The 57,671-nt window shown below is 54.4% G+C and carries 33 protein-coding genes, 7 tRNA genes, 6 rRNA genes and 7 pseudogenes (2 of these 53 running past the window's edge); 15 read left to right on the forward strand and 38 right to left on the reverse strand.

Features of this window, described 5'->3' with window-relative positions; genetic code table 11:
* From aceK to metA, 4 genes and pseudogenes are all read right to left on the reverse strand, one after another.
* Positions 1-287, reverse strand: the beginning of a protein-coding gene (gene aceK / locus ABOC21_RS23730) for a bifunctional isocitrate dehydrogenase kinase/phosphatase (protein ID WP_426813503.1). 1,471 nt of this gene lie to the left of the window's left edge; only the first 287 of its 1,758 coding nucleotides appear in the window; it begins with the start codon at positions 285-287; its stop codon lies beyond the left edge, outside the window.
* A 51-nt stretch (positions 288-338) separates the two neighbouring features.
* Positions 339-1,643, reverse strand: a complete 1,305-nt coding sequence (gene aceA, locus ABOC21_RS23735; protein WP_426813504.1) for an isocitrate lyase — start codon at positions 1,641-1,643, stop codon at positions 339-341.
* A gap of 34 nt (positions 1,644-1,677) precedes the next feature.
* A complete protein-coding gene (gene aceB, locus ABOC21_RS23740) occupies positions 1,678-3,279 on the reverse strand; it encodes a malate synthase A (protein WP_426813505.1) in 1,602 nt (533 codons plus the stop codon).
* A gap of 260 nt (positions 3,280-3,539) precedes the next feature.
* Positions 3,540-4,470: pseudogene (gene metA / locus ABOC21_RS23745) on the reverse strand (homoserine O-succinyltransferase MetA).
* Between the two features lie 365 nt (positions 4,471-4,835).
* On the opposite strand from metA, the gene ABOC21_RS23750 reads away from it, so the two are divergent.
* Genes ABOC21_RS23750 through ABOC21_RS23760 form a run of 3 tightly spaced genes read left to right on the forward strand, consistent with a single transcriptional unit; the run spans position 4,836 to position 8,177 of the window.
* A complete protein-coding gene (locus ABOC21_RS23750; RefSeq protein WP_426813506.1) occupies positions 4,836-5,948 on the forward strand; it encodes a mandelate racemase/muconate lactonizing enzyme family protein in 1,113 nt (370 codons plus the stop codon).
* Positions 5,949-6,007: 59 nt separating this feature from the next.
* Positions 6,008-7,378, forward strand: coding sequence for an MFS transporter (locus ABOC21_RS23755; protein WP_426813507.1), 1,371 nt, complete (start codon positions 6,008-6,010; stop codon positions 7,376-7,378).
* 52 nt (positions 7,379-7,430) lie between these two features.
* Positions 7,431-8,177 (forward strand): Crp/Fnr family transcriptional regulator, encoded by a 747-nt coding sequence (locus ABOC21_RS23760; RefSeq protein WP_426813508.1) that lies wholly within the window; start codon positions 7,431-7,433, stop codon positions 8,175-8,177.
* A 219-nt stretch (positions 8,178-8,396) separates the two neighbouring features.
* On the opposite strand, the gene rrf (ABOC21_RS23765) is transcribed toward ABOC21_RS23760, so the two are convergent.
* The 4 genes from rrf (ABOC21_RS23765) to ABOC21_RS23780 form a co-directional block, all read right to left on the reverse strand.
* A 5S ribosomal RNA gene (gene rrf, locus ABOC21_RS23765) occupies positions 8,397-8,512 on the reverse strand.
* Positions 8,513-8,602: 90 nt separating this feature from the next.
* Positions 8,603-11,509 (reverse strand): 23S ribosomal RNA (locus tag ABOC21_RS23770).
* A gap of 188 nt (positions 11,510-11,697) precedes the next feature.
* Positions 11,698-11,773 (reverse strand) — tRNA-Glu (locus tag ABOC21_RS23775).
* Positions 11,774-11,858: 85 nt separating this feature from the next.
* A 16S ribosomal RNA gene (locus ABOC21_RS23780) occupies positions 11,859-13,398 on the reverse strand.
* The 16S, 23S and 5S rRNA genes sit together here with 1 tRNA gene alongside, the layout of an rRNA operon.
* Positions 13,399-14,027: 629 nt before the next feature.
* Here ABOC21_RS23780 and purH point away from each other — a divergent pair.
* Positions 14,028-15,618 (forward strand): annotated as a pseudogene (purH, locus tag ABOC21_RS23785) (bifunctional phosphoribosylaminoimidazolecarboxamide formyltransferase/IMP cyclohydrolase).
* 15 nt (positions 15,619-15,633) lie between these two features.
* The gene (purD, locus tag ABOC21_RS23790) at positions 15,634-16,923 is read left to right on the forward strand and encodes a phosphoribosylamine--glycine ligase (protein ID WP_426813509.1); all 1,290 of its coding nucleotides are present in this window, start codon (positions 15,634-15,636) and stop codon (positions 16,921-16,923) included.
* A 151-nt stretch (positions 16,924-17,074) separates the two neighbouring features.
* On the opposite strand, the gene ABOC21_RS23795 is transcribed toward purD, so the two are convergent.
* The 6 genes from ABOC21_RS23795 to nudC all read right to left on the reverse strand — a co-directional run bounded on the left by ABOC21_RS23795 (position 17,075) and on the right by nudC (position 21,433).
* The gene (locus ABOC21_RS23795) at positions 17,075-17,770 is read right to left on the reverse strand and encodes a DUF1481 domain-containing protein (RefSeq protein WP_426815572.1); all 696 of its coding nucleotides are present in this window, start codon (positions 17,768-17,770) and stop codon (positions 17,075-17,077) included.
* A gap of 12 nt (positions 17,771-17,782) precedes the next feature.
* On the reverse strand, positions 17,783-18,055 hold the full coding sequence (hupA, locus tag ABOC21_RS23800; RefSeq protein ID WP_004097675.1) for a nucleoid-associated protein HU-alpha: 273 nt from the start codon (positions 18,053-18,055) through the stop codon (positions 17,783-17,785).
* Positions 18,056-18,240: 185 nt separating this feature from the next.
* A complete protein-coding gene (locus ABOC21_RS23805; protein ID WP_132731978.1) occupies positions 18,241-18,831 on the reverse strand; it encodes a YjaG family protein in 591 nt (196 codons plus the stop codon).
* A 42-nt stretch (positions 18,832-18,873) separates the two neighbouring features.
* Positions 18,874-19,545 (reverse strand): deoxyribonuclease V, encoded by a 672-nt coding sequence (nfi, locus tag ABOC21_RS23810; protein ID WP_426813510.1) that lies wholly within the window; start codon positions 19,543-19,545, stop codon positions 18,874-18,876.
* 9 nt (positions 19,546-19,554) lie between these two features.
* The gene (gene hemE / locus ABOC21_RS23815) at positions 19,555-20,619 is read right to left on the reverse strand and encodes a uroporphyrinogen decarboxylase (RefSeq protein ID WP_426813511.1); all 1,065 of its coding nucleotides are present in this window, start codon (positions 20,617-20,619) and stop codon (positions 19,555-19,557) included.
* A 40-nt stretch (positions 20,620-20,659) separates the two neighbouring features.
* Complete coding sequence (gene nudC / locus ABOC21_RS23820; protein WP_426813512.1) at positions 20,660-21,433, reverse strand: NAD(+) diphosphatase; 774 nt, start codon at positions 21,431-21,433, stop codon at positions 20,660-20,662.
* Positions 21,434-21,527: 94 nt separating this feature from the next.
* Here nudC and rsd point away from each other — a divergent pair, with 94 nt between their 5' ends.
* From rsd to ABOC21_RS23865, 9 genes and pseudogenes are all read left to right on the forward strand, one after another.
* Positions 21,528-22,025 (forward strand): sigma D regulator, encoded by a 498-nt coding sequence (rsd, locus tag ABOC21_RS23825; RefSeq protein WP_095105623.1) that lies wholly within the window; start codon positions 21,528-21,530, stop codon positions 22,023-22,025.
* Positions 22,026-22,388: 363 nt separating this feature from the next.
* Positions 22,389-24,284 carry a phosphomethylpyrimidine synthase ThiC gene (thiC, locus tag ABOC21_RS23830; protein ID WP_426813513.1) on the forward strand — a complete coding sequence of 632 codons (1,896 nt, stop codon included), beginning with the start codon at positions 22,389-22,391 and terminating at the stop codon, positions 24,282-24,284.
* Entirely contained in the window at positions 24,284-24,919 is a 636-nt protein-coding gene (thiE, locus tag ABOC21_RS23835; protein ID WP_426813514.1) for a thiamine phosphate synthase, read from the forward strand. Before thiC ends, thiE begins: the two co-directional genes overlap by 1 nt.
* Before the next feature lie 70 nt (positions 24,920-24,989).
* A pseudogene (locus ABOC21_RS23840) lies at positions 24,990-25,668 on the forward strand (HesA/MoeB/ThiF family protein).
* Positions 25,652-25,852 carry a sulfur carrier protein ThiS gene (thiS, locus tag ABOC21_RS23845; protein ID WP_426813515.1) on the forward strand — a complete coding sequence of 67 codons (201 nt, stop codon included), beginning with the start codon at positions 25,652-25,654 and terminating at the stop codon, positions 25,850-25,852. The pseudogene ABOC21_RS23840 and the gene thiS overlap by 17 nt, the downstream one beginning before the upstream one ends.
* 1 nt (position 25,853) lies before the next feature.
* Positions 25,854-26,625 (forward strand): annotated as a pseudogene (gene thiG / locus ABOC21_RS23850) (thiazole synthase).
* A pseudogene (gene thiH / locus ABOC21_RS23855) lies at positions 26,622-27,756 on the forward strand (2-iminoacetate synthase ThiH). The pseudogenes thiG and thiH overlap by 4 nt, the downstream one beginning before the upstream one ends.
* A gap of 508 nt (positions 27,757-28,264) precedes the next feature.
* On the forward strand, positions 28,265-28,525 hold the full coding sequence (locus ABOC21_RS23860; protein WP_235891583.1) for a PTS sugar transporter subunit IIB: 261 nt from the start codon (positions 28,265-28,267) through the stop codon (positions 28,523-28,525).
* 3 nt (positions 28,526-28,528) lie between these two features.
* Positions 28,529-28,841, forward strand: a pseudogene (locus tag ABOC21_RS23865) (PTS lactose/cellobiose transporter subunit IIA).
* Between the two features lie 49 nt (positions 28,842-28,890).
* On the opposite strand, the gene ABOC21_RS23870 reads toward ABOC21_RS23865, so the two are convergent.
* From ABOC21_RS23870 to ABOC21_RS23940, 15 genes and pseudogenes are all read right to left on the reverse strand, one after another.
* Entirely contained in the window at positions 28,891-30,225 is a 1,335-nt protein-coding gene (locus ABOC21_RS23870) for an anaerobic C4-dicarboxylate transporter (protein WP_426813516.1), read from the reverse strand.
* A gap of 504 nt (positions 30,226-30,729) precedes the next feature.
* On the reverse strand, positions 30,730-31,983 hold the full coding sequence (locus tag ABOC21_RS23875; protein WP_426813517.1) for a PTS ascorbate transporter subunit IIC: 1,254 nt from the start codon (positions 31,981-31,983) through the stop codon (positions 30,730-30,732).
* 690 nt (positions 31,984-32,673) lie between these two features.
* Positions 32,674-36,897 (reverse strand): DNA-directed RNA polymerase subunit beta', encoded by a 4,224-nt coding sequence (gene rpoC / locus ABOC21_RS23880; RefSeq protein WP_426813518.1) that lies wholly within the window; start codon positions 36,895-36,897, stop codon positions 32,674-32,676.
* A gap of 76 nt (positions 36,898-36,973) precedes the next feature.
* A pseudogene (gene rpoB / locus ABOC21_RS23885) lies at positions 36,974-41,002 on the reverse strand (DNA-directed RNA polymerase subunit beta).
* Positions 41,003-41,322: 320 nt separating this feature from the next.
* Positions 41,323-41,688: a 50S ribosomal protein L7/L12 gene (gene rplL / locus ABOC21_RS23890; RefSeq protein ID WP_004118416.1), complete on the reverse strand. Its 366-nt coding sequence runs from the start codon at positions 41,686-41,688 to the stop codon at positions 41,323-41,325.
* A 66-nt stretch (positions 41,689-41,754) separates the two neighbouring features.
* Positions 41,755-42,252, reverse strand: coding sequence for a 50S ribosomal protein L10 (gene rplJ, locus ABOC21_RS23895; protein ID WP_001207203.1), 498 nt, complete (start codon positions 42,250-42,252; stop codon positions 41,755-41,757).
* 418 nt (positions 42,253-42,670) lie between these two features.
* Positions 42,671-43,375, reverse strand: coding sequence for a 50S ribosomal protein L1 (gene rplA, locus ABOC21_RS23900; RefSeq protein ID WP_426813519.1), 705 nt, complete (start codon positions 43,373-43,375; stop codon positions 42,671-42,673).
* 3 nt (positions 43,376-43,378) lie between these two features.
* Positions 43,379-43,807, reverse strand: coding sequence for a 50S ribosomal protein L11 (gene rplK / locus ABOC21_RS23905; protein ID WP_041143538.1), 429 nt, complete (start codon positions 43,805-43,807; stop codon positions 43,379-43,381).
* Between the two features lie 156 nt (positions 43,808-43,963).
* Entirely contained in the window at positions 43,964-44,509 is a 546-nt protein-coding gene (nusG, locus tag ABOC21_RS23910; protein WP_002438628.1) for a transcription termination/antitermination protein NusG, read from the reverse strand.
* Position 44,510: 1 nt separating this feature from the next.
* Positions 44,511-44,894, reverse strand: coding sequence for a preprotein translocase subunit SecE (secE, locus tag ABOC21_RS23915; protein ID WP_041143536.1), 384 nt, complete (start codon positions 44,892-44,894; stop codon positions 44,511-44,513).
* Between the two features lie 228 nt (positions 44,895-45,122).
* A complete protein-coding gene (gene tuf, locus ABOC21_RS23920) occupies positions 45,123-46,307 on the reverse strand; it encodes an elongation factor Tu (protein WP_047663733.1) in 1,185 nt (394 codons plus the stop codon).
* A gap of 115 nt (positions 46,308-46,422) precedes the next feature.
* Positions 46,423-46,498: transfer RNA gene (locus ABOC21_RS23925), tRNA-Thr, on the reverse strand.
* A gap of 5 nt (positions 46,499-46,503) precedes the next feature.
* Positions 46,504-46,578: transfer RNA gene (locus ABOC21_RS23930), tRNA-Gly, on the reverse strand.
* 120 nt (positions 46,579-46,698) lie between these two features.
* Positions 46,699-46,783 (reverse strand) — tRNA-Tyr (locus ABOC21_RS23935).
* A 10-nt stretch (positions 46,784-46,793) separates the two neighbouring features.
* Positions 46,794-46,869, reverse strand: a tRNA-Thr gene (locus ABOC21_RS23940).
* A 518-nt stretch (positions 46,870-47,387) separates the two neighbouring features.
* Between ABOC21_RS23940 and coaA the strand changes: the two genes are divergently transcribed.
* Positions 47,388-48,338, forward strand: coding sequence for a type I pantothenate kinase (coaA, locus tag ABOC21_RS23945; RefSeq protein WP_426813520.1), 951 nt, complete (start codon positions 47,388-47,390; stop codon positions 48,336-48,338).
* Positions 48,339-48,364: 26 nt separating this feature from the next.
* Here coaA and birA read toward each other — a convergent pair whose 3' ends face one another.
* From birA to trkH, 9 genes are all read right to left on the reverse strand, one after another.
* Positions 48,365-49,327: a bifunctional biotin--[acetyl-CoA-carboxylase] ligase/biotin operon repressor BirA gene (gene birA, locus ABOC21_RS23950; protein WP_426813521.1), complete on the reverse strand. Its 963-nt coding sequence runs from the start codon at positions 49,325-49,327 to the stop codon at positions 48,365-48,367.
* A complete protein-coding gene (gene murB / locus ABOC21_RS23955) occupies positions 49,324-50,352 on the reverse strand; it encodes a UDP-N-acetylmuramate dehydrogenase (protein WP_426813522.1) in 1,029 nt (342 codons plus the stop codon). The genes birA and murB overlap by 4 nt, the downstream gene beginning before the upstream one ends.
* A 362-nt stretch (positions 50,353-50,714) precedes the next feature.
* Positions 50,715-50,830, reverse strand: a 5S ribosomal RNA gene (rrf, locus tag ABOC21_RS23960).
* A gap of 90 nt (positions 50,831-50,920) precedes the next feature.
* Positions 50,921-53,827: ribosomal RNA gene (locus tag ABOC21_RS23965) — 23S ribosomal RNA — on the reverse strand.
* A 176-nt stretch (positions 53,828-54,003) separates the two neighbouring features.
* Positions 54,004-54,080, reverse strand: a tRNA-Ala gene (locus tag ABOC21_RS23970).
* Positions 54,081-54,191: 111 nt separating this feature from the next.
* Positions 54,192-54,268: transfer RNA gene (locus tag ABOC21_RS23975), tRNA-Ile, on the reverse strand.
* A 71-nt stretch (positions 54,269-54,339) separates the two neighbouring features.
* A 16S ribosomal RNA gene (locus tag ABOC21_RS23980) occupies positions 54,340-55,879 on the reverse strand.
* A 403-nt stretch (positions 55,880-56,282) separates the two neighbouring features.
* Positions 56,283-56,816, reverse strand: coding sequence for a menaquinone-dependent protoporphyrinogen IX dehydrogenase (gene hemG / locus ABOC21_RS23985; RefSeq protein WP_426813523.1), 534 nt, complete (start codon positions 56,814-56,816; stop codon positions 56,283-56,285).
* Between the two features lie 11 nt (positions 56,817-56,827).
* Positions 56,828-57,671, reverse strand: the 3' portion of a protein-coding gene (gene trkH, locus ABOC21_RS23990; RefSeq protein ID WP_426813524.1) for a Trk system potassium transporter TrkH. 608 nt of this gene lie beyond the right edge of the window; 844 of the gene's 1,452 nt are visible here — the last part of the coding sequence; the start codon falls outside the window, past its right edge — the gene reads right to left on this strand; it ends in the stop codon at positions 56,828-56,830.

The following is a 57,671-nucleotide window of genomic DNA, read 5'->3' on the forward strand; positions in this document are numbered from 1 at the left end:
AAGCGAGGGTAATCCGGTAGCAGGTGGGTGTAGTGCTCTTTCACCCGCAGTAAAAAATCGACGTCGGTACTTTTGCCTTCGGTAATACAGCGCAGCTGTTCAACCACCAGACCGACGTGATGATCGTAGAGATGGATGCGCTGCTTCATCGCCTGCTGAACGGCGTGCCAGTCGGCGTGCTCAAAGCGCTGCTGCGCGCCCGAGGTGACTTCAAGAAAACGCCCGTACTGGGCGTCAAATCCCTGCAAAATAGTCTGTGCAATCAATAATTCCAGGCCACGCGTCATATCGTCCCCCTCACCCCAGCCCCCTTCCGGCAAGGGAGAGGGGGAAACCTATCAGAACTGCTCTTCTTCCGTTGAACCGGTTAACGCCGTTACCGAAGAGGCGCCCCCCTGGATAATCGTCGTCACCTTGTCGAAATAGCCGGTGCCCACCTCCTGCTGGTGGGAAACGAAAGTGTATCCTTCCGCTGCGGCGGCGAACTCCGGCTGCTGCACCTTCTCAACGTAGTGCTTCATCCCCTCACCCTGCGCATAGGAGCGGGCGAGGTCGAACATGTTGAACCACATGCTGTGGATGCCAGCCAGAGTAATGAACTGATATTTGTAGCCCATATCGGACAGCGACTGCTGGAAGCGAGCGATGGTGGCGTCATCGAGATTCTTCTTCCAGTTGAACGACGGCGAACAGTTATAGGCCAGCAGTTTGCCCGGGAAGCGCGCGTGGATTGCGTCGGCAAAGCGCTTAGCCTGCTCAAGATCCGGCTTCGACGTTTCACACCACACGAGGTCGGCGTAGGGCGCATAGGCCAGGCCGCGGCTAATCGCCTGCTCAATGCCGGCGTGGGTGCGGAAAAAGCCTTCACTGGTGCGATCGCCGGTAATAAATTCACGATCGTACGGATCGCAATCGGAGGTGATCAGATCCGCAGCATCGGCGTCGGTTCGGGCGATGACCAGCGTCGGCACGCCCATGACGTCGGCCGCCAGGCGAGCGGCCACCAGTTTCTGGATCGCTTCCTGCGTCGGCACCAGCACTTTTCCGCCCATATGGCCGCATTTTTTCACCGACGCCAGCTGATCTTCAAAGTGAACCGCCGCTGCGCCGGCCTCAATCATCGATTTCATCAACTCAAACGCATTCAGCACGCCGCCGAAGCCGGCTTCAGCATCCGCCACGATCGGCAGGAAATAGTCGGTATAGCGCGGATCGTCTGCTTCAATGCCGGCAGACCACTGGATCTGATCGGCGCGACGGAAGGTATTGTTGATCCGATCCACCACCGCCGGCACCGAGTTGGCCGGGTACAGCGATTGATCCGGATACATGCTGGAAGCCAGGTTGGCATCCGCCGCCACCTGCCAGCCGGAGAGATAAATCGCCTCGATCCCCGCCTTCGCCTGCTGCAGCGCCTGCCCGCCGGTCAGCGCGCCAAGGCTGTTGATATAGCCCTTCTTCGAGCCGCCGTGCAGCAGCCGCCACATTTTGGCCGCACCAAGCTGCGCCAGGGTACATTCCGGGTTGACCGAACCGCGTAATTTCACCACTTCTTCCGCGCTATACGGGCGGGTAATGCCTTCCCAACGCGGCTGTGTCCACTCTTTGTTTAATTCTTCGATTTGCTGAGTACGAGTTTTCATATGCAGATGCTCCATAGGGTCACGAGTGGGTGAATTACGCCAGCAGGCGGTAGCCAGGCAACGTTAAGAAATCAATCAGTTCGTCTGAGGTAGTGATTTGTTCCATCAGCCGCGCGGCATCGTCAAAGCGGCCGCTGCTGTAGCGGTGTTCGCCCAGCTCGTCCTGAATAACCATCAGCTCCTCGCCCAGCCACTGGCGGAACAGCGCTTTGGTTACCGGCGTCCCGTCGCTCAGCGTCTTCTGATGATGGATCCATTGCCAGATAGAGGTGCGCGAGATTTCTGCCGTGGCCGCATCTTCCATCAGGCCATAAATCGGTACGCAGCCGTTGCCGGAGATCCAGGCTTCGATGTACTGCACCGCCACGCGAATGTTGGCGCGCATCCCGGCTTCGGTGCGCTCGCCGTCGCAGGGCTCCAGCAGCTGTTCGGCGGTAATCGGCGCATCCTGTTCCCGGCTGACGTCCAGCTGGTTGGTCCGTTCGCCCAGCACGCGATTGAAAACCTCCATCGCCGTATCCGCGAGGCCCGGATGGGCAATCCAGGTGCCGTCATGGCCGTTTTTGGCTTCCAGCTCTTTATCGGCGGTGACCTTGCCGAGCACCTGACGGTTCCGTTCGGCGTCTTTGCTGGGGATAAAGGCCGCCATGCCGCCCATCGCAAACGCGCCGCGCTTGTGGCAGGTTTTTATCAGCAGGCGTGAATAGGCGTTGAGGAACGATTTGTCCATCGTCACCACCTGGCGGTCGGGTAAGACACGATCAGCATGGTTTTTTAAGGTTTTGATGTAGCTGAAAATGTAGTCCCAACGCCCGCAGTTCAGGCCAACGATATGGTCCCGCAGCGCATGGAGAATTTCATCCATCTGGAACACCGCCGGCAGCGTTTCAATCAGCAGCGTCGCCTTGATGGTGCCGCGCGGCAGTTCAAAGCGATCTTCGGTGTAGCTGAAAACGTCGCTCCACCAGGCCGCTTCCTGCCAGGCCTGGGTCTTCGGCAGATAGAAATAGGGGCCGCTTCCTTTCGCCAGCAGCGCCTGGTGGTTATGGAAGAAGTAGAGCGCAAAATCAAACAGGCTGCCGGGAATCGACTCCCCGCGCCAGGTGACGTGTTTTTCCGGCAGGTGCAGGCCGCGTACCCGGCAAACCAGCACCGCAGGATCGGGCTTCAGCTGGTAGATTTTCCCCGCTTCGTTGGTATAGCTGATGGTGCCGTTGACCGCATCGCGCAGGTTTATCTGACCATCGATGACCTTGTTCCAGTCAGGCGCCAGCGAATCTTCAAAGTCAGCCATAAATACTTTTACGTTAGCATTCAGGGCGTTAATCACCATCTTGCGTTCAACGGGGCCGGTGATCTCTACCCGACGATCCTGTAAATCGGCCGGAATACCGCGAATTGTCCAGTCACCGTTACGAATGGAAGCTGTTTCCGAAATAAAATAAGGCAGCTTTCCGTCGTCAATGTCCTGCTGCTGCTGGATACGCGCCGCCAGCAGCTTATTGCGCTCAGGCGTAAAGCGGCTCACCAGTTCCGCCAGGAACTCCACCGCCTCGGGCGTTAAGATCTGCTTTTCCTGTTCGCCATAAGGCTGGCCGAAGGCCAGTTCGTCAGTGATTGTCGCCTGTTGCGTCATTGTGCTGCTCCTCTTGGTTGATCCAGTTGGCGCGAGTGAAAGATCGTTGTCTGCTTTTCGCTCAACACAATTAAGACTACGCATTATTTTTCCAAAATCAAAAACAATTTCCATTTTAATTTTAATATCAATTCAACATATTGATAACATTAAAATTAAAGTTTATTCCACGTATGAATTGAATTTCGGAAACAAAAAAGGCACCCGAAGGTGCCAGAGGCAAAATGCTGAAACGCTTTAGGATCGCGTTGGCTGGAGGATTAATCCAGAGTCGGATTCATATGCCGCAGATCGTATGGCGTGATTTGGTAGACATAGTAGTTCAGCCAGTTGGCAAACAGCAGATTTCCGTGACTTCTCCAGGCTGGCCCGCGGGGCGTTTTGCGGGTCATCATGCGGGAAATAATTGGCCGGAACTTCCGGGCTGAGACCCGCTTCCACATCGCGGAAAAACTCGCCCGCCAGAGTATTAGCATCGTATTCCGGGTGGCCGGTGACGAAGGCAATGCGCTTATCTTTGCTGGCGAACAGATAGGCATCACCCTCTTCGGTTTCTGCCAGGATCTCTAAATCGGTGTAGTCGCGGATCAATGCGGCCGGAAAATCGGCGTAGCGCGAGTGTGGCGCGAGGAAGGTATCGTCGAAACCGCGGGTCAGCAGCGCGTGCGGGTGCAAAATATGGTGTTCAAAGACGCCGGAGATTTTTTCAGTGCGGGTTTGCTTGGGGATGCCATAAAGGATATTGAGCGCGGCCTGTACGGCCCAACAGACAAACAGCGTTGAGGTCACGTGATCCTTTGCCCACTCCAGCACCTGCTTAATCTGCGGCCAGTAGGCAACGTCGTTGAATTCGACCAGCCCCAGCGGCGCGCCGGTGACGATCAGGCCATCAAAGTTCTGATCGCAGATGTCCTCAAAGTTACAGTAGAAGTTGTTCAGATGCTCGGTTGGCGTGTTGCGGGATTCACGCGCGTCGATGCGCAGCAGCTGGATATCAAGCTGGAGCGGAGAGTTCGATAGCAGCCGCAGGAACTGATTCTCGGTCTCGATTTTCTTCGGCATCAGGTTGAGGATAAGCACCTTCAGCGGGCGAATTTCCTGAGTCGTTGCGCGCGTTGTCGTCATCACAAAGACGTTCTCACTGCGCAAGAAATTGACGGCCGGTAGCTCGTCCTGCACCCGAATAGGCATAACTTTATTACCTCATAGCATACGTATAAACGTTTAGACATCCAGACAGCTAACAATAACCAGGAATAAATAAAATGTCGAGTCTGCACGTAGAAGGTGAAAAAGTTTCAACCCCATTCGGTTTAACGTGGCGAGACGTTGTGAGGTTGACGGCCCGAGCCGTGTCTATCCGTTACTGCTTACAAAGAATAAAAAAGATAAAAAGGCCATCCCCACCAGGAGGATGTGAGCAATTCGCGATCCGTATCAAATATTTTAATTAATCTCGACAGCCGTTGGTGATGTGTAAACCGTTTGACAGCCTTCCCGAAAGACCATTGCTACATTGCGGCAATCCATCAGGTCTACAGCCACAGGAAGCAAGCATGAAAATCACCAAACTGACGACATTTATTATGCACGTGCCGGTAACCAAAAATATCATCGGCGATTCTACACACAGCATTACACACTGGGGTATGCCCGGCGTCATGATTGAGACGGACAATGGGCTGGTCGGTTACGGTTATACGGGTACCCATGCTGATATTTCTACCGACAGATTGCTCACCACCATTATCAGCGATGTTTTCGGTCCGATGTTACTCGGGGAAGATGCCAATGAAGTTCGTTACCTGCACCGTAAATTATCCCGCAGTTCAACCAATATCTGGGTGGGACGCGGAGGATTGATGCAGATGGCGCTCTCTGCCATTGATATTGCGCTGTGGGATCTGAAAGCCAAGATGGTTGAACAGCCGCTGTGGAAAATTTTTGGCGGCTCACAGCACACTCGCATTTCCGCCTATAACACCGATTGTGGCTGGTTAGTCAGGGAGACCGCCGAGTTGGTCGATGACTGTAAGAAGATGATTTTTGAAGAGGGCTTTAATGCCATCAAAATGAAAATCGGCAAGCCAGACCCGCGGGAAGACCTCAGGCGGATTGAAGCCGTCAGAAAAGCGATCGGCGATGACGTCAATCTGATGGTGGATGCGAACGCCAAATGGGATATCAGCACTGCCAAACAGTATGGTTCACGACTGGCTGATTTTGACATTACCTGGTTTGAAGAGCCGATGTGGCATGACGATGTATCCAGTCACCGCGCGCTGGCCAAGCATATCAGCACACCTCTCGCCCTGGGAGAACTACTATATCATTTTGATTCTTTTAAAGAGTTTGTACTCGCTGGGGCGGTCGATTACCTACAACCAGACGCCACGCGCTGCGGTGGACTGACGGCAGTCTGGGAAATTGCCGACCTCGGGCAGGCATTTAACCTGCCGGTAACACCTCATCACGGTGACATGATGCAGGCTCAGTTGCATCTGGTCATCGCGCACCCGGCCTGCTCGCTGCTGGAATTCATCCCCTGGACGTTGGAGTGTTTCGTCGATCCGGTAGAAGTGAAAGAGGGGTTCTATTCTCTCCCCACGGCGCCAGGCGCAGGCACCACGCTGCGGCGGGAAGCCCTTGAGCGTTTCAGCGTCAGATAACCCTCACAGGTACATCGTCTGGACGACAAAAAATAATGACAAATACCAAGAGGTGAACTATGCCCGCCCCTACCGATCTTGATTTATCACAGGCAATACGTAAATCCATACGACGGATCATCCCGATGGTCACGCTGATGTTCATTCTGGCCTATCTGGATCGTTCAAATATCGGCTTTGCAAAACAAGAATTCCAGCTGGACACAGGGCTAAGCGATGCAGCCTATGCCTTTGGCGCCGGCATCTTTTTTATCGGTTATGCCCTTTTTGAAGTCCCAAGTAATATTCTGCTTTACCGAATTGGCGCCCGAGTCTGGCTGGCGAGGATCATGATCACCTGGGGTCTGGTCTCTGCGGCAATGATGTTTGCACATACCGAAACGATGTTTATCTTCTTGCGTTTTCTGCTGGGGGTGAGTGAAGCAGGGTTCTTTCCCGGCGTCATTCTCTATCTGACTTTCTGGTTCCCGCAACATATCCGCGCACGTGTTACCGGCTATTTTCTGTTTGGCGCACCGCTGGCCTTTATCATCGGCGGCCCGCTTTCCGGCTCGCTGCTTTCTCTGGAAGGTACGACGCTGGCATTCGGCCTGCATGGCTGGCAGTTGATGTTCGTCGTCGAAGGTTTGTTGGCCTCAGCCGTCGGGATTTGGGTCTTTTTCTATCTGGACGATCGTCCTGACGACGCCAGGTGGTTAACGCAGCAAGAGAAAGCGGCGCTAAGCCAGACGCTTAATCATGAAGAGCAGATGAAACTGGCCCATGGTCCGAAAGGCGTGTGGCAGGCCCTACTGGATGTACGCGTGCTCTACCTATGCCTGATTTGGTTCACCGTCCAGGTTTGCGGTTACGGGATCTATTTCTTCCTGCCAACCCAGATCGCCACTCTGATGGGCACGAAAGTCGGTCTGCTGGTTGGCTTTGTCACCGCTATCCCACCATTGTGTGCCGCCATTGCGGTGTATTACGTGCCACGGATCGCCGAAAAACTGCAGGAACGCCGCTACGTTGCAGCTGTCACTTTCATGTGCGGAGCTGTGGGCATAGCGTTATCTGGCTTCGCTGAGAGTATACCGCTCATCGCGATTGTCGCCCTATGCGCTGCGGCTGCGGGACACCTTGCCATGCAGCCACTTTACTGGACATTTCCCTCATCGTACCTGGGCGGAGCAGCCGCGGCTTCGGGGATCGCTCTCATTAATTCAATGGGCAATTTAGGAGGCTTCGTCGCCCCAAATCTACGCGTCTGGGCAGAGCATTCCTTCAACTCACCGCAGGCAGGGCTCTATTTCCTCGCGCTGGTCACGGCATCAGGTAGCCTGATGATTCTGGCATTGCGACGGTTTGGGATTGATAAAGCGCAGACGATACCCTCCCCGGCACACGCTATGAAATCCGGTGAGGCGACATATCTCCGGCACTCTGATTAATAGGAAATGATACAGTGCTGCGACAATAATCAACATCAGGACAGCAACAACGATGGTTAAGATATTGGCCGTAGCACAGGAGTCACATGAATGGAATCTTCAGCAGGATGAGATCCAGTCGATCCTGCTGACCAGTAGCTGGTTCCGGGCGCTACCTGATTATCTTAGTGGACAGATGTTGTCCCGTGCCAGCTTTTATCAGTATGAAAACGGTGAAGTGATCCACTATCGCGGAGATGAATCACAGGCGCTGTACGCGGTCATTACCGGATCCGTCAAAGTCAGCTCCGTCTCAGCCGATGGCAAAGAGTGTATTTTTCGCTATCTTTCACCCGGCAACTGGTTTGGTGAAATCGGTATGATCGACAAATCAGTCCGTACCCACGATGCCAGAGCTCTTGGCAAAACAATACTGCTGACGCTGAAGCCGCGCGACGTGGAGTCGCTTTTGCAGCACTATCCCATCCTCCACCATTTTCTGGCACTACTGCTATGTAAAGTGGTGCGCAACGCCTTCACGATGCTCCATGACAGCGCGCTTTTATCCGTCTCAGCCCGTCTGGCCAAACGTCTGGTGAGCTTGTCGGAAGGCTATGGCGAATGGCATGAGAAAGGCGTATTAATCAACCTTTACTTAACCCAGGACGACCTGGCAACCATTATCAATACCACCCGTCAGACTATTAATAAGCGTCTGGTTGCATGGGAAAAGTTGGGATGGATCGAGGCAAAATACGGCAAGATTTTAATCGTGAATATGAGCGCGCTCAGGCAACTCTATATCGATGAAGATGAATAGCCCAAAACGCAAAAAGCCCATCCGCGAGGATGGGCTTCTTACTGGTTTGATGCCTGGCAGTTGTATGCCGGGCTTCCTGCCCGCCACCCTCCGGGCAGCACTCCGTGCTGTGCAAATTCGTTCCCGACGAATTTGTCCTCCTCAGGAGAGCGCTTACCGACAAACAACACATAACACAAAAGGCCCGGTCTTTCGACTGAGCCTTTCGTTTTATTTGATGCCTGGCAGTTCCCTACTCTCACATGGGGAGACCCCACACTACCATCGGCGCTACGGCGTTTCACTTCTGAGTTCGGCATGGGGTCAGGTGGGACCACCGCGCTAGTGCCGCCAGGCAAATTCTGTTTGCCAACACGCCATAAGGCCTGTCAGCTAATCTGTATCAAGCTGATTATCGTCTCACGCCAAAACAGCTTCGGCGTTGTAAGGTTAAGCCTCACGGTTCATTAGTATCGGTTAGCTCAACGTATCGCTACGCTTACACACCCGACCTATCAACGTCGTCGTCTTCAACGTTCCTTCAGGACTCTCAGGGAGTCAGGGAGAACTCATCTCGGGGCAAGTTTCGTGCTTAGATGCTTTCAGCACTTATCTTTTCCGCATTTAGCTACCGGGCAATGCCATTGGCATGACAACCCGAACACCAGTGATGCGTCCACTCCGGTCCTCTCGTACTAGGAGCAGCCCCCCTCAATTCTCCAGCGCCCACGGCAGATAGGGACCGAACTGTCTCACGACGTTCTAAACCCAGCTCGCGTACCACTTTAAACGGCGAACAGCCGTACCCTTGGGACCTACTTCAGCCCCAGGATGTGATGAGCCGACATCGAGGTGCCAAACACCGCCGTCGATATGAACTCTTGGGCGGTATCAGCCTGTTATCCCCGGAGTACCTTTTATCCGTTGAGCGATGGCCCTTCCATTCAGAACCACCGGATCACTATGACCTGCTTTCGCACCTGCTCGCGCCGTCACGCTCGCAGTCAAGCTAGCTTATGCCATTGCACTAACCTCCTGATGTCCGACCAGGATTAGCTAACCTTCGTGCTCCTCCGTTACTCTTTGGGAGGAGACCGCCCCAGTCAAACTACCCACCAGACACTGTCCGCAACCCCGATCAGGGGCCCACGTTAGAACACCAGCCATTAAAGGGTGGTATTTCAAGGATGGCTCCACGCAGACTGGCGTCCACGCTTCAAAGCCTCCCACCTATCCTACACATCAAGGACCAGTGTTCAGTGTCAAGCTATAGTAAAGGTTCACGGGGTCTTTCCGTCTTGCCGCGGGTACACTGCATCTTCACAGCGAGTTCAATTTCACTGAGTCTCGGGTGGAGACAGCCTGGCCATCATTACGCCATTCGTGCAGGTCGGAACTTACCCGACAAGGAATTTCGCTACCTTAGGACCGTTATAGTTACGGCCGCCGTTTACCGGGGCTTCGATCAAGAGCTTCTCCTTACGGATAACCCCATCAATTAACCTTCCGGCACCGGGCAGGCGTCACACCGTATACGTCCACTTTCGTGTTTGCACAGTGCTGTGTTTTTAATAAACAGTTGCAGCCAGCTGGTATCTTCGACTGACTTCAGCTCCACGAGCACGTCGCTTCACTTACCATCAGCGTGCCTTCTCCCGAAGTTACGGCACCATTTTGCCTAGTTCCTTCACCCGAGTTCTCTCAAGCGCCTTGGTATTCTCTACCTGACCACCTGTGTCGGTTTGGGGTACGATTCGTTGTTACCTGATGCTTAGAGGCTTTTCCTGGAAGCAGGGCATTTGTTACTTCAGCACCGTAGTGCCTCGTCGTCACACCTCAGCGTTAAAAGGTTCCGGATTTACCTGGAGCCTCCGCCTACATGCTTAAACCGGGACAACCGTCGCCCGGCTAACATAGCCTTCTCCGTCCCCCCTTCGCAGTAACACCGAGTACAGGAATATTAACCTGTTTCCCATCGACTACGCCTTTCGGCCTCGCCTTAGGGGTCGACTCACCCTGCCCCGATTAACGTTGGACAGGAACCCTTGGTCTTCCGGCGAGCGGGCTTTTCACCCGCTTTATCGTTACTTATGTCAGCATTCGCACTTCTGATACCTCCAGCAACCCTCACAGGCCACCTTCAACGGCTTACAGAACGCTCCCCTACCCAACAACGCATAAGCGTCGCTGCCGCAGCTTCGGTGCATGGTTTAGCCCCGTTACATCTTCCGCGCAGGCCGACTCGACCAGTGAGCTATTACGCTTTCTTTAAATGATGGCTGCTTCTAAGCCAACATCCTGGCTGTCTGGGCCTTCCCACATCGTTTCCCACTTAACCATGACTTTGGGACCTTAGCTGGCGGTCTGGGTTGTTTCCCTCTTCACGACGGACGTTAGCACCCGCCGTGTGTCTCCCGTGATAACATTCTTCGGTATTCGTAGTTTGCATCGGGTTGGTAAGTCGGGATGACCCCCTAGCCGAAACAGTGCTCTACCCCCGAAGATGAGTTCACGAGGCGCTACCTAAATAGCTTTCGGGGAGAACCAGCTATCTCCCGGTTTGATTGGCCTTTCACCCCCAGCCACAAGTCATCCGCTAATTTTTCAACATTAGTCGGTTCGGTCCTCCAGTTAGTGTTACCCAACCTTCAACCTGCCCATGGCTAGATCACCGGGTTTCGGGTCTATACCCTGCAACTTAACGCCCAGTTAAGACTCGGTTTCCCTGCGGCTCCCCTATTCGGTTAACCTTGCTACAGAATATAAGTCGCTGACCCATTATACAAAAGGTACGCAGTCACACCCCGAAGGATGCTCCCACTGCTTGTACGTACACGGTTTCAGGTTCTTTTTCACTCCCCTCGCCGGGGTTCTTTTCGCCTTTCCCTCACGGTACTGGTTCACTATCGGTCAGTCAGGAGTATTTAGCCTTGGAGGATGGTCCCCCCATATTCAGACAGGATACCACGTGTCCCGCCCTACTCTTCGAGTTCACAGTATGTGTGATTTTGTGTACGGGACTATCACCCTGTACCGCCGGACTTTCCAGACCGTTCCACTACCACACATGCTGATTCAGACTCTGGGCTGCTCCCCGTTCGCTCGCCGCTACTGGGGGAATCTCGGTTGATTTCTTTTCCTCGGGGTACTTAGATGTTTCAGTTCCCCCGGTTCGCTTCGTTAAGCTATGTATTCACTTAACGATAGTGTGACGAATCACACTGGGTTTCCCCATTCGGAAATCGCCGGTTATAACGGTTCATATCACCTTACCGACGCTTATCGCAGATTAGCACGTCCTTCATCGCCTCTGACTGCCAGGGCATCCACCGTGTACGCTTAGTCGCTTAACCTCACAACCCGAAGCTGTTTCGTAAAACAGTCGTGTTGCGAAAATTTGAGAGACTCGAACACACTTAAAGTGTGTCGTTTCAATTTTCAGCTTGATCCAGATTTTTAAAGAGCAAATATCTCAAACGTGATTCCTGAGAATCAGTTTTGAGATATATCGGCACGCGTCTTTCACTCACATACCAGCAAGTGGCGTCCCCTAGGGGATTCGAACCCCTGTTACCGCCGTGAAAGGGCGGTGTCCTGGGCCTCTAGACGAAGGGGACACTGAAGTCTCAATCGCAAGACGCCTTGCTATTTACTTTTCATCAGACAATCTGTGTGAGCACTACAAAGGCAGGTTCTTTCAGGTAAGGAGGTGATCCAACCGCAGGTTCCCCTACGGTTACCTTGTTACGACTTCACCCCAGTCATGAATCACAAAGTGGTAAGCGCCCTCCCGAAGGTTAAGCTACCTACTTCTTTTGCAACCCACTCCCATGGTGTGACGGGCGGTGTGTACAAGGCCCGGGAACGTATTCACCGTGGCATTCTGATCCACGATTACTAGCGATTCCGACTTCACGGAGTCGAGTTGCAGACTCCGATCCGGACTACGACATACTTTATGAGGTCCGCTTACTCTCGCGAGGTCGCTTCTCTTTGTATATGCCATTGTAGCACGTGTGTAGCCCTGGTCGTAAGGGCCATGATGACTTGACGTCATCCCCACCTTCCTCCAGTTTATCACTGGCAGTCTCCTTTGAGTTCCCGACCGAATCGCTGGCAACAAAGGATAAGGGTTGCGCTCGTTGCGGGACTTAACCCAACATTTCACAACACGAGCTGACGACAGCCATGCAGCACCTGTCTCACGGTTCCCGAAGGCACTAAAGCATCTCTGCTGAATTCCGTGGATGTCAAGACCAGGTAAGGTTCTTCGCGTTGCATCGAATTAAACCACATGCTCCACCGCTTGTGCGGGCCCCCGTCAATTCATTTGAGTTTTAACCTTGCGGCCGTACTCCCCAGGCGGTCGACTTAACGCGTTAGCTCCGGAAGCCACTCCTCAAGGGAACAACCTCCAAGTCGACATCGTTTACAGCGTGGACTACCAGGGTATCTAATCCTGTTTGCTCCCCACGCTTTCGCACCTGAGCGTCAGTCTTTGTCCAGGGGGCCGCCTTCGCCACCGGTATTCCTCCAGATCTCTACGCATTTCACCGCTACACCTGGAATTCTACCCCCCTCTACAAGACTCAAGCCTGCCAGTTTCAAATGCAGTTCCCAGGTTGAGCCCGGGGATTTCACATCTGACTTAACAGACCGCCTGCGTGCGCTTTACGCCCAGTAATTCCGATTAACGCTTGCACCCTCCGTATTACCGCGGCTGCTGGCACGGAGTTAGCCGGTGCTTCTTCTGCGAGTAACGTCAATTGCTGAGGTTATTAACCTCAACACCTTCCTCCTCGCTGAAAGTACTTTACAACCCGAAGGCCTTCTTCATACACGCGGCATGGCTGCATCAGGCTTGCGCCCATTGTGCAATATTCCCCACTGCTGCCTCCCGTAGGAGTCTGGACCGTGTCTCAGTTCCAGTGTGGCTGGTCATCCTCTCAGACCAGCTAGGGATCGTCGCCTAGGTGAGCCATTACCTCACCTACAAGCTAATCCCATCTGGGCACATCTGATGGCATGAGGCCCGAAGGTCCCCCACTTTGGTCTTGCGACGTTATGCGGTATTAGCTACCGTTTCCAGTAGTTATCCCCCTCCATCAGGCAGTTTCCCAGACATTACTCACCCGTCCGCCACTCGTCACCCGAGAGCAAGCTCTCTGTGCTACCGTTCGACTTGCATGTGTTAGGCCTGCCGCCAGCGTTCAATCTGAGCCATGATCAAACTCTTCAATTTAAGTTTGATGCTCGTGAATTAAACTTCGTAATGAATTACGTATGTTCACTCAGAGACTTGGTATTCATTTTTCGTCCGAAGACGTTAAGAATCCATGTCACTTTGAGTGCCCACACAGATTGTCTGATAAATTGTTAAAGAGCAGGTGCGACGCGGCTTTCGCTCACCGTTGCGAGGTGGCGTATAATACGCTTTCCTCTTACAGAGTCAACCTCGTTTTTCAGAAGTTTTCTCTTTCAACCCGGCGGCTTGTTTGCCGTTGTTCCGTGTCGATGGAGGCGCATTATAGGGAGTTCTCGAGCGCCCGCAATAGTTAAATTGCAGAAAAATGACTGACTGCTGCATTCCCCAGCAAAACCCCGGTTTATACCCTGTTACGCACAGAATTATCCACAGATCATCGGCGTTCCCTCTCTATAAAGGCCGTCGCTGCGCCCTTCTATTAAGGAGAGATAAGGAAAGATTTCGCCCTGTCAGGAGAAAGATAAAAATTCGCGAGCGTTGCGCAAACGTTTTCGTTACAATGCCGCGCTATGACACGGACGCCCGGTTGGGTGCGTTAGGTGAGTTTTTAGACAAAAACTCACCTAACGCTCTCTGTAATGTTCAAATCCTGGGGATTTAATACCATGCAACAACGTCGTCCAGTCCGCCGCGCCCTGCTCAGTGTTTCTGATAAGGCCGGTATCGTCGAATTCGCGCAGGCTCTTTCCGCTCGTGGTGTTGAGCTACTCTCTACGGGTGGTACCGCACGCCTGCTGGCAGAGAAAGGCCTGCCGGTAACCGAAGTCTCTGACTACACCGGTTTCCCGGAAATGATGGATGGACGCGTGAAGACCCTGCATCCGAAAGTACACGGCGGCATTCTGGGTCGTCGCGGTCAGGATGATGAGATCATGGCGCAGCACGCGATCTCTCCTATTGATATGGTCGTCGTTAACCTTTACCCCTTTGCCCAGACCGTCGCCCGTGAAGGCTGTTCGCTGGAAGATGCGGTTGAGAACATCGATATCGGCGGCCCGACCATGGTGCGCTCCGCGGCCAAGAACCATAAAGATGTCGCTATCGTTGTTAAGAGCAGCGACTACGCCGCCATTATTAAAGAGATGGACGCCAACGAAGGCTCCCTGACTCTCGAAACCCGTTTCGACCTCGCCATTAAAGCTTTTGAGCACACTGCCGCCTATGACAGCATGATTGCCAACTACTTCGGCAGCATGGTTCCGGCCTATCACGGTGAAACTCAGGAAGCTTCAGGCCGCTTCCCGCGTACCCTGAATCTGAACTTTATTAAGAAGCAGGATATGCGCTACGGTGAGAACAGCCATCAGCAGGCCGCTTTCTATATAGAAGAAGAAATTAAGGAAGCATCCGTTGCCACCGCCCGGCAGACTGCAGGGCAAAGCGCTTTCCTACAACAACATTGCCGATACCGATGCCGCGCTGGAGTGCGTGAAAGAGTTCAGCGAGCCGGCATGCGTTATCGTCAAGCACGCCAACCCGTGCGGCGTTGCGGTAAGCGATTCCCTGCTGGATGCCTACGACCGCGCCTATAAAACCGACCCGACCTCAGCGTTCGGCGGCATTATCGCCTTCAACCGCGAGCTGGATGCCGAAACCGCGCAGGCCATTATCTCCCGCCAGTTTGTCGAAGTGATCATCGCCCCCTCCGCTAGCGAAGAGGCGCTGGAAATTACCGCGGCGAAACAGAACGTCCGCGTGCTGACTTGCGGCGAGTGGACCTCACGCGTACCGGGCCTTGATTTCAAACGCGTCAACGGCGGGCTGCTGGTGCAGGATCGCGATCTGGGCATGGTCACCAGCGCTGAACTGCGCGTGGTCAGCAAGCGCCAGCCGAGCGAGCAGGAGCTGCGCGATGCGCTGTTCTGCTGGAAAGTGGCCAAGTTCGTCAAATCCAACGCTATCGTTTATGCCAAAGAGAATATGACCATCGGCATAGGCGCAGGCCAGATGAGCCGCGTTTACTCCGCCAAAATCGCCGGGATTAAAGCCGGCGACGAAGGCCTGGAAGTGAAAGGCTCAGCCATGGCATCCGACGCATTCTTCCCGTTCCGTGACGGCATTGATGCGGCCGCGGCCGTAGGCGTGAGCTGCGTGATCCAGCCGGGCGGCTCTATTCGCGACGATGAGGTGATTGCCGCCGCCGACGAGCACGGCATCGCGATGATCTTCACCGACATGCGCCATTTCCGCCATTAATTCTCGGAGTAACACATGAAAGTATTAGTGATTGGTAACGGCGGGCGCGAGCACGCGTTAGGATGGAAAGCGGCGCAATCGCCGCTGGTTGATACCGTTTATGTGGCTCCGGGTAATGCCGGCACCGCCCTGGAGCCCGCGCTGCAGAACGTGGCTATCGGCGTGACCGACATTCCGGCGCTGCAGAGCTTCGCACAGCGTGAAAATATCGATCTGACCATCGTCGGCCCGGAAGCGCCGCTGGTGATCGGCATCGTGGATGCCTTCCGCGCCGCCGGACTGAAAATCTTCGGCCCAACGGAAGGTGCCGCGCAGCTCGAGGGCTCTAAGGCCTTTACCAAAGATTTCCTCGCGCGTCACAAGATCCCCACCGCCGAATACCAGAACTTTACCGAGGTTGAGCCTGCCCTCGCGTACCTGCGGGAGAAAGGCGCGCCGATCGTTATCAAAGCCGACGGCCTGGCGGCCGGGAAAGGCGTGATTGTCGCGATGACGCTCGAAGAGGCGGAAGCCGCCGTTCACGATATGCTGGCAGGCAATGCCTTCGGCGACGCCGGCCATCGTATCGTTATTGAAGAGTTCCTCGACGGCGAAGAGGCCAGCTTTATCGTGATGGTCGACGGCGAGCACGTTCTGCCGATGGCCACCAGCCAGGACCACAAGCGCGTCGGTAATGGCGATACCGGCCCTAACACCGGCGGCATGGGCGCGTACTCTCCGGCTCCGGTGGTCACCGATGAGGTCCATCAGCGCACCATGGAGCGTATCATTTGGCCAACGGTCAAAGGGATGGCGGCGGAAGGCAATACCTATACCGGCTTTCTCTACGCGGGTCTGATGATCGATAAGCAGGGCAACCCGAAAGTTATCGAGTTCAACTGCCGCTTCGGCGATCCGGAAACGCAGCCCATCATGCTGCGCATGAAGTCGGACATGGTGGAGCTGTGCCTCGCCGCCTGTGATGGCAAGCTGGATGAGAAAACATCAGAGTGGGACAGCCGCGCCTCTCTCGGCGTGGTGGTGGCCGCGGGCGGCTATCCGGGCAGCTACGCTACCGGCGATGAGATCTTCGGCCTACCGCAGGAAGACGCGGCGGATGGCAAAGTGTTCCATGCGGGCACCCGGCTTTCTGCCGACCAGCGCGTGCTTACCAACGGCGGCCGCGTACTGTGCGTAACGGCGCTGGGTGATAGCGTGGCCCAGGCGCAGCAGCGCGCCTATGAGCTGCTTACCGATATCCGTTGGGACGGCAGCTTTAGCCGCGACGATATCGGCTGGCGCGCCATCGCTCGCGAGCAAAACTAACGAAGTCATTTCATCCGTCGGGTTTCTGTATTAACGGGCGGCCTCATTAATTTGTGGCCGCCCGTTTTATTTGGCATGCGCGGAGTCCGGCTCTGCACAGGAGCGGCGAAGCAAGAGTGCGCGCATCGGAGTATGAAGCGCGGATAAAGCGTTAGAAGGTTTTTTCCTGCGGCTGCCAGGTACAGAAGTCTTCGTTTGCCACCAGCAGCAGCTGCGAACCTTCAGAGGCTTCCAGCCACGCGACGCTGACCTCTACGGACGAGTGATCCTGACGGCGGGCGATATGGGCTAACGCCCGGGCATCGAGGTCGGGCTTAACGGTCTGCCCTTCACAGGTGGTGACGGTCCGATCGGCGGTGTGCCAGCGTCCCTGACGCAGCACAACGCGGCCCTGACGCAATGCGTCGCTTGTCTGGCGAATCTGCGTCGCCCGGTAGCGGTAGAGCGCGACCTGGTCGCTGGAGAGCTGCTGCTTTTGCCCGTCGATTTCACGCTGCATAAAGCTCAGCTCGCCCTGGTCATCAAAGCGGGCGCGAATATGTTCCGTGGTCTTGCCGTAAACGTTGAGCTCAATCAGCGTCAGCCGATCGTCCTGCCAGCGGTACTCGCTGGTTGAGGTATTGCCGTGACGCCATGGGCTAAAAGCGGCGAGAAGATGCACCTCGCCATTGGAATCCTGGCGCCAGATACGCATCGCTCCCTGATTGTCAGCATAGCCGCTGGCGGTAAAAGGTGGGAGCGAGGAATCATGGCTGCAGGCAGTGAGCAGCAGTGCGCCTGCCAGCGTCAGCGCGCGACGCCAAACAGACAAAAGGGGCTTCGAGGCCCCTTCGGTAAAACTGTTCACTGCCACGCGGTCTTACTTAACTGCGTCTTTCAGTGCTTTGCCTGAAACAAACGCCGGCACGTTAGCAGCGGCAATTTTGATTTCATTACCGGTCTGCGGGTTGCGGCCAGTACGCTCAGCGCGGTGGTTCACTTTGAAGGTACCGAAGCCAACCAGTTGGACAGCATCACCTTCTTTCAGAGACTCAGTAATTGCAGCCAGGGTAGATTCCAGGGCAGCTTTTGCCTGTGCTTTGGACAGGTCTGCTTTGTCCGCAATTACATCAATCAGTTGAGTCTTGTTCATAAGTTATCCTTACAATGTGTTTATCGCTTGCTAAGCACCGAGTGCGACGGAAATGCTGAAAAACACTCTCCTGCATACACGCACCGATAGCCACTTTTTTTCGCCCTCCAAATGTAGACCAGACGGGGGGCGGAATGGAAGCCTTCAGACGCTACAATTCAGGCGGTAAATCACGTTTTCTGGTCTCACTGCTGAAAATTTATACCAATATTGCTCTCGCCGGCTTCACGAAGGTCGGCACGCAGTCCTTTTATCAGTTCAATATCGCGCTCTTCGCAGTCGGCCAGAAGACGGAAAATTTCCCACTGAATGTCCCATTCTTGTTCAACCGCCGGGTTCTCTTTGAGCTCTTCGTCGGTCATTTCACGACCTGCCTGGGTCATTTCCAGCATCGCGACGGTGGTAATGGAACTCTTGCTCACCTCAATGGCGTGCTCGAGGGTTTCGCCGCTCAGGCGCGAATGAATCAGTTCACTCAGGGCAACACAGGCATCGATCGCCGGATAGACGCCGTACAGATCATAGTCGTCAGCCACCGGAATCGCCTCTTCCAGCTTCTCCAGCTGGCTATCGAAATTCACCTTCGCGTCTTTGACCGTTAAGGTTTCCCAGATCAAATCAAGGATACGGCGATACAGCTGGCCATCGGCAAATTCGGTTTGCTGGCAAAACATGGCGTAATTGGGATACATGCGCTCACACAAGCAGGCCATAAAAGTGACGTGCTGCCAGCTTTCCAGCTTCTCCAGGCGCAGATGAATCGGGTTTTGTAACATGATGAATTCTCGAAGTCAGAAATTAGCCGCAGTTTACCTGAATCAGCCGTGATTTGCTTGCCAACGGATAAACGCCGGACGCTCTGATGCCACCGCATCCGCCCAACGCGTCGGCTCCGGCAGGCGATAGCCTTTCATACAGCGCTCCACCCACATTAAGGCGCTATCCAGGCCAACCCGGTGGCCGGTGCTGACAAAGAGCGGGTTACAGCGCACCTTGCTGCGCAGCACCCACGCCAACTGTTCGTTTTTATCCATCAGCGGCGACAGCGCCCCCGGCTCATCGCCCGGGGAGTCGCATTTGCCGCACAGGCGCTTTTTCGCCACGCCGATGGTGGGCACATCCACCAGCAGCCCGAAATGGCTGGCTACGCCAAGGCGTCGGGGATGGGAAATGCCGTGGCCGTCGACGAATAGCAGATCCGGTTTTTGCGAAAGCCGCTCCCACGCCGCCAGCAGCGCGGGGGTTTCACGAAAGGAGAGGAAGCCGGGAATATAGGGCATGGTGGTGGCAACGCGCGCCACCTGATATTCAACCAGCTCCAGCGAAGGCCAAGCCAGCAGCACCATCGCCGCGCGGGTGACTTCTCCCTCCTGCTCAAACCCGACGTCCGCGCCGCCGATCAGCCGCGGCGGATCGCGATCCAGCCGATCCTCACGAATGACCGATTCTGCTAAATCACGCTGCAGGGTACGGAGAGAAGCCAAATCCATAGTCGCTCCTTAGCGATGATACTGCGCTGACAGCCGGTGTACCGCCTCCACAAACACGCCCGCATGCGCAGGATCCACGTCCTGATGAATGCCGTGACCGAGGTTGAAGACGTGCCCTTCTCCCTGCCCAAAACCGGCCAGAATAGTCGCCACCTCTTCTTCAATGCGGGCAGCGGGTGCATAAAGCATGGAAGGATCCATATTGCCCTGCAGCGCGACCTTGTGGCCAACGCGACGGCGCGCATCGGCGATATCGGTTGTCCAGTCGAGGCCCAGCGCATCGCAGCCGGTCTCCGCAATCGCTTCCAGCCACTGTCCGCCGCCTTTGGTAAACAGGGTCACCGGCACGCGGCGGCCTTCATTTTCGCGCAGCAGGCCATCGACGATTTTATGCATGTAGTAGAGCGAGAACTGCTGATAATCGCGGCCGGTCAGCACTCCGCCCCAGGTATCAAAAATCATCACCGACTGCGCGCCGGCTTTAATCTGGGCGTTCAGGTACAGCGTGACGCTTTTAGCCAGCTTATCAAGCAAGGCGTGCAGCATCTTCGGCTCGGCGTACATCATCTTCTTGATAACGGTAAAGGCTTTGCTGCTGCCGCCTTCAACCATATAGGTCGCCAGCGTCCACGGGCTGCCGGAGAAGCCAATCAGCGGAACCTCGCCTTTTAGCTCGCGGCGGATGGTGCGCACCGCGTTCATGACGTAGCCAAGCTCATCTTCCGGATCGGGGATCGGCAGTTTGTCGACGTCGGCTTCGCAGGTAACTGGCGAGGTAAAGCGCGGGCCTTCGCCGGCTTCGAAGTACAGCCCCAGGCCCATCGCGTCCGGAATGGTCAGAATGTCTGAAAAGAGGATCGCCGCGTCCAGCGCGTAGCGACGCAGCGGCTGCAGGGTGACTTCACAGGCCAGCTCGGCATTTTTACACAGCGACATAAAGTCGCCCGCTTCGGCGCGAGTGGCTTTGTACTCCGGTAAATAGCGGCCCGCCTGGCGCATCATCCACACCGGGGTCACATCAACGGGCTGGCGCAGCAGCGCACGCAGATAACGATCGTTCTTCAGTTCGGTCATTTTGCAATTCCTTAATGCGTCAGGCCGTCATTGTATCACGTCATTCATAGTCGGCCCGACACATTGCCACCGTATCTTCAATCAGCCGGCGCGCCACGGTTCCCGGCGGCGGCAGAAGCGGCAAGTCGTCGTAACGATACCAGCCCGCCTCCAGCAGCTCTTTGCGATCGATGACAATCTCACCGCTGTCGTATTCCGCCATAAATGCGGTCATCAGCGACTGCGGAAACGGCCACGGCTGGGAGGTCACGTAGCGCAGGTTCTTCACCTTAATGCCACACTCTTCCATCACCTCTCGCGCCACCGTCTGCTCGAGAGTCTCCCCGACTTCGACAAAGCCGGCCAGCACCGTATGTACGCCGTTGCGGTGGCGGGTGTGCTGCGCCAGCAGAATAGTGTCATCCCGGCGAATGGCGACAATCATGCACGGCGCGATCTGCGGATAGTAGCGCTCGCGGCAGTGGCTACACAGCATCGCCCATTCGGTTTTGCTCGGATGCATCGGGTGTCCGCAGTAGCCGCAGAACTTATGCGAGCGATAAAACTCGGCCAGCTGAATGCCGCGGCCCGCCAGCTGAAACAGGCCAGGATCCTGATCCAGCAGCTGCCGCAGCGATCCCATATCCTGCCGACGATCCTGGCGTATCAGCCACACCGTATCACCTTGCCATTCGCCAATCTGCAGCGCCTGCTGACCGACAAGATTAAAATTTACCGCTTCGCCGTGTGGTAATTCCCCGTCGGGTAACCATAATTTTTGTTCGTGACTGACGATCCACCAGCCGCGATCTAATTTTTCAATAATACGATCCATATCTATTGCACTACCTTAATTTTACTGGCACTTTTAACATTATATTTACATTTTGGTGAGCAACGTTATTTTTCTTAATCTTGCGGAGTCAACCATGTTAAACCAGCTGGAAAACCTAACGGAACGTGTTGGAGGCAGTAATGAACTGGTCGATCGCTGGCTGCATGTACGTAAGCATTTGCTCGTGGCTTACTACAAGCTGGTTGGCCTGAAACCTGGCAAAGAGTCATTTATGCGGCTTAATGAAAAGGCGCTGGATAACTTTTGCCAAAGCCTGGTGGATTACCTCTCATCCGGCCATTTTAGTATTTATGAACGCATTATCGGAGAAATGGAAGGCGATACGCCACTTTTAGCCGCTACCAGGCTCTATCCACAGCTGGAAGCCAACACCCAGCAGATTATGGATTATTACGACTCCTGCCTCGAAAACGCGATCGATCACGATAACTATCTCGAGTTTCAGCAGGCGCTCTCAGATATCGGTGAAGCGCTGGAAGCGCGTTTTGCGCTGGAAGATAAGCTGATCGCGCTGGCCGTGACCTATAACCTGAAAGATAGCATCAGCGACAATATCGCGCCGACTGCTTGAGTTGTGAGCCGTTAACGAGTAGTTTACATACATTCTCCCTCTGCGGAGGGAGAGTTATCTTGTCGGAGTGCCCATTTTCCAAAAAGCATTCGTGATACCTCGAGGTGGCAAGTCAGTGAACCTCCAGGAACTTACATCAGTAAGTGACCGGAGTGAGCGGACGAAGCCAACGAAGAGGCAGCGCGAAGGATAAAGTGGAAAAGGCTGAGACCGTTAATTCGGGATCCGCGGAACCTGATCAGGCTAATACCTGCGAAGGGAACAAGAGTAAACTGCAAAGAGCGGCCGTCCCTCAGGGACCAAACGCATCTGTTACTCCATCCGTCGTCTGACAAGCCATCTCCTTTTCATCTGGAATGAGCTATGTCTACAGAAAAACTGACCCGCCGACAGCAGCGCGAACGCGCCCAGCGTTTTATCGACACGCTTGAAGGTTCGGCCTTCCCCAACTCGCAGCGTATCTACATTCAGGGTTCGCAGGATGATATTCGCGTCCCGATGCGGGAAATCCAGCTTAGCCCCACGCTTATCGGCGGCGGCAAAGAAAATCCGCGCTATGAAGATAACGAAGCGATCCCGGTGTACGACACCTCCGGTCCCTACGGCGACCCCGATATCGCGATCAATGTCCACCTGGGTCTGGCAAAGCTGCGCCAGCCGTGGATTGACGCGCGTAACGATAGCGAACCGCTGAGCCATCGCAGCTCCGCTTACACCCAACAACGCCTGGCCGATGACGGCCTTGACGGGCTGCGCTTCAGCCGCCTGCTGACGCCAAAGCGGGCCAGAGCAGGCCGCCGCGTGACCCAGCTCCACTACGCCCGCCGGGGCCTCGTCACGCCGGAGATGGAATTTATCGCCCTCCGCGAAAACATGGGCCGCGAGCGCATTCGCAGCGAAGTGCTGCGCCACCAGCACACGGGAGAAGGGTTTGGCGCCCATCTGCCGGACAACATCACGCCGGAGTTTGTCCGCGACGAAGTGGCCGCCGGGCGCGCCATTATTCCCGCCAATATTAACCATCCCGAGTCGGAGCCGATGATCATTGGCCGTAATTTTCTGGTCAAAGTTAACGCCAATATCGGCAACTCCGCCGTCACCTCGTCCATTGAGGAGGAGGTCGAAAAGCTGGTGTGGTCAACCCGCTGGGGCGCGGATACGGTGATGGATCTCTCCACCGGCCGCTATATCCACGAAACCCGCGAGTGGATCCTACGTAACAGTCCGGTACCTATCGGTACGGTGCCGATCTATCAGGCGCTGGAAAAGGTCAACGGCATTGCCGAGGACCTGAGCTGGGAAGCCTTTCGCGACACCCTGCTGGAACAGGCGGAGCAAGGCGTTGACTACTTCACCATCCACGCCGGCGTCCTGCTGCGCTACGTGCCGCTGACCGCCAGACGCCTCACCGGCATTGTCTCCCGCGGCGGTTCGATCATGGCGAAATGGTGCCTGTCGCACCATCAGGAAAACTTCCTCTATCAGCACTTCCGCGAAATTTGTGAAATCTGCGCCGCCTATGACGTTTCGCTTTCGCTCGGCGACGGTCTGCGCCCCGGCTCGATCCAGGACGCCAACGATGAAGCGCAGTTTGCAGAGCTGCGAACCTTAGGCGAGCTGACGAAAATCGCCTGGGAGTACGACGTGCAGGTGATGATTGAAGGTCCGGGTCACGTGCCGATGCAGATGATCCGCCGCAACATGACCGAAGAGCTGGAGCACTGTCACGAAGCGCCGTTCTATACCCTCGGGCCGTTAACCACCGATATCGCTCCCGGCTACGATCACTTCACTTCCGGCATTGGCGCCGCGATGATCGGCTGGTTTGGCTGCGCGATGCTCTGCTACGTGACGCCGAAAGAGCACCTCGGGCTGCCGAACAAAGAGGACGTGAAGCAGGGGCTGATAACCTACAAAATCGCCGCCCACGCCGCCGACCTTGCCAAAGGCCATCCCGGGGCGCAGATCCGCGATAACGCCATGTCCAAAGCGCGTTTTGAGTTCCGCTGGGAGGATCAGTTCAACCTCGCCCTCGACCCGTTTACCGCCCGCGCCTGGCACGATGAAACCCTGCCGCAGGAGTCGGGAAAAGTCGCCCATTTCTGCTCCATGTGCGGACCCAAATTCTGTTCAATGAAAATCAGCCAGGAAGTGCGCGACTACGCCGCCCGTCAGGATATCGAAAGCGGAATGGCCGATATGTCGCAGAACTTCCGCGCTCGCGGCGGCGAAATCTATTTACGTAAGGAGCAAGCCTGATGTATCAACCCGATTTTCCCCCGGTCCCGTTTCGTTTAGGGCTCTACCCGGTCGTCGATAGCGTGGCGTGGATTGAACGCCTGCTGACAGCGGGCGTGCGCACCATCCAGCTGCGCATTAAGGATAAGCGCGAGGCCGACGTTGAGGATAACGTTATCGCCGCTATCGCGCTTGGCCGTCAATATCACGCCCGGCTGTTTATCAACGACTACTGGCAGCTGGCTATTAAGCATCAGGCCTACGGCGTGCATCTGGGCCAGGAGGATCTGGAAACGACGGACCTGAACGCGATCCGCAACGCCGGGCTGCGCCTCGGCATCTCGACGCATGACGATATGGAGATTGACGTCGCGCTGGCCGCTCGCCCCTCGTATATCGCATTAGGCCACGTTTTCCCGACCCAAACCAAGCAGATGCCCTCCGCGCCGCAGGGGCTGGCGCAGCTGGCCCGGCATATCAGCCGGCTGCAGGACTACCCGACGGTGGCCATTGGCGGCATCAGCCTCGAGCGCGCACCGGCGGTACTGGGCACCGGCGTTGGCAGCATTGCCGTGGTCAGCGCGATTACCCAGGCGGCGGACTGGCAGCTGGCCACCGCGCAGCTGCTGGAAATGGCGGGAGCAGGCGATGAATGATAGCGATTTTATGCGCTACAGCCGCCAGCTGATGCTGGAGGATATTGCCATCGAAGGTCAGCAGAAGCTGCTGGCCAGCCGGGTGCTGATCGTCGGGCTCGGTGGACTCGGCTCCCCGGCGGCGCTCTATCTGGCGGGCGCCGGCGTCGGTACGCTGGTCCTCGCCGACGACGATGATGTCCACGTCAGCAACCTGCAGCGGCAGATTTTGTTCACCAGCGACGACATTGCCCGGCCGAAAGCGACGGCGGCCCGCCAACGGCTGGCGCGGCTCAATCCGCAGATCGATGTTATCCCCCTGCGACAGCGATTGGGCGGCGAAACGCTGCTGGCTGAAGTGGCGCAGGCCGATCTGGTGCTGGACTGTACCGATAACATGGAGAGCCGTCAGGCCATCAACGCCGCCTGCGTGGCGCGCAAAACGCCATTAATTACCGCCAGCGCCGTCGGGCTTGGTGGGCAGCTGATGGTCCTGACCCCGCCGTGGGAGCAGGGCTGCTATCGCTGCCTGTGGCCGGATACGGCCGAACCCGAGCGCAGTCTGCCGCACCGCGGGCGTTATCGGGCCGGTGGTCGGCATTATGGGTACGCTGCAGGCGCTGGAGGCGATCAAGCTGCTCTCCGGCATGACCACGCCGCGTAATACGCTGCGACTATTTGACGCCCGCACCAGCAGCTGGCGCGCACTTGCATTACAGCGGGCTCAGGGCTGTCCGGTATGCGGAGGAGAACATGCAGATTTGGTTTAACGACGAGCCGCTCCGCTGCGCCGACGCGATCACCGTCGCCGCCCTGCTCGTTCAGCTGGAACAGCAGCAGGCGGGCATCGCGCTGGCGCTCAATCAACAGGTCCTGCCGCGCGAGCAGTGGGATCACCATCTTCTGCAGGAAGGCGATCGGGTCCTGCTTTTTCAGGTTATCGCCGGAGGCTGACATGTTACGTATCGCAGACAAAACGTTCGACTCACATATTTTTACCGGTACCGGGAAATTTTCCGCGCCGGACCTTATGGTCGAGGCGATCCGCGCCTCGGGAAGCCAGACTGGTGACGCTGGCAATGAAGCGCGTCGATTTACGTCAGCACAATGATGCGATCCTCGCGCCTTTACTGGCCGCCGGCGTCAGCCTGCTGCCGAATACCTCGGGAGCGAAAACGGCGGAAGAGGCCGTGTTCGCCGCCCGCCTGGCGCGGGAAGCCCTTGGCACTCACTGGTTAAAGCTGGAGATTCATCCGGACGCGCGCTGGCTGCTGCCGGATCCCATCGAAACCCTGAAGGCGGCGGAGATCCTGGTACGGGAAGGTTTCGTGGTTCTGCCCTACTGCGGCGCCGACCCGGTGCTGTGTAAACGGCTGGAGGAGGTGGGCTGCGCGGCGGTAATGCCGCTCGGCGCCCCCATCGGCTCCAATCAAGGACTGGAAACCCGCGCCATGCTGGAAATCATTATCGCCCAGGCCACGGTACCGGTGGTCGTTGACGCCGGTATTGGCGTGCCAAGCCATGCGGCGCAGGCGCTGGAGATGGGCGCCGACGCGGTGCTGGTGAATACCGCAATCGCCGTCGCTGACGATCCGGTAACCATGGCGCGCGCGTTTCGTCTGGCGGTAGAAGCGGGCCTGCTGGCCCGTCAGGCCGGACCCGGCGCGCGCAGCGCCCAGGCGCAGGCCACCAGCCCGCTGACCGGTTTCCTGGAGGCGCTGGCATGAGCACCTTCACCGACCGCTGGAAGCAGCTGGAGTGGGATGACATCCGCCTGCGTATCAACAGCAAAACGCCTGCCGACGTCGAGCGGGCGATAGCGGCAAAACAGACTGACTCGCGACGATATGATGGCCCTGCTCTCCCCCGCCGCCGCCGGTTATCTGGAGCCGCTGGCGCAGCGCGCGCAGCGCCTGACCCGCCAGCGCTTTGGCAACACCGTCAGCTTCTACGTTCCCCTTTATCTCTCTAACCTGTGCGCGAACGACTGCACCTACTGCGGCTTTTCGATGAGCAACCGCATCAAGCGCAAGACGCTGGATAGCGATGAAATTACCCGCGAGTGCGCCGCCATCCGCCAGATGGGCTTTGAGCATCTGCTGCTGGTCACCGGCGAACATCAGGGCAAAGTGGGGATGGACTATTTTCGCCAGCATTTGCCGGCGATCCGCAGCCGCTTCTCCTCGCTCCAGATGGAGGTACAGCCGCTGAGCACCGAAGAGTACGCCGAACTGAAAACCCTCGGCCTGGACGGCGTGATGGTCTATCAGGAAACGTATCATGAGAGCATGTACGCCCAGCACCATCTGAAGGGGAAGAAGCAGGACTTCTTCTGGCGCCTGGATACGCCGGATCGCCTAGGCGAGGCGGGGATCGATAAGATCGGCCTGGGGGCGCTGATTGGTCTTTCCGATAGCTGGCGCGTGGATTGCTACATGGTCGCCGAACATCTGCTGTGGCTCCAGCAACATTACTGGCGCAGCCGCTACTCGGTCTCCTTCCCCCGTCTACGGCCGTGCGCCGGCGGAATCGAACCGGCATCGCTGATGGATGAACGCCAGCTGGTGCAGACCATCTGCGCCTTCCGCCTGCTGGCGCCGGAAGTTGAGCTGTCGCTTTCTACCCGCGAAGCGCCCGATTTCCGCGATCGGGTGATCCCGCTGGCCATTAACAACGTCAGCGCATTTTCAAAAACGCAGCCCGGCGGCTATGCCGATAATCATCCCGAGCTGGAGCAGTTTGCGCCTCACGATGGCCGCCGTCCCGAAGAGGTCGCCAGCGCCCTGGTCGCTCGCGGCCTGCAGCCGGTGTGGAAAGACTGGGACAGCTGGCTGGGACGCGCGACGCAGTCATCCTGAAGAGGAGCGTAACAACTTGATCATTTTGCGAGCCTGAACGTGAGAACCAAAACGGCAGATTGCTTACCCCCTGCCGTTTTCCTATTCTGCCCCTGTCAGCAGCGGACGCTGACCAGGGCGATGATTTCTCTTCCTCATTTTCGCCCTGCCTCCTTTATGGGCAACGGGCGGAAGCCCCGGCGCGGGCCTCGGTGATAGAGTATGGAGCCGCCGGATAAACGGGCGGTCAGCGTGGACGAAGCGCGCCGTAAAGCGAAGCCGCAGGGCAAGAATCGGCCCGTCAGAACGTCAAGCCGGTCTCCCCACAGGCCCGAGTCTGTGGGCTTTTTTATCATTTCACACCGCAAACCGAAACCGGTTTCATTATTTTGTGATGCCTTACACACAATCGCTGCAAAGCGGTTGTTCCGCCACCCTGCCCGCGTTAAAGATGGTACATCAAGGAACATAAAGGCGACGAACTATGAAGAATATCGTTTTATGCTGTGCCGCAGGTATGTCCACCAGCATGCTGGTTCAACGTATGCAAGCTGCCGCGCAGCAGAAAGGGGTGGAAGTCTCGATTAAAGCCGTGCCGGTTGCCGAGTTTAAGGACAATCTGGCGGCTGCCGATATTATCCTGCTGGGCCCGCAGGTGAAGTATGAGCAGGCGAAACTGCAGGCGCTGGCCGATCCGTTCGGTAAAAAAGTTGCCGTTATCGATATGATGGATTACGGCATGATGAAAGGCGATGCCGTTCTGGATAAAGCCCTGAAGTTGATGGAGTAAGAGATGGAAGATTTAGAAACGATCATTATGGAAGCTGCTGGTTAACGCCGGTTCGGCGCGAAGTTCTGCCTTAACCGCGCTGCAGCTGGCGCGCAAGGGCGATTTTGCCGCCGCCGAGCAGGCAATGGCAGAATCTCACGAGTTTGTGAAGCACGCGCATAAAATCCAGACCCAGCTTATTGGCCTGGATGAAGGGTCCGGCAAGCTTCCGGTCAACCTGATTACCGTTCACTCTCAGGATCATCTGATGAACGCGATGGTAATCCAGGATCTGGCGACCGATATGATCGAACTGTATCGCCGTATTCCGCAGTAAATTAAACCGCTTTATGCAGCAGGTGCCCGTCCGGCACCTGCTTTTTTTATTACAGAAATCCGTATAGCGCGGCAAATATCCAGCCAAATACGCACGAAACGCTGACGCCAATGAGCCCCGGCAGAATAAAGCTGTGGTTAATGACAAAGCGGCCGATTCGGGTCGTCCCCGAGCGGTCGAACTGAATAGCGGCCAGGTCGCTGGGATAGGTTGGCAGAATATAATAGCCGTAGCACGCTGGCGCGGACGCCACGATATAGGCCGGGTCGACGCCAATCGCCAGCGCAACGGGGACAATCGCCGCCAGCGCCGCCGCCTGGGAGTTGACGAATTTGGAGACAATCAGCAGGACAATGGCGTAGGCCCACGGATACTCTTTTACCATCTCGCCCAGCACGCCCTTAATCTCAGACATGTGCGCGCCAAACATGGTCTCCGCCATCCACGCGATACCGTATACCGCCACAATGGCGATCATTCCCGAGCGGAATACCTCATTTTTAGAAATAGAGGCCGGATTAGTTTTGGTGATGATGATGATCAGCGCCCCGGAAAACAGCATAAACATCTGGATAACCAGCACCATCGACAGCGGCTTGCCGTCAAAAGCGGGCCGCAGCCCGGAGAACGCGCCCAGCAGGGCGACCACCGCAATAGAGGCAAGGAAGATCCACATCGCCACCCAGTTGCTGGTCGGCAGCTTGCGGTCCAGCAACGTTGCGGTATCGCCGTATACGTAGTGGCGGTTCTCCGGCGTCGCGATAAATGCCTGGAACTCTTCGTCTTTATCCAGGTCCTTGCCGCGAAACCAGCTAAAAATACCGATCGCCAGAATGCCCAGCAGAGTTGAAGGGATGGTGATCGCCAGCAGATCGAGAAACTCCAGGTGCTTGCCGTTAAAGGTAAAGTTACCGAGCATTGCCACCAGCGAAACGACCGCGACGGAAACCGGGCTGGCGATAATCCCCATCTGTGCGCCAATAGAACTTGCCGCCATAGGACGCTCGGGACGAATATTGTTCTTAATCGCGACGTCATAAATAATTGGCAGGATGGTATAAACCACGTGGCCGGTGCCGCAAAGGATAGTCAACGTGCAGGTCACAAATGGCGCGACGATTGAAACGTACTTTGGATTACGCCGCAGAAGCTTTTCAGCAATCTGCAGCATTACGTCTAAACCTCCGGAAGCCTGTAGCGTTGCCGATGCGGCCACGACCGCAATAATCACCAGCATAACGTCAACCGGCGGCTTGCCCGGCTGAAGATGAAAAACAAAGACTAGAATAACCAGCCCGATACCGCCCAGAAGACCGAGCGCGATACCGCCTTTTCTGGCACCATAAAACAAACACGTTAAGATAATAACGAGTCTGTATTGCAAATTCCATACATCCCCCAGACTAGTCCATTTACTTCGAAAACATTCTGCCCGCCGCGTTATTTTTATTTATCGACCCTTGGCTTTTTAAACCCACTATATCTCGCGCGCAGGGCCTAACCGCGCATAAAAAACGCCATCATATAACTCGTCGAGATTTTGACTATATCGACTTTACCTGAGCTATTTTTTGATACAGGTAGAGTTTTTACCTATCCATGTTTCCAGGAATAGTAAAAGCGGTGGGGAATTTATTCACCAGGTTTAATTGCTAATTAATTGAGGCAAATATATTAACGGAATGTATATTCTACGCAGGGCTGCGAGCAATATGCCGTAAGCCCGGCTGGCATTGGTTGTTCAGAGGGACGCTCAGGACCGCAGCACTCAGCAACGCAGAATGCTTTGGATATGCCAAAACCGGCAAGCGCGAGCAGAGAAAGCTGACGTATAAGGTTAACCCGTGCGTGATGTTAACGCCGGCCCGCTAATCGGCCGGCGCCAGGATTAATGCGTCAGACCAAAGGTATATTTGATAATGGCCGAGAGGAACGTAAAGTCAGGATCGGCAAAGGTCACGCTCGCCACGCCGAGATGGCTAAACAGCGGCAGTACCAGCGCCGGAAGGACACAAAGCAGCAGACCGTTGACAAAGCTGGCGATCAGCGCGCCGCGTAGACCGCCGGTCGCATTTCCGAAAATTGCCGCGCTACCTCCGGTGATAAAGCTCGCCATAATGCCGGGAATGATAATCGGCAGACCAATAAACGGGAAAAGGGCGACGCAGCACAGTTCAGCGGTGAAGCTCACCAGGAAGCCAATCAGTACGGCATTGGGCGATTTATCAAACAGCACCATCGGATCCACCGCCGGAATCGAGCCAGGAGCAACGATACGGGAGAAGCCTTTAAACGCCGGGACGATCTCCTCCGTAAACATCACCACCCCCTTTTTAGCGATATATAAGCCACCGGCAAAGGTCGCGGATTTTTCCAGCAGCCAGACGAGATAGGGTTTTCCCGCCAGCATCGTGTCGAGGAAAGCGCGTTCGGCGAAGATCGATGAGATCCCCAGCAGGCAAAACATGGTGATAAACGTAGCGACATCTGGATTCTTTAAGAAACTAAACTTCGCGCTAACCTTCACTTCTTCAACGTTGGTTTGCGTATTGCCGAACCACTTCCCGAGGTACGAACCAAGAATGTAGGAGCTGGACGCCGCATGGGCAATACAGTAATCATTATGGCCAATAATCTGACGACTAAAACGCGACAATACCGTGGGGAATATCGCCATATAGGCACCAATAACCAGCGAACCGAAAATAATAGCGAATTGTTCACTGTATCCTAAGCCAATCAGCGCAGCGGTAACGGAGAATGACATAAAGACAATTAAATGCAACGACAGATATATTGCTTTAAAGCGAGTATAGCGTGCCAGCAGAATGTTAACGATCATGGCGAAAAACAGAATAAAGGCTGCGGGCCGCCCAAGTTTGTCAATCGTCAATGCCATAATGGCTTCATTACTGGGAACTACGCCGCGCAGCCCGAACGCATTGGTAAATAAATCGCTGAACATCGTCAGCACGCCGCCCAGAATAGTTCCGCCGGTCTTAATAAGCACAAAGCCGATAAACGCAAGCAGCGTGCCCTTAATGATGTTCGTGATACTGCTCCGCTGCAGGACCAACCCCAGGAACGCGATAAAAGCAATAATTATCGCGGGGGTACCTAATAACTTAATCACGTAATCCATAGCCAACCCTATTTATCTATTTAAAAATTATTGACTCTTAATTAATACTATTATTTATAGATGCCAGTATTTTCAGGGCGAGCGTAGCCGCGAGAGTATGCTCCCGAAAGGATATTGACCGCGGTTAAGCGCTATAAGGAAATGGTCAACAAGCCAGCCTCAATGCAATGGCATACGCGCCCAGCATGCTAATCTGATTAATATTAGTTACGTTTTCTCTCCGTCAGAAGCAGGCATTACAACGCCGGTAAAAAATAGTAAGCCGGCGGCTGTCTTTTATTCTTCCTTCGGCAGCGAGGCTGCACGCTATCGGCCTACTATCGTTATTGATACGCCGATACATACCTGCCCTGACCTCCCGATGTTGGTGAATGATTTTATCGTGGCCAAATTTTTAGCAATTTTTAACAGTACCAGCGCCAAACTTTGCTAAAAGCTCCAATCCTGACGATGTCGGCCACGGGGTCACATCGTGCTATGGTCGGTATTGTAACAAACGGCAGAAATGAAATTGTGACACACATAACTAAAACATCATTTCATTTTAATGGATACTTTATTTTGATTTATTGATCAATTTGCGCGAGGACGACAACTGCACAGGACCTGGACAAAGCGGGGAGAATGATGGCGGGAAAGAAAAGCATAAAAAAACCCGCCGAAGCGGGTTTTTACAAGGCTCAGAAGAGATTAATCGTTGTCTGAACCGCCAAGGCCCGCGTTCAGCAACTCTGCCAGGTTGGCAGACGCTTCTTCAACGGTAACCTGCGGTGCAGCAGGCTGTTCGCCAGCTGCCCTGCGGCGCATACGATCCTGGTGGTACGCGTAGCCGGTACCAGCCGGGATCAGACGACCCACGATAACGTTCTCTTTCAGGCCACGCAGTTCGTCGCGTTTGCCCGCAACGGCTGCTTCGGTCAGGACACGGGTAGTCTCCTGGAACGATGCTGCAGAGATGAACGATTCGGTTGCCAAAGACGCTTTGGTGATACCCAGCAGGTCGCGGGAGAAAGTTGCCGCAACTTTGCCGTTCGCTTCCAGATCGCGGTTAGCAATCTTGATGCGGGAGTATTCAACCTGCTCGCCTTCCAGGAAGTCGGAGCTACCGGCGCTGTCGATGGTCGCTTTACGCAGCATCTGACGAACGATAACTTCAATGTGCTTATCGTTAATCTTAACGCCTTGCAGACGGTAAACGTCCTGTACTTCGTTGGTGATATAACGCGTTACCGCGTGTACGCCACGAAGACGCAGAATGTCGTGCGGCGCTTCCGGACCGTCGGAAACCACGTCACCACGTTCTACACGTTCACCTTCAAACACGTTCAGCTGACGCCATTTCGGAATCATCTCTTCGTATGGATCGCTACCGTCTAACGGAGTGATGACCAGACGACGTTTACCTTTGGTTTCTTTACCGAAGGAGATGATACCGCTGATTTCGGCCAGGATTGCCGGCTCTTTCGGACGACGCGCTTCGAACAGGTCGGCAACGCGCGGCAGACCACCGGTAATATCCTTGGTACCACTGGATTCCTGAGGAATACGCGCCAGTGCGTCACCCGCACTAATCTGGATACCATCTTCCAGCTGGACGATCGCTTTACCCGGCAGGAAGTACTGTGCAGCCATATCGGTGCCAGGGATCAGAACATCGTTACCGTTGGCATCAACGATTTTCAGGGCCGGACGCAGGTCTTTACCGCCCGCGGTACGTTCCGCAGAATCCAGAACCACCAGCGAAGACAGACCGGTCAGCTCGTCGGTCTGACGAGTAATGGTCTGGCCGTCAATCATGTCAGTAAAGCGGATGAAACCGCTGACTTCAGTGATAACCGGCATGGTGTGCGGATCCCAGTTTGCCACGGTTTCCCCGCCGGCAACCTGCTCACCGTCGCCTTTCGCCATCACCGCACCGTAAGGAACTTTATAGCTCTCTTTGGTACGACCGAATTCGTCGATCAGCTTCAGTTCGGTGTTACGCGAGGTCACTACCAGCTTACCGGCAGAGTTCACAACCGATTTAGCGTTGCTAAGACGGATGCTACCTTTGTTTTTCACCTGGATGCTGGATTCAGCAGCCGCACGAGATGCCGCACCACCGATGTGGAACGTACGCATCGTCAGCTGTGTACCCGGCTCACCGATGGACTGTGCCGCGATAACGCCGATAGCCTCACCTTTGTTGATGATGTGGCCACGCGCCAGGTCACGACCGTAGCAGTGCGCACATACACCAAAATCGGTGTCACAGGATACGACGGAACGCACTTTGACGGAGTCAACGGAGTTCTCTTCCAGCAGATCACACCAGTGCTCGTGCAGCAGCGTGTTGCGCGGAACCAGAATATCCGCAGTACCCGGCTTCAGAACGTCTTCAGCGGTCACACGACCCAGAACGCGATCGCGCAGCGGCTCTTTAACATCGCCACCCTCGATAACCGGGGTCATGGTGATGCCTTCCAGGGTGCCACAGTCGTCTTCAGTAACCACCAGGTCCTGGGCAACGTCAACCAGACGACGAGTCAGGTAACCGGAGTTCGCTGTTTTCAGTGCGGTATCCGCCAGACCTTTACGCGCACCGTGCGTGGAAATGAAGTACTGGAGTACGTTCAGACCTTCACGGAAGTTCGCGGTGATCGGCGTTTCGATGATGGAGCCATCCGGCTTCGCCATCAGACCACGCATACCCGCCAGCTGACGAATCTGTGCCGCAGAACCACGCGCACCGGAGTCGGCCATCATGTAGATGCTGTTGAAGGAAACCTGCTGCTCTTCGACGCCGTCACGGTTAATCACGGTTTCGGTTTGCAGGTTATCCATCATCGCTTTGGATACACGATCGTTCGCCGCAGCCCAGATATCGATAACTTTGTTGTAGCGTTCGCCCGCGGTCACCAGACCGGACTGGAACTGTTCCTGGATTTCAGCAACTTCAGCTTCCGCTTCGCTGATGATCTCGTATTTTTTCTCCGGGATGACCATGTCATCAATACCAACGGATGCACCTGAACGCGCTGCATAAGCAAAGCCGGTGTACATCGTCTGGTCCGCAAAAATAACAGTCGGTTTCAGGCCCAGAATACGGTAACAGGTGTTCAGCATCTTAGAGATCGCTTTCTTGCCCAGCGCCTGGTTCACGATAGTGAACGGCAGACCTTTAGGCACGATCATCCACAGAATCGCACGGCCAATGGTCGTGTCTTTCAGGCTGGTTTTCGCGACAAACTGTCCGTTTTCATCTTTTTCGTATTCGGTGATACGCACCTTAACGCGCGCATGCAGAGAGGCCAGGCCAGCGCGATAAATCCGCTCGGCTTCTTTCGGGCCAGTCAGCACCATGCCTTCGCCTTTGGCGTTAACACAGTCGCGGGTCATGTAGTACAGACCCAGTACAACGTCCTGAGACGGAACGATGATTGGCTCGCCGTTCGCCGGGGACAGGATGTTGTTGGTAGACATCATCAGCGCACGCGCTTCCAGCTGGGCTTCCAGCGTCAGCGGTACGTGAACAGCCATCTGGTCACCATCGAAGTCGGCGTTATATGCCGCACAGACCAGCGGGTGCAGCTGGATAGCTTTACCTTCGATCAGTACCGGCTCAAATGCCTGGATACCCAAACGGTGCAGGGTTGGCGCACGGTTCAGCAGTACCGGGTGTTCGCGGATAACTTCGTCCAGGATATCCCAAACGACGGCTTCTTCGCGCTCAACCATTTTCTTCGCAGCTTTAATGGTGGTAGCAAGACCACGCAGCTCCAGCTTGCCGTAGATGAACGGTTTGAACAGCTCCAGCGCCATTTTCTTCGGCAGGCCGCACTGATGCAGACGCAGGTATGGACCCACGGTGATAACAGAACGACCGGAGTAGTCAACACGCTTACCGAGCAGGTTCTGACGGAAACGACCCTGCTTACCTTTGATCATGTCGGCCAAAGATTTCAGAGGACGTTTGTTAGAACCGGTGATCGCACGACCGCGACGACCGTTATCCAGCAGGGCGTCAACCGCTTCCTGCAGCATACGTTTTTCGTTGCGTACGATGATATCCGGCGCAGCCAGATCCAGCAGACGTTTCAGACGGTTGTTACGGTTAATGACGCGACGATACAGATCGTTCAGGTCAGAAGTCGCGAAACGACCACCATCCAGCGGTACCAGAGGACGCAGATCTGGCGGCAGAACCGGCAGAACGGTCAGGATCATCCACTCCGGCTTGTTGCCAGACTGCACGAACGCTTCCAGCAGCTTGATACGCTTGGTCAGCTTTTTACGTTTGGTTTCGGAGTTGGTTTCGTTCAGCTCTTCGCGCAGCTGTTCGCACTCCTGCTCCAGATCCATGCTCTTCAGCAGGGCCTGGATAGCTTCGGCGCCCATCTTCGCGTCGAACTCGTCGCCAAACTCTTCCAGCGCGTCCAGATACTGCTCTTCGGTCAGGATCTGATTGCGTTCGAGGTTGGTCATCCCGCCTTCGATAACCACATAAGATTCGAAGTACAGAACGCGTTCGATATCGCGCAGCGGCATATCCAGCAGCAGGCCGATACGGGACGGCAGCGATTTCAGGAACCAGATGTGGGCGGTCGGAGACGCCAGCTCGATGTGGCCCATGCGCTCACGACGCACTTTAGTCTGGGTCACTTCAACGCCGCACTTCTCACAGATCACACCACGGTGTTTCAGGCGCTTGTACTTACCGCACAGGCACTCGTAGTCTTTTACTGGCCCGAAAATACGCGCACAGAAAAGGCCGTCACGTTCTGGTTTGAACGTACGGTAGTTGATGGTTTCCGGCTTTTTAACTTCACCGAAAGACCATGAACGGATCATGTCTGGCGAGGCCAGAGCAATTTTGATCGCATCAAACTCTTCGGTTTTAGTCTGCGCTTTCAGAAACTTTAATAAATCTTTCACGGATTTGCTCCCGTCGGAGTTAGCACAATCTGGCACCGGGTATGACCCCGGCACCAGTGACCTGTTTGAGCGAGAGTTACTCGTCTTCCAGTTCGATGTTGATGCCCAGCGAGCGAATCTCTTTCAACAGTACGTTGAAGGATTCCGGCATGCCCGGTTCCATCTGATGGTTGCCGTCCACGATGTTTTTATACATCTTGGTACGACCGTTAACGTCATCAGATTTAACGGTGAGCATTTCCTGCAGGGTGTATGCTGCGCCGTATGCTTCCAGCGCCCACACTTCCATCTCACCGAAGCGCTGGCCACCGAACTGAGCCTTACCACCCAGCGGCTGCTGAGTAACCAGGCTGTAAGAACCGGTAGAACGCGCATGCATCTTGTCATCAACCAGGTGGTTCAGTTTCAGCATGTACATATAGCCGACGGTAACCTGGCGCTCGAACTGCTCGCCGGTACGACCGTCAAACAGGGTAATCTGACCGGAAGTCGGCAGGCCACCCAACTGTAACAGTTCCTTGATTTCAGACTCTTTCGCACCGTCGAATACCGGCGTTGCGATCGGCATACCTTTTTTCAGGTTTTCAGCAAGACGCAGAACTTCATCATCGGTGAAGGTATTCAGATCGACCTTCTGACGAACGTCTGTACCCAGATCGTACGCTTTCTGGATGAATTCGCGCAGTTTGGCGACTTCCTGCTGCTGTTTCAGCATGGCGTTGATTTTCTCGCCGATGCCTTTCGCAGCCATACCCAGGTGGGTTTCCAGAATCTGACCGATGTTCATACGAGACGGTACGCCCAGCGGGTTCAGTACGATGTCTACCGGCGTGCCGTTTTCATCGTAAGGCATATCTTCGATCGGGTTGATCTTAGAGATAACACCCTTGTTACCGTGACGACCCGCCATTTTATCACCAGGCTGAATCTGACGTTTAACGGCCAGATACACTTTAACAATCTTCAGCACGCCCGGTGCCAGATCGTCGCCCTGGGTAATTTTACGGCGTTTCGCTTCGAGTTTTTTCTCGAACTCGTGTTTCAGTTCGTCGTACTGCTCAGCCAGTGCTCCAGCTGATTTTGTTTCTCTTCGTCGGCCAGGCCCAGTTCCAGCCAGCGGTCGCGCGGCAGCTTGTCGAGCTTCTCAGCTTCAACGCCGCCGGAGACCAGCACCGCGTAGATACGACCAAACAGGCCAGCTTCGAAGATCTGCAGTTCTTCAGACAGGTCTTTTTTCGCCTGCTTCAGTCTGCATTTCTTCGATTTCCAGCGCGCGTTTGTCTTTCTCAACGCCGTCGCGGGTAAAGACCTGAACGTCGATAACGGTACCCGATACGCCGTTCGGTACGCGCAGAGAAGAGTCTTTAACGTCAGACGCTTTCTCACCGAAGATCGCACGCAGCAGTTTCTCTTCTGGCGTCAGCTGGGTTTCACCTTTCGGCGTTACCTTACCAACCAGAATGTCGCCGCCGGTCACTTCTGCACCGATGTAAACGATACCGGATTCGTCCAGTTTGGAGAGCGCAGCTTCACCCACGTTCGGGATATCAGCGGTGATCTCTTCCGGCCCCAGCTTGGTGTCACGGGACACGCACGCCAGTTCCTGGATGTGAATCGTGGTGAAACGATCTTCCTGAACCACACGCTCGGAGACGAGGATGGAGTCTTCGAAGTTGTAGCCGTTCCACGGCATGAACGCTACGCGCATGTTCTGACCGAGAGCCAGTTCACCGAGGTCGGTGGACGGACCGTCTGCCAGCACGTCGCCGCGCTCAATTGGCTCACCCAGGGACACGCAAGGCATCTGGTTGATGCAGGTGTTCTGGTTAGAACGGGTGTACTTGGTCAGGTTATAGATGTCGATGCCGGCTTCGCCCGGGTACATCTCATCATCGTTAACTTTGATAACGATACGGGATGCATCCACGTACTGAACGGTACCGCCACGTTTAGCAACCGCAGTAACACCGGAGTCAACGGCAACAGCACGTTCCATACCGGTACCAACCAGCGGCTTATCAGCGCGCAGAGTCGGAACCGCCTGACGTTGCATGTTCGCACCCATCAATGCACGGTTGGCGTCATCGTGTTCCAGGAACGGGATCAGGGACGCACCGACGGAAACCACCTGCTGGGTGGATACGTCCATGTAGTCAACCTGGTCGCGGCTGAACAAGCTGGATTCGCCTTTGCTACGGCAGGTTACCAGGTCTTCTTCAAAGTGGCCTTCGTCATCCAGGTTGGAGTTCGCCTGAGCGATGACGTAGTTACCTTCTTCGATAGCAGAGAGGTAATGAATTTCGTCGGTGACAACGCCGTTGGTCACTTTACGATACGGAGTCTCGAGGAAGCCGTATTCGTTAGTCTGTGCATACACGGACAGGGAGTTGATCAGACCGATGTTCGGGCCTTCAGGCGTTTCGATTGGGCATACGCGACCGTAGTGGGTCGGGTGTACGTCTCGAACTTCAAAGCCTGCGCGCTCACGGGTCAGACCGCCTGGGCCGAGGGCAGAGATACGACGTTTGTGCGTAATCTCGGACAGCGGGTTGTTCTGGTCCATAAACTGAGACAGCTGGCTGGAACCGAAGAACTCTTTCACTGCTGCAGAAATCGGCTTGGCGTTGATCATATCCTGAGGCATCAGGGTATCCAGATCGCCCAAGGACAGACGCTCTTTAACCGCACGCTCTACGCGAACCAGGCCAACGCGGAACTGGTTTTCCGCCATTTCGCCAACGGAACGGATACGACGGTTGCCGAGGTGGTCGATATCATCGACTTCGCCAATACCGTTACGGATACCGATGAGCTTCTTCATCACTTCAATGATGTCGTCTTTGCTCAGGATACCGGAACCTTCGATTTCGTCACGCAGCAGAGAACGGTTGAACTTCATACGACCAACCGCGGACAGATCGTAGCGGTCTTCGGAGAAGAACAGGTTCTCAAACAGGTTTTCAGCCGCTTCGCGAGTCGGCGGCTCACCCGGGCGCATCATGCGGTAGATTTCTACCAGCGCGCTCAGGCGATCGTTGGTCGGGTCGACGCGTACGGTTTCAGAGATGTACGCCCCGTGATCGAGATCGTTGGTGAACAGAGTTTCAATGCGCTTATGACCGGACTGGCTCAGTTTGGCCAGCAGATCGAGGCTCAGCTCCATGTTCGCCGGGCAGATCAGTTCGCCGGTCGCGGTATCGACATAGTCTTTAGCCGCAACTTTACCCGCGATATATTCAACCGGAACTTCGATAAGCTTAATATCGTCTTTTTCCAGCTGGCGGATATGGCGAGCGGTAATACGACGACCTTTCTCGACGTAGATCTTACCGTTAGCTTCGATGTCGAAGGACGCGGTTTCACCACGCAGACGCTCCGGAACCAGCTCCATCTGCAGCTTGTTGTCGCGAATTTCAAAGACCACTTTTTCGAAGAACAGGTCAAGGATCTGCTCAGTGGTGTAATTCAGCGCGCGCAGGATGATAGTTGCCGGCAGCTTACGACGACGGTCGATACGGACAAACAGGTTGTCTTTCGGATCGAATTCGAAGTCCAGCCAGGAACCGCGGTAAGGGATGATACGTGCGTTATACAGGACCTTACCGGAGGAGTGAGTCTTACCTTTGTCACTGTCAAAGAAGACGCCCGGGCTACGGTGCAGCTGAGAAACGATAACACGCTCAGTACCGTTGATAACAAAGGTACCGTTGTCGGTCATGAGCGGGATTTCGCCCATGTAGACTTCTTGTTCTTTGATGTCTTTAACGGTGCCTTCCGGCGCTTCACGCTCGTAGATCACCAGGCGCAGTTTTACGCGCAGCGGTGCCGAATAGGTCACGCCGCGGATCTGGCACTCTTTAACATCAAATACAGGCTCACCCAGACGGTAGCTGACGTATTGCAGCTCGGAGTTACCGCTGTAGCTTTTAATCGGGAACACGGAACGGAAGGCTGCTTCCAGACCATATTGCCCTTCAGGATCTTGCTCGATAAACTTCTGGAACGAATCAAGCTGGATAGAAAGGAGATAAGGTATGTCCAGAACCTGCGGACGTTTACCAAAATCCTTACGAATACGTTTTTTCTCGGTATAGGAGTAAACCATAGGGTTCCTCAGCTCGCTGACAAGTCGACCCGTCTGCCTCAGAAAGGCAGTTTTTTATGCAACACTATTTTGTGGACCGGAAAATGGAACACTTTCCGCAATACCTGTTGCTATCACGCTTAAATCATTTCGTCGCGATTTACACAGAGCGAGCACCCTGTCGCAGTATATTAAGTCGTCGATAGAAACATGCATTGTCAGGACAACCAGCAGTCAAACAGTGTGAAATGCTACTGGCGCCTTACAGCGCAAAAAGGCTGGTGACTAAAAAGTCACCAGCCATCAGCCTGATTACTCAGGCTGCAACCGGAAAGGTTGGCTTATTTAACTTCAACTTCAGCGCCAGCTTCTTCCAGAGATTTTTTCAGTGCTTCTGCGTCATCTTTGCTGATGCCTTCTTTCAGGGCAGCAGGTGCAGATTCTACCAGGTCTTTAGCTTCTTTCAGACCCAGGCCAGTTGCGCTACGTACTGCTTTGATTACAGCAACTTTGTTAGCGCCAGCAGCTTTCAGAATTACGTCGAATTCAGTTTTTTCTTCAGCAGCTTCAGCCGGGCCAGCAGCTACAGCTACAGCAGCAGCAGCGGAAACACCGAATTTTTCTTCCATTGCAGAGATCAGCTCAACAACGTCCATTACGGACATAGCGGATACTGCTTCAATGATTTGATCTTTAGTGATAGACATTTAAATTGTTCCTGAATATCAGAATAAGTTTATACGTAAGCGAGTGCTTTATAAAGACAACTGCAATTAAGCAGCTTCTTTCGCATCGCGTACAGCAGCCAGAGTGCGAACCAGTTTGCCAGCCGAAGCTTCTTTCATGGTTGCCATCAGGCGTGCAATTGCTTCTTCGTAGGTCGGCAGAGTTGCCAGGCGGTCGATTTGCGACGCCGGGATCAGCTCGCCTTCAAAGGCTGCGGCTTTAACCTCAAATTTTGCATTCGCTTTCGCGAACTCTTTGAACAGACGAGCGGCAGCGCCCGGGTGTTCCATAGAGTATGCAATCAGGGTCGGACCAACAAACGTGTCTTTCAGGCACTCGAACTGAGTACCTTCAACGACGCGGCGCAGCAGGGTGTTGCGGACAACACGCATGTAAACGCCAGCTTCACGACCTGCTTTACGCAGTTCAGTCATTTTATCTACAGTAACGCCACGGGAATCCGCAACTACTGCAGACAGCGCGCCTTTGGCTACTTCGCTGACTTCAGCAACAATCGCTTGTTTGTCTTGAAGATTTAAAGCCATTAGCTTTGCTCCTGGATGTTTGCCAGAGCTCATGCTCTGGGAACTCACTTCACCCTACTCAACGAATAGAGCGTCTTAATACGGTGAGCAGAAACAAGCCAGAGTATCCAAAAATAATCTTAGCGTTCTGTCACCGTCTACGCAGGGCATTAAGTTTCTTGCGAAACACCTGCGGTCTTCGACGGAGGCCTAGATAGGCCAGGCTCCAACGAACAAATTCTTTCTATGTCTTCGTTCTTCGAACCACAGCTGCGTTAGCTGCTTTCGCTCACACCGGTCACGTAGTTAACTACGCTCCCGGCGATTCACTCAATTGCCGCCTTGCTGCAATTCGAATAACTCGCATAGTCTCTGTTTATTTCAACAGAATCGTGGGGGTAGAATTGTAGACAAATCCACCGCCCACGTAAAGCTAATCTTAGTTCGCAGAAGCGCTCAGACCAGCTTGATCAACGGCAACGCCAGCACCCATGGTAGTGGAGAGGCTAACTTTCTTGATGAAAACGCCTTTCGCCTGAGTCGGTTTTGCTTTTTTCAGCGCAACCAGCAGGGCTTCCAGGTTTTCTTTCAGTTTGTCAGCGTCAAAGTCCACTTTACCGATGGTGGTGTGGATAATGCCGTTTTTGTCGTTACGATAGCGAACCTGACCTGCTTTAGCGTTCTTAACAGCTTCAGCAACGTTCGGAGTAACGGTACCCACTTTCGGGTTTGGCATCAGGCCACGCGGACCCAGAACCTGGCCCAGCTGACCAACAACGCGCATTGCATCCGGGGAAGCAATAACAACGTCGAAGTTCATTTCGCCTTTTTTGATCAGGTCTGCCAGATCTTCCATACCTACCAGCTCGGCGCCTGCAGCTTTAGCAGCTTCAGCGTTCGGGCCCTGGGTAAATACGGCTACGCGAACGGAACGGCCAGTGCCGTGCGGCAGTACTGTTGCGCCACGGACGTTCTGGTCAGATTTACGAGCGTCGATGCCGAGGTTAACGGCAACGTCTACGCTTTCGGTAAATTTAGCGGTAGCCAGCTCTTTCAGCAGAGCAATGGCTTCGTTGATGTCGTACTGTTTAGTCGCATCAACTTTGTCACGGATCACGCGCATACGCTTGGTCAGTTTAGCCATTTCTTAATCCTCTACTACCAGGCCCATGGAACGTGCAGTACCTTCAATGGAGCGAGTCATCGCTTCAATGTCAGAACCAGTCATGTCGGCAGCTTTGGTCTGCGCGATTTCCTGCAGCTGAGCGCGGGAAATTTTACCTACTTTATCTTTGTTCGGCTTACCGGAACCGGACTTGATGCCTGCAGCTTTCTTCAGCAGAACGGCAGCCGGCGGGGTCTTGGTAACAAAGGTAAAGGAACGGTCAGCGTAAACGGTAATAACAACCGGAGTCGGCAGACCTTTTTCCAGGGATTCTGTTTTGGCGTTGAACGCTTTACAGAATTCCATGATGTTCACACCCTGCTGACCCAGAGCTGGACCAACCGGCGGGCTCGGGTTTGCCATACCAGCTGCAACCTGCAGCTTGACGTAGGCTTGTACTTTCTTAGCCATTTAAATTTCCTCGTTTGGGTATAGCGCCTTTAGAAAAGGCTCCCCGTTATCAATATCGTTTTACGGACACCAGGCCCATAAAAACAAAAGGCGCGAAATTATATGTCAATTCCGCGCCTCATGCAACGATTAAATCGCTGCTTTTTTGATCGCCGCTTAGGCTTTTTCTACCTGAGCAAAGTCCAGCTCGACCGGAGTCGCACGGCCAAAGATCGAAACAGAAACCTTCAGGCGGGACTTCTCGTAGTCAACTTCTTCAACAACACCGTTGAAGTCAGCAAACGGACCATCGCTGACGCGGACCATTTCGCCCGGTTCGAACAGCGTTTTAGGACGCGGCTTATCGCCAACCTGCTGAAGACGGTTCATGATCGCGTCAACTTCTTTGTCGCTGATTGGCGCAGGACGGTCGGATGTACCGCCGATAAAGCCCATAACGCGCGGTACGCTGCGCACCAGGTGCCAGCTTGCGTCGTTCATCACCATCTGGACCAGAACGTAACCCGGGAAGAATTTGCGCTCGCTCTTACGGCGCTGGCCACCACGAATTTCGACCACTTCTTCGGTCGGAACCATGACTTCGCCAAACAACTCTTCCATATTGTGCAATTTGATATGTTCACGCAACGAGGTAGCTACGCGACCTTCAAAACCGGAAAACGCCTGAACGACGTACCAACGTTTTTTAGGAGCTTCAGACATCTCAGAACCTCAGGCCAGTGATAAAGGATACCAGGCGAACCAGAATACCATCCAGTCCCCACAGGATCAGTGACATTACCGCAGTTACCGCGGCAACGATCAGCGTGGTGTGCAACGTTTCCTGGCGAGTTGGCCAGATTACCTTGCGGACTTCGGTTCTCGCTTCACGGGCGAAAGCTACGGTCGCCTTACCTTTTGTGGTTAACAGCGCGACGCCACCGGCAGCGGCGATCAGAATCACCACGGCCAGCGCACGCACCGCCAGCATAATGTCACGATAAAGGAAGTTGCCTACGATGGCCACAATCAGCAGCACGGCAACGATCGTCCACTTCATCGCTTCCAGGCCGCGCCCGCTCCCTTGAGCTTCGGTATTCGCACTCATAAACCAACCTGTCACAAGAATTCAGACAAATAATTTTGCCCCGCAGGAGCGAGGCAACCAAACCGAAATGCTCTGCTGCGTTTCGGATTTAACGCCCTCTACAGAGCCTGTCTCAGCAATGATTATGACAAAAAAATCACTGATGAGCCAGGTTCTGGTTCGAAAGCGTGCAAAAAGGGCATCAAATGATGCCCTTTTATTGCGCATTGCGTCAAATGTTATCAGCGATTAGCTGAGAACTTTAGCAACAACACCCGCGCCAACGGTACGACCGCCTTCACGGATTGCGAAACGCAGACCGTCGTCCATCGCGATCGGGTGGATCAGGGTAACAACCATTTTGATGTTGTCGCCCGGCATTACCATCTCTACGCCTTCCGGCAGTTCGATGGTGCCAGTCACGTCAGTTGTACGGAAGTAGAACTGCGGACGGTAGCCTTTGAAGAACGGAGTATGACGGCCGCCTTCGTCTTTGGACAGAATGTACACTTCAGATTCGAATTTGGTGTGCGGCTTGATAGAACCCGGCTTAGCCAGTACCTGACCACGTTCGATTTCTTCACGTTTGATACCACGCAGCAGAACGCCAACGTTCTCACCCGCACGGCCTTCGTCCAGCAGTTTGCGGAACATTTCAACGCCGGTACAGGTCGATTTCGCGGTGTCTTTGATACCAACGATTTCAACTTCTTCGCCAACTTTGATGATACCGCGCTCTACACGACCGGTAACAACAGTACCACGACCGGAGATGGAGAATACGTCTTCGATCGGCAGCAGGAACGGCTTGTCGATAGCACGTTCTGGTTCCGGGATGTAAGAATCCAGGTAGCCTGCCAGTTCGATGATTTTCGCTTCCCAGTCGGCTTCGCCTTCCAGCGCTTTCAGCGCGGAACCACGAACGATCGGGGTGTCGTCGCCCGGGAAGTCGTACTGAGACAGCAGCTCACGCACTTCCATCTCAACCAGTTCCAGCAGCTCTTCGTCATCAACCATGTCGCATTTGTTCAGGAACACGATGATGTACGGAACGCCTACCTGACGACCCAGCAGGATGTGCTCACGAGTCTGCGGCATCGGGCCGTCAGTCGCAGCAACAACCAGGATCGCGCCATCCATCTGCGCAGCACCGGTGATCATGTTTTTAACATAGTCGGCGTGGCCCGGGCAGTCTACGTGAGCGTAGTGGCGAGTCGGGGTGTCATATTCAACGTGAGAAGTGTTGATGGTGATACCACGAGCTTTTTCTTCCGGCGCGTTATCGATCTGGTCGAATGCACGAGCAGAACCACCGTAGGTTTTAGCCAGAACGGTAGTGATTGCAGCAGTCAGCGTTGTTTTACCATGGTCAACGTGGCCGATAGTACCGACGTTAACGTGCGGTTTTGTACGTTCAAACTTTTCTTTAGACATCGATTGTCCCTCTAAGACACGGATAAATCGGTGATATCACCACATCAACCAGGCAACATGCCCGACTTGTTGAATGCAATAAATAGAGAGAAACAGGGAAGGAGAGATAAAGAAGTGGTGCTGATACCCAGAGTCGAACTGGGGACCTCACCCTTACCAAGGGTGCGCTCTACCAACTGAGCCATATCAGCACGTCTGGAGCGGGCAGCGGGAATCGAACCCGCATCATCAGCTTGGAAGGCTGAGGTAATAGCCATTATACGATGCCCGCATCCTGAAACTCGGCTACCCAGTTCTTTCTATAACAAAAAAAAGAGAGTTATCTCTTTTTTTTGTTTGAGCTGATTAGCTTAACCAATCAACTCTGGCTTCGCAAAGCGTTGCCGAAAGATGGTGGTGGGGGAAGGATTCGAACCTTCGAAGTCGATGACGGCAGATTTACAGTCTGCTCCCTTTGGCCGCTCGGGAACCCCACCAGGCACTTGATGGTGCCGACTACCGGAATCGAACTGGTGACCTACTGATTACAAGTCAGTTGCTCTACCTACTGAGCTAAGTCGGCATCAAGTAGCGCGCATTTTAGGGAGACCTGCGGATTCATGCAACTAAAAAATTGCATAAATCGTTCTATCGCTCATATTTTGCTCTCAAACACCAAAAAACGGTGTAATTTCAATCGACGAAGCGCAAAAAAACGCCATTCCTCTCGCAATATTTCCATTCAAAGCCCGCTGCGGATGGCCAGGGTCGCCTTTTGGTACGACGGCATAACTTTCGCCGCCCCCCGGCACGATAAAGTTGCTTTGTGCTCTGCTACATATGGGTAGCTGATTGGCCTGACCGGTTCGTCGACTCCATCAGCATGCGTTTACCGCCCCTGCCGTTTGCGCCAGTATCAGCTTTGACGACCATTTATTGCCAAATTTCACTCTTGTGATGTTGGCGTGAGAAAGCATCATCCAATGCGTTTTTTTCTTATTATTCCCTGCAATCTGGTGTTACCCTCCTGCCCATTGTCCTGATTAACTTATGTGAAGCATCTCCGCCGGTCTTTAATTTGGCGATGGTAAGAAAATGCTTATGAGCAAAAAAGAGCAAACGTTAATGACACCGTATCTACAATTTAACCGCAACCAATGGGCTGCGCTTCGTGATTCCGTTCCGATGACGCTAACTGAGGAAGAGATCACGCGGTTAAAAGGCATCAACGAAGATCTTTCTCTGGAAGAAGTCGCGGAAATTTATTTGCCGCTGTCGCGTTTGCTTAACTTCTATATCAGTTCCAACCTGCGCCGTCAGGCCGTGCTGGAACAGTTCCTTGGTACCAACGGTCAGCGTATCCCTTATATCATCAGCATCGCCGGAAGCGTCGCGGTAGGGAAAAGTACAACCGCCCGCGTGCTGCAGGCGCTCCTTAGCCGCTGGCCAGAGCATCGGCATGTTGAATTGATCACCACCGATGGCTTCCTGCATCCTAATGCCGTGCTGAAAGAACGCGGCCTGATGAAGAAAAAGGGCTTCCCGCAGTCTTATGATATGCATCGGCTGGTCAAGTTCGTCTCCGATCTGAAATCAGGCATCGCCAACGCTAAGGCCCCGGTCTATTCACACCTGATTTATGATGTTATTCCCGATGGTGATAAGACGGTTTCCCAGCCGGACATTTTGATTCTTGAAGGATTGAATGTTTTACAAAGCGGGATGGATTATCCACACGATCCCCATCATGTGTTTGTTTCTGATTTTGTTGATTTTTCGATATACGTTGATGCGCCGGAAGAGATGCTGCGAAACTGGTATATCAATCGTTTTCTAAAATTCCGCGAAGGCGCGTTTACCGATCCCGATTCATATTTCCATAATTATGCCAGGCTCTCTAAAGATGAGGCTATCAATATAGCCACCTCGTTATGGAATGAGATTAACTTAATGAATCTTAAAGAAAATATACTACCAACCCGGGAAAGAGCAAGCCTGATAATGACCAAGAGTGCAAACCATTCGGTCAATCAGGTCCGTTTGCGGAAATAAAAAAGGGAGCCTCGGCTCCCTGTTATTTATTCGGCGCTACGCAGAGATATTTCACCGCCCACCCAGGGCTTAATCACCCCATCTTGCTCAAGTAATAAGGCTCCCTGGGTATCGATGCCGCGGGAGATCCCGAAGATTTCTTTGTCTCCGATAATAAGCTTAACCGGACGATTGAGGAAATTATCTAATTTCTCCCAGCGCGACAAATAAGGAGCCAGCCCTTCCTGTTCAAAGAGCTGCAGGCCCGCCCGGAGTTCTTTAATCAGGCGCGCGGCCAGCGCATTACGATCGATTGAGATCCCGGCTTCCTGCAGGCTAATCCAGCCCTGATTGACAACATCAGACTCCACGCGCCGCATCGCCAGATTGATCCCTGCGCCGCTCACTATCTGCGCCGCATCGCCCGTTTTTCCCGTCATTTCCACCAGGATGCCGGACAGCTTGCGGTCCTCAAGGTACAGATCGTTTGGCCACTTCACGCGAACCTTATCGGCGCCGAGGCTCTGCAGTACCTCAGCGATGACAATGCCAATCACCAGGCTCAAGCCTACCGCTGCGGCAGGTCCCTGCTCCAGTCGCCAGTACATGGAAAGATAGAGATTCGCACCGAATGGCGAGAACCACTTGCGCCCGCGGCGCCCGCGCCCAGCCTGCTGATACTCCGCAACGCATGCATCGCCAGACTGCAGCTCGTTAAGCCTGTCCAATAAATACTGGTTTGTGGAATCAATAACCGACAGCACGGTGACACGACCCTGCTCGCTCTGCCCGACAATCCGCTCTTCATTGAGCAGTTGAACCGGTTCCGGAAGGCTGTAACCTTTACCTGGAACGGTAAAGACATCAACTCCCCAGTCGCGCAGCGTCTGAATATGCTTGTTGATTGCGGCCCGGCTCATTCCCAGACGCTCACCCAGCTGCTCTCCGGAATGAAACTCGCCATCCGCCAGAATAGATATTAGAGTCAGGGGAATGGTATTGTCCCTCATGCAATCGCCTCCTCAGCGTTAACTTCACCGGTTGCGCCAATAAAGCGGACCTCGGGCTGCAGCCAGACGTTGAACATCTCGCCAACCCGCTGGCGGACGTAGTGAGCAAGCTCGATCACATCATCGCTGGAGGCATGGTGATCGTTGATTAATACCAGCGCCTGCTGGCGATGTACTGCCGCGCCGCCGATGGTTTTCCCCTTGAGCTGGCATTGATCGATAAGCCAGCCCGCAGCCAGCTTGATACTGCCGTCCGCCTGCGGGTAGTGCGGTGCATTTGGGAAAGCGGCCAGCAGTTGCTGCCCTTTCTCCGCGCTAATTACCGGGTTTTTAAAAAAGCTGCCGGCGTTGCCATTAACCTTTGGATCGGGAAGCTTGCTCATCCGCATGTGGCAAACGGCATTAAATACCTGTCGAGGCGTCACGGTATTTGGGTCAAGACGAACTAAATCGCCGTAAGTCAGCACCGGCTGCCAGACTTTAGGTAACCTCAGGCCAACGGCGACGATGGCATAGCGATCCTGATACTCATGTTTGAAGATACTATCCCGGTAGCCAAAACGACATTCGCTGGCGGAAAGCCGCTGCTTGTGTCCGGTTGCCAGCTCAATACAGTCGACATACAGGCAGACGCGCTGCAGTTCGACGCCATAAGCACCGATATTTTGAATGGGCGAAGAGCCGGCGCAGCCGGGAATTAAGGCCAGGTTTTCCAGGCCCGGCATTTCATTATCTAGCGTAAACTGCACCAGATGGTGCCAGTTCTCCCCTGCCCCAACGTGTAGATGCCAGGCATCAGCCATTTCTGTGACCTCAATCCCCAGGATGCGGTTGATAATGACCGTACCAGAATAGTCCTTTAGAAAGAGCACGTTACTTCCTTCCCCGAGGATTAAGACCGGCTGTTCCTCTGCGGTGGCATCCTGCCAGGCAGACAGTAGCTGCTGTTCATTTTCGGCGCGCACAATTGCTTTGGCGGTACGATCGATGCCAAAGGTATTCCAGGGTTTAAGGGAGTGATTCATAGTGGCTTCCTGATGCAAAATCTGCACTAGTTTACCGTATATGTCAGGGGAAGGCTTGTTTGGTTTGATTACTGGTCGGCGGATATTCCCGGATCGCGGCGCGCAGCGCCCGTGCCGGGCGGTGTCCGGCCGTTTTTCCTGAACCGCAGACAACAAAAAACCCCATGCCTGCGCATGAGGTTTCTTTGTTTGATGCCTGGCCGTTGTATGCCGGACCTCCTGCCCGCCACCCTCCGGGCAGCACTCCGTGCTGTGCAAATTCGTTCCCGACGAATTTGTCCTCCTCAGGAGAGCGCTTACCGACAAACAACACATAACACAAAAGGCCCGGTCTTTCGACTGAGCCTTTCGTTTTATTTGATGCCTGGCAGTTCCCTACTCTCACATGGGGAGACCCCACACTACCATCGGCGCTACGGCGTTTCACTTCTGAGTTCGGCATGGGGTCAGGTGGGACCACCGCGCTAGTGCCGCCAGGCAAATTCTGTTTGCCAACACGCCATAAGGCCTGTCAGCTAATCTGTATCAAGCTGATTATCGTCTCACGCCAAAACAGCTTCGGCGTTGTAAGGTTAAGCCTCACGGTTCATTAGTATCGGTTAGCTCAACGTATCGCTACGCTTACACACCCGACCTATCAACGTCGTCGTCTTCAACGTTCCTTCAGGACTCTCAGGGAGTCAGGGAGAACTCATCTCGGGGCAAGTTTCGTGCTTAGATGCTTTCAGCACTTATCTTTTCCGCATTTAGCTACCGGGCAATGCCATTGGCATGACAACCCGAACACCAGTGATGCGTCCACTCCGGTCCTCTCGTACTAGGAGCAGCCCCCCTCAATTCTCCAGCGCCCACGGCAGATAGGGACCGAACTGTCTCACGACGTTCTAAACCCAGCTCGCGTACCACTTTAAACGGCGAACAGCCGTACCCTTGGGACCTACTTCAGCCCCAGGATGTGATGAGCCGACATCGAGGTGCCAAACACCGCCGTCGATATGAACTCTTGGGCGGTATCAGCCTGTTATCCCCGGAGTACCTTTTATCCGTTGAGCGATGGCCCTTCCATTCAGAACCACCGGATCACTATGACCTGCTTTCGCACCTGCTCGCGCCGTCACGCTCGCAGTCAAGCTAGCTTATGCCATTGCACTAACCTCCTGATGTCCGACCAGGATTAGCTAACCTTCGTGCTCCTCCGTTACTCTTTGGGAGGAGACCGCCCCAGTCAAACTACCCACCAGACACTGTCCGCAACCCCGATCAGGGGCCCACGTTAGAACACCAGCCATTAAAGGGTGGTATTTCAAGGATGGCTCCACGCAGACTGGCGTCCACGCTTCAAAGCCTCCCACCTATCCTACACATCAAGGACCAGTGTTCAGTGTCAAGCTATAGTAAAGGTTCACGGGGTCTTTCCGTCTTGCCGCGGGTACACTGCATCTTCACAGCGAGTTCAATTTCACTGAGTCTCGGGTGGAGACAGCCTGGCCATCATTACGCCATTCGTGCAGGTCGGAACTTACCCGACAAGGAATTTCGCTACCTTAGGACCGTTATAGTTACGGCCGCCGTTTACCGGGGCTTCGATCAAGAGCTTCTCCTTACGGATAACCCCATCAATTAACCTTCCGGCACCGGGCAGGCGTCACACCGTATACGTCCACTTTCGTGTTTGCACAGTGCTGTGTTTTTAATAAACAGTTGCAGCCAGCTGGTATCTTCGACTGACTTCAGCTCCACGAGCACGTCGCTTCACTTACCATCAGCGTGCCTTCTCCCGAAGTTACGGCACCATTTTGCCTAGTTCCTTCACCCGAGTTCTCTCAAGCGCCTTGGTATTCTCTACCTGACCACCTGTGTCGGTTTGGGGTACGATTCGTTGTTACCTGATGCTTAGAGGCTTTTCCTGGAAGCAGGGCATTTGTTACTTCAGCACCGTAGTGCCTCGTCGTCACACCTCAGCGTTAAAAGGTTCCGGATTTACCTGGAGCCTCCGCCTACATGCTTAAACCGGGACAACCGTCGCCCGGCTAACATAGCCTTCTCCGTCCCCCCTTCGCAGTAACACCGAGTACAGGAATATTAACCTGTTTCCCATCGACTACGCCTTTCGGCCTCGCCTTAGGGGTCGACTCACCCTGCCCCGATTAACGTTGGACAGGAACCCTTGGTCTTCCGGCGAGCGGGCTTTTCACCCGCTTTATCGTTACTTATGTCAGCATTCGCACTTCTGATACCTCCAGCAACCCTCACAGGCCACCTTCAACGGCTTACAGAACGCTCCCCTACCCAACAACGCATAAGCGTCGCTGCCGCAGCTTCGGTGCATGGTTTAGCCCCGTTACATCTTCCGCGCAGGCCGACTCGACCAGTGAGCTATTACGCTTTCTTTAAATGATGGCTGCTTCTAAGCCAACATCCTGGCTGTCTGGGCCTTCCCACATCGTTTCCCACTTAACCATGACTTTGGGACCTTAGCTGGCGGTCTGGGTTGTTTCCCTCTTCACGACGGACGTTAGCACCCGCCGTGTGTCTCCCGTGATAACATTCTTCGGTATTCGTAGTTTGCATCGGGTTGGTAAGTCGGGATGACCCCCTAGCCGAAACAGTGCTCTACCCCCGAAGATGAGTTCACGAGGCGCTACCTAAATAGCTTTCGGGGAGAACCAGCTATCTCCCGGTTTGATTGGCCTTTCACCCCCAGCCACAAGTCATCCGCTAATTTTTCAACATTAGTCGGTTCGGTCCTCCAGTTAGTGTTACCCAACCTTCAACCTGCCCATGGCTAGATCACCGGGTTTCGGGTCTATACCCTGCAACTTAACGCCCAGTTAAGACTCGGTTTCCCTGCGGCTCCCCTATTCGGTTAACCTTGCTACAGAATATAAGTCGCTGACCCATTATACAAAAGGTACGCAGTCACACCCCGAAGGGTGCTCCCACTGCTTGTACGTACACGGTTTCAGGTTCTTTTTCACTCCCCTCGCCGGGGTTCTTTTCGCCTTTCCCTCACGGTACTGGTTCACTATCGGTCAGTCAGGAGTATTTAGCCTTGGAGGATGGTCCCCCCATATTCAGACAGGATACCACGTGTCCCGCCCTACTCTTCGAACTCACAGAATGTGCATTTTAGTGTACGGGAGTATCACCCTGTACCCTGCGACTTTCCAGACGCTTCCACTAACACACAAACTGATTCAGGTTCTGGGCTGCTCCCCGTTCGCTCGCCGCTACTGGGGGAATCTCGGTTGATTTCTTTTCCTCGGGGTACTTAGATGTTTCAGTTCCCCCGGTTCGCTTCGTTAAGCTATGTATTCACTTAACGATAGTGCAACGAATTGCACTGGGTTTCCCCATTCGGAAATCGCCGGTTATAACGGTTCATATCACCTTACCGACGCTTATCGCAGATTAGCACGTCCTTCATCGCCTCTGACTGCCAGGGCATCCACCGTGTACGCTTAGTCGCTTAACCTCACAACCCGAAGCTGTTTCGTAAAACAGTCGCGTTGCGAAAATTTGAGAGACTCGAACACACTCAAAGTGTGTCGTTTCAATTTTCAGCTTGATCCAGATTTTTAAAGAGCAAAACTTCGCAGTGCACCTTTTCAGGAACACTCGGAAGTTTTCTTGTTTTGAGCAGTAAAAGGATGGTGGAGCTATGCGGGATCGAACCGCAGACCTCCTGCGTGCAAGGCAGGCGCTCTCCCAGCTCGAGCTATAACCCCATCGTAATTGCTAATCTCCCGTACCGGTAATTCAGACTGAGACAAGGCGTGGAAGGACGAAGCATACTGAAGTATGCGAGTCGTTTCACAACGCAGTATTCAGGATGAATTTGGTAGGCCTGAGTGGACTTGAACCACCGACCTCACCCTTATCAGGGGTGCGCTCTAACCACCTGAGCTACAAGCCTGCAGAGATTTTTTACTGCTTATTTTTCATCAGACAATCTGTGTGAGCACTACAAAGGCAGGTTCTTTCAGGTAAGGAGGTGATCCAACCGCAGGTTCCCCTACGGTTACCTTGTTACGACTTCACCCCAGTCATGAATCACAAAGTGGTAAGCGCCCTCCCGAAGGTTAAGCTACCTACTTCTTTTGCAACCCACTCCCATGGTGTGACGGGCGGTGTGTACAAGGCCCGGGAACGTATTCACCGTGGCATTCTGATCCACGATTACTAGCGATTCCGACTTCACGGAGTCGAGTTGCAGACTCCGATCCGGACTACGACATACTTTATGAGGTCCGCTTGCTCTCGCGAGGTCGCTTCTCTTTGTATATGCCATTGTAGCACGTGTGTAGCCCTGGTCGTAAGGGCCATGATGACTTGACGTCATCCCCACCTTCCTCCAGTTTATCACTGGCAGTCTCCTTTGAGTTCCCGGCCGGACCGCTGGCAACAAAGGATAAGGGTTGCGCTCGTTGCGGGACTTAACCCAACATTTCACAACACGAGCTGACGACAGCCATGCAGCACCTGTCTCACGGTTCCCGAAGGCACTAAAGCATCTCTGCTGAATTCCGTGGATGTCAAGACCAGGTAAGGTTCTTCGCGTTGCATCGAATTAAACCACATGCTCCACCGCTTGTGCGGGCCCCCGTCAATTCATTTGAGTTTTAACCTTGCGGCCGTACTCCCCAGGCGGTCGACTTAACGCGTTAGCTCCGGAAGCCACTCCTCAAGGGAACAACCTCCAAGTCGACATCGTTTACAGCGTGGACTACCAGGGTATCTAATCCTGTTTGCTCCCCACGCTTTCGCACCTGAGCGTCAGTCTTTGTCCAGGGGGCCGCCTTCGCCACCGGTATTCCTCCAGATCTCTACGCATTTCACCGCTACACCTGGAATTCTACCCCCCTCTACAAGACTCAAGCCTGCCAGTTTCAAATGCAGTTCCCAGGTTGAGCCCGGGGATTTCACATCTGACTTAACAGACCGCCTGCGTGCGCTTTACGCCCAGTAATTCCGATTAACGCTTGCACCCTCCGTATTACCGCGGCTGCTGGCACGGAGTTAGCCGGTGCTTCTTCTGCGAGTAACGTCAATTGCTGAGGTTATTAACCTCAACACCTTCCTCCTCGCTGAAAGTACTTTACAACCCGAAGGCCTTCTTCATACACGCGGCATGGCTGCATCAGGCTTGCGCCCATTGTGCAATATTCCCCACTGCTGCCTCCCGTAGGAGTCTGGACCGTGTCTCAGTTCCAGTGTGGCTGGTCATCCTCTCAGACCAGCTAGGGATCGTCGCCTAGGTGAGCCATTACCTCACCTACAAGCTAATCCCATCTGGGCACATCTGATGGCATGAGGCCCGAAGGTCCCCCACTTTGGTCTTGCGACGTTATGCGGTATTAGCTACCGTTTCCAGTAGTTATCCCCCTCCATCAGGCAGTTTCCCAGACATTACTCACCCGTCCGCCACTCGTCACCCGAGAGCAAGCTCTCTGTGCTACCGTTCGACTTGCATGTGTTAGGCCTGCCGCCAGCGTTCAATCTGAGCCATGATCAAACTCTTCAATTTAAGTTTGATGCTCGTGAATTAAACTTCGTAATGAATTACGTATGTTCACTCAGAGACTTGGTATTCATTTTTCGTCCGAAGACGTTAAGAATCCATGTCACTTTGAGTGCCCACACAGATTGTCTGATAAATTGTTAAAGAGCAGGTGCGACGCGCTTTAGCGCTCTGTCGCGAGGTCCCGTATATTACGTTTTCCTCATTCAGAGTCAAGCGTTTATTTTGCTTTTCTCCGTCGGCTTTCGCGGCTGATATTCAGCGCTGAAGCCTGCTGACCCGGCGGCATGTTGGCCGTTGTTCCGTGTCAGTGGAGGCGCATTATAGGGAGTTCTCCGACGTTGACAAGCCCTGTTTGCAAAAAACTTTTCAACCGCTCGATTTACCATCACCACGGCGATTTTATCCGCTATTTGCTGCTCATTTGTGCGATCTCTCGCGCAAAATTAGCGACCTGCTGCCAGTCGGTATAGACCACTTCTTTACTGGTATCCGTTTCACCGCCGGTCATCTTCATAATCAGGCGGATCATCATCCGGTCGTACCAGCTGTAGCGCGGGTAGCGCAGCGCACCGGCAAACACCGCGCTATGCTGCGGCTGCCACGGCGAGCTGAGCAGGAACTTGCGCGTATAGCTATTGGTTTGCGGGGTACGCTTCTCAGGTTTACGCGCGACGAGGTTAACCGAAAAAAATGCTCCGGGCAGCGCGTTCAGCGATTGCAGGTGCTTCTTCACAAAGCGGTCAACCGCAGGATGGAAGTGGCCGTAGCGAATGGACGCCCCAATCACCACGCGATCGTAGTCGTGCCACGCAACCGCATCGGCGCGGTTAAGGTTGAGGGTGTCCGCATCAACGCCCAGCTCTTTCAGCTCGGATGCCAGAAAGGAGGCAATTTCACGCGTCTGCCCGTCACGGGTGGAAAATAGAATCAACGTTTTCACAAATACTCCAGCTATTCACGCCAGAAAGTGGGGGTAAACAGCACCAACAGGGTGAATACTTCCAGACGACCAAACAGCATATTAGCAATCAGGATCCATTTGGCGATCGGATTCATCGTCGCAAAGTTATCCGCTACTACGCCAAGCCCCGGTCCCAGGTTGTTTAAGGTTGCGACGACCGAAGCAAATGCGGAGAAGTCATCGACGCCGGTAGCAATAATCGCCAGCATACTAATGATAAATACCAGCGCATAGGCGGAGAAGAATCCCCATACGGCTTCAAGGATACGTTCCGGCAGAGCGCGACTGCCCAGCTTAATGCTGTATACCGCATTCGGATGTACCAGCCGTTTGAGCTCGCGGTTCCCCTGCTTAAAGAGTAGCAGGATACGAATAACCTTCAGCCCCCCGCCCGTCGAGCCGGCACAGCCACCGATAAATGCCGAGCATAGCAGCAGCACCGGGAGGAACAGCGGCCAGCGCGCAATGCTATCGGTCGTGAAACCCGCCGTCGTGGCCATTGAGACAACCTGGAAGAATGCCTGGTTCAACGTGGTTAACGCTGAGCTATAGACATCATGCAGCCACAGCACCAGCGTGCAAATCACCACCAGCGTCAGCTGTACGCCAATAAACATGCGGAATTCCGGGTCACGCCAGTACACCTTCAGGCTTCGGCCGCTGAGTAATGAAAAGTGCAGGCCATAGTTACAGCCGGAGATCAGCAGGAACACCGCAATAATCGAGTTAATCGTCGGGCTGTTAAAGTAGCCGACGCTGGCGTCATGGGTGGAGAAGCCGCCAATGGCGATGGTCGAAAAGCTATGGCCGATGGCGTCAAAGGCCGGCATCCCG

This window comes from Klebsiella sp. WOUb02, assembly GCF_050058015.1.
Taxonomy (GTDB): domain Bacteria; phylum Pseudomonadota; class Gammaproteobacteria; order Enterobacterales; family Enterobacteriaceae; genus Klebsiella.

Coding starts and splice junctions, on each gene's coding strand:
- ABOC21_RS23860 (WP_235891583.1), top strand. CDS start 28,265: ATGCTGGTTCAACGTATGCAAGCTGCCGCGCAGCAGAAAGGGGTGGAA.
- thiE (WP_426813514.1), top strand. CDS start 24,284: ATGTATCAACCCGATTTTCCCCCGGTCCCGTTTCGTTTAGGGCTCTAC.
- rplK (WP_041143538.1), bottom strand. CDS start 43,807: ATGGCTAAGAAAGTACAAGCCTACGTCAAGCTGCAGGTTGCAGCTGGT.
- ABOC21_RS23750 (WP_426813506.1), top strand. CDS start 4,836: ATGAAAATCACCAAACTGACGACATTTATTATGCACGTGCCGGTAACC.
- thiS (WP_426813515.1), top strand. CDS start 25,652: ATGCAGATTTGGTTTAACGACGAGCCGCTCCGCTGCGCCGACGCGATC.
- aceB (WP_426813505.1), bottom strand. CDS start 3,279: ATGACGCAACAGGCGACAATCACTGACGAACTGGCCTTCGGCCAGCCT.
- murB (WP_426813522.1), bottom strand. CDS start 50,352: ATGAATCACTCCCTTAAACCCTGGAATACCTTTGGCATCGATCGTACC.
- rsd (WP_095105623.1), top strand. CDS start 21,528: ATGTTAAACCAGCTGGAAAACCTAACGGAACGTGTTGGAGGCAGTAAT.
- birA (WP_426813521.1), bottom strand. CDS start 49,327: ATGAGGGACAATACCATTCCCCTGACTCTAATATCTATTCTGGCGGAT.
- aceA (WP_426813504.1), bottom strand. CDS start 1,643: ATGAAAACTCGTACTCAGCAAATCGAAGAATTAAACAAAGAGTGGACA.
- purD (WP_426813509.1), top strand. CDS start 15,634: ATGAAAGTATTAGTGATTGGTAACGGCGGGCGCGAGCACGCGTTAGGA.
- rplJ (WP_001207203.1), bottom strand. CDS start 42,252: ATGGCTTTAAATCTTCAAGACAAACAAGCGATTGTTGCTGAAGTCAGC.
- ABOC21_RS23875 (WP_426813517.1), bottom strand. CDS start 31,983: ATGGATTACGTGATTAAGTTATTAGGTACCCCCGCGATAATTATTGCT.
- hupA (WP_004097675.1), bottom strand. CDS start 18,055: ATGAACAAGACTCAACTGATTGATGTAATTGCGGACAAAGCAGACCTG.
- ABOC21_RS23805 (WP_132731978.1), bottom strand. CDS start 18,831: ATGTTACAAAACCCGATTCATCTGCGCCTGGAGAAGCTGGAAAGCTGG.
- secE (WP_041143536.1), bottom strand. CDS start 44,894: ATGAGTGCGAATACCGAAGCTCAAGGGAGCGGGCGCGGCCTGGAAGCG.
- nusG (WP_002438628.1), bottom strand. CDS start 44,509: ATGTCTGAAGCTCCTAAAAAACGTTGGTACGTCGTTCAGGCGTTTTCC.
- hemE (WP_426813511.1), bottom strand. CDS start 20,619: ATGACCGAACTGAAGAACGATCGTTATCTGCGTGCGCTGCTGCGCCAG.
- ABOC21_RS23760 (WP_426813508.1), top strand. CDS start 7,431: ATGGTTAAGATATTGGCCGTAGCACAGGAGTCACATGAATGGAATCTT.
- rplL (WP_004118416.1), bottom strand. CDS start 41,688: ATGTCTATCACTAAAGATCAAATCATTGAAGCAGTATCCGCTATGTCC.
- rplA (WP_426813519.1), bottom strand. CDS start 43,375: ATGGCTAAACTGACCAAGCGTATGCGCGTGATCCGTGACAAAGTTGAT.
- nfi (WP_426813510.1), bottom strand. CDS start 19,545: ATGGATTTGGCTTCTCTCCGTACCCTGCAGCGTGATTTAGCAGAATCG.
- nudC (WP_426813512.1), bottom strand. CDS start 21,433: ATGGATCGTATTATTGAAAAATTAGATCGCGGCTGGTGGATCGTCAGT.
- ABOC21_RS23755 (WP_426813507.1), top strand. CDS start 6,008: ATGCCCGCCCCTACCGATCTTGATTTATCACAGGCAATACGTAAATCC.
- coaA (WP_426813520.1), top strand. CDS start 47,388: ATGAGCAAAAAAGAGCAAACGTTAATGACACCGTATCTACAATTTAAC.
- tuf (WP_047663733.1), bottom strand. CDS start 46,307: ATGTCTAAAGAAAAGTTTGAACGTACAAAACCGCACGTTAACGTCGGT.
- thiC (WP_426813513.1), top strand. CDS start 22,389: ATGTCTACAGAAAAACTGACCCGCCGACAGCAGCGCGAACGCGCCCAG.